The sequence below is a fragment of the Streptomyces sp. NPDC013187 genome, assembly GCF_042899705.1.
Lineage (GTDB): Bacteria > Actinomycetota > Actinomycetes > Streptomycetales > Streptomycetaceae > Streptomyces > Streptomyces hawaiiensis_A.
Genome location: NZ_JBIBAF010000024.1, coordinates 1 through 56,180 on the forward strand (window position 1 = coordinate 1; position 56,180 = coordinate 56,180).

At 71.7% G+C, this 56,180-nt stretch carries 51 protein-coding genes and 2 pseudogenes (1 of these 53 running past the window's edge); 24 read left to right on the forward strand and 29 right to left on the reverse strand.

The annotated features are described in order from the left end of the window. The 10 genes from ACFY5B_RS36250 to ACFY5B_RS36295 form a co-directional block, all read right to left on the reverse strand. Positions 1-317: aldehyde dehydrogenase family protein (locus tag ACFY5B_RS36250; RefSeq protein WP_389978404.1), on the reverse strand; the 317-nt coding region annotated here is incomplete at its 3' end. Positions 318-440: 123 nt separating this feature from the next. Then, positions 441-1,286, reverse strand: coding sequence for an ABC transporter permease (locus ACFY5B_RS36255; RefSeq protein ID WP_389978406.1), 846 nt, complete (start codon positions 1,284-1,286; stop codon positions 441-443). Next, positions 1,283-2,188, reverse strand: a complete 906-nt coding sequence (locus tag ACFY5B_RS36260) for an ABC transporter permease (RefSeq protein WP_389978409.1) — start codon at positions 2,186-2,188, stop codon at positions 1,283-1,285. The genes ACFY5B_RS36255 and ACFY5B_RS36260 overlap by 4 nt, the downstream gene beginning before the upstream one ends. 3 nt (positions 2,189-2,191) lie before the next feature. Beyond that, the gene (locus tag ACFY5B_RS36265) at positions 2,192-3,358 is read right to left on the reverse strand and encodes an ABC transporter ATP-binding protein (protein WP_389978412.1); all 1,167 of its coding nucleotides are present in this window, start codon (positions 3,356-3,358) and stop codon (positions 2,192-2,194) included. Further along, positions 3,351-4,448 carry an extracellular solute-binding protein gene (locus tag ACFY5B_RS36270; RefSeq protein WP_389978415.1) on the reverse strand — a complete coding sequence of 366 codons (1,098 nt, stop codon included), beginning with the start codon at positions 4,446-4,448 and terminating at the stop codon, positions 3,351-3,353. The genes ACFY5B_RS36265 and ACFY5B_RS36270 overlap by 8 nt, the downstream gene beginning before the upstream one ends. 299 nt (positions 4,449-4,747) lie before the next feature. After that, a complete protein-coding gene (locus tag ACFY5B_RS36275) occupies positions 4,748-5,413 on the reverse strand; it encodes a haloacid dehalogenase type II (protein WP_389978418.1) in 666 nt (221 codons plus the stop codon). A gap of 71 nt (positions 5,414-5,484) precedes the next feature. Beyond that, entirely contained in the window at positions 5,485-6,567 is a 1,083-nt protein-coding gene (locus ACFY5B_RS36280; RefSeq protein WP_389978421.1) for a phosphotransferase, read from the reverse strand. Positions 6,568-6,590: 23 nt separating this feature from the next. Then, a complete protein-coding gene (locus tag ACFY5B_RS36285) occupies positions 6,591-7,940 on the reverse strand; it encodes an aspartate aminotransferase family protein (RefSeq protein ID WP_389978423.1) in 1,350 nt (449 codons plus the stop codon). A gap of 257 nt (positions 7,941-8,197) precedes the next feature. Then, positions 8,198-11,056: an FAD-binding and (Fe-S)-binding domain-containing protein gene (locus ACFY5B_RS36290; RefSeq protein ID WP_389978426.1), complete on the reverse strand. Its 2,859-nt coding sequence runs from the start codon at positions 11,054-11,056 to the stop codon at positions 8,198-8,200. A 114-nt stretch (positions 11,057-11,170) separates the two neighbouring features. Further along, positions 11,171-12,448, reverse strand: coding sequence for an NAD(P)/FAD-dependent oxidoreductase (locus ACFY5B_RS36295; protein WP_389978429.1), 1,278 nt, complete (start codon positions 12,446-12,448; stop codon positions 11,171-11,173). A 781-nt stretch (positions 12,449-13,229) separates the two neighbouring features. Between ACFY5B_RS36295 and ACFY5B_RS36300 the strand changes: the two genes are divergently transcribed. Beyond that, a complete protein-coding gene (locus ACFY5B_RS36300) occupies positions 13,230-14,402 on the forward strand; it encodes an ROK family transcriptional regulator (protein ID WP_389978432.1) in 1,173 nt (390 codons plus the stop codon). A gap of 88 nt (positions 14,403-14,490) precedes the next feature. On the opposite strand, the gene ACFY5B_RS36305 is transcribed toward ACFY5B_RS36300, so the two are convergent. Then, on the reverse strand, positions 14,491-14,940 hold the full coding sequence (locus tag ACFY5B_RS36305) for a spore-associated protein (protein WP_389978435.1): 450 nt from the start codon (positions 14,938-14,940) through the stop codon (positions 14,491-14,493). Between the two features lie 348 nt (positions 14,941-15,288). Between ACFY5B_RS36305 and ACFY5B_RS36310 the strand changes: the two genes are divergently transcribed. From ACFY5B_RS36310 to ACFY5B_RS36325, 4 genes and pseudogenes are all read left to right on the forward strand, one after another. Continuing rightward, positions 15,289-16,257, forward strand: coding sequence for a hypothetical protein (locus tag ACFY5B_RS36310; protein ID WP_389978438.1), 969 nt, complete (start codon positions 15,289-15,291; stop codon positions 16,255-16,257). Between the two features lie 15 nt (positions 16,258-16,272). Then, positions 16,273-16,824 (forward strand): annotated as a pseudogene (locus ACFY5B_RS36315) (SAM-dependent methyltransferase); the annotation flags it as partial. Positions 16,825-16,911: 87 nt separating this feature from the next. After that, positions 16,912-17,709 (forward strand): serine/threonine protein kinase, encoded by a 798-nt coding sequence (locus tag ACFY5B_RS36320; protein WP_389978441.1) that lies wholly within the window; start codon positions 16,912-16,914, stop codon positions 17,707-17,709. Next, positions 17,706-19,259 (forward strand): protein kinase, encoded by a 1,554-nt coding sequence (locus ACFY5B_RS36325; protein WP_389978444.1) that lies wholly within the window; start codon positions 17,706-17,708, stop codon positions 19,257-19,259. The genes ACFY5B_RS36320 and ACFY5B_RS36325 overlap by 4 nt, the downstream gene beginning before the upstream one ends. 170 nt (positions 19,260-19,429) lie before the next feature. Here ACFY5B_RS36325 and ACFY5B_RS36330 read toward each other — a convergent pair whose 3' ends face one another. Further along, entirely contained in the window at positions 19,430-20,617 is a 1,188-nt protein-coding gene (locus tag ACFY5B_RS36330) for a hypothetical protein (protein ID WP_389978447.1), read from the reverse strand. Between the two features lie 255 nt (positions 20,618-20,872). Here ACFY5B_RS36330 and ACFY5B_RS36335 point away from each other — a divergent pair, with 255 nt between their 5' ends. Beyond that, on the forward strand, positions 20,873-21,322 hold the full coding sequence (locus ACFY5B_RS36335; protein WP_389978450.1) for a hypothetical protein: 450 nt from the start codon (positions 20,873-20,875) through the stop codon (positions 21,320-21,322). A 196-nt stretch (positions 21,323-21,518) separates the two neighbouring features. Here the strand turns inward: ACFY5B_RS36335 and ACFY5B_RS36340 are convergent, their stop codons facing one another. Continuing rightward, the gene (locus ACFY5B_RS36340) at positions 21,519-21,893 is read right to left on the reverse strand and encodes a peptidase M23 (RefSeq protein ID WP_389978453.1); all 375 of its coding nucleotides are present in this window, start codon (positions 21,891-21,893) and stop codon (positions 21,519-21,521) included. 317 nt (positions 21,894-22,210) lie between these two features. Between ACFY5B_RS36340 and ACFY5B_RS36345 the strand changes: the two genes are divergently transcribed. Then, positions 22,211-22,639, forward strand: coding sequence for a VOC family protein (locus tag ACFY5B_RS36345; protein WP_389978456.1), 429 nt, complete (start codon positions 22,211-22,213; stop codon positions 22,637-22,639). Between the two features lie 74 nt (positions 22,640-22,713). On the opposite strand, the gene ACFY5B_RS36350 is transcribed toward ACFY5B_RS36345, so the two are convergent. Beyond that, positions 22,714-23,973, reverse strand: a complete 1,260-nt coding sequence (locus ACFY5B_RS36350) for an MFS transporter (RefSeq protein ID WP_389978458.1) — start codon at positions 23,971-23,973, stop codon at positions 22,714-22,716. 141 nt (positions 23,974-24,114) lie between these two features. Then, complete coding sequence (locus ACFY5B_RS36355; RefSeq protein WP_389978461.1) at positions 24,115-24,567, reverse strand: YbhB/YbcL family Raf kinase inhibitor-like protein; 453 nt, start codon at positions 24,565-24,567, stop codon at positions 24,115-24,117. Between the two features lie 108 nt (positions 24,568-24,675). Here ACFY5B_RS36355 and ACFY5B_RS36360 point away from each other — a divergent pair, with 108 nt between their 5' ends. Continuing rightward, entirely contained in the window at positions 24,676-25,695 is a 1,020-nt protein-coding gene (locus ACFY5B_RS36360; protein ID WP_389978463.1) for a sigma-70 family RNA polymerase sigma factor, read from the forward strand. Between the two features lie 12 nt (positions 25,696-25,707). Here the strand turns inward: ACFY5B_RS36360 and ACFY5B_RS36365 are convergent, their stop codons facing one another. From ACFY5B_RS36365 to ACFY5B_RS36380, 4 genes are read right to left on the reverse strand one after another with little or no spacing between them, the layout of a single operon-like run. Then, positions 25,708-26,811, reverse strand: a complete 1,104-nt coding sequence (locus ACFY5B_RS36365; protein ID WP_389978466.1) for a CapA family protein — start codon at positions 26,809-26,811, stop codon at positions 25,708-25,710. A gap of 33 nt (positions 26,812-26,844) precedes the next feature. After that, a complete protein-coding gene (locus ACFY5B_RS36370) occupies positions 26,845-27,300 on the reverse strand; it encodes an archease (RefSeq protein ID WP_389978468.1) in 456 nt (151 codons plus the stop codon). Between the two features lie 56 nt (positions 27,301-27,356). Further along, positions 27,357-27,959 carry a DJ-1/PfpI family protein gene (locus ACFY5B_RS36375; protein WP_389978470.1) on the reverse strand — a complete coding sequence of 201 codons (603 nt, stop codon included), beginning with the start codon at positions 27,957-27,959 and terminating at the stop codon, positions 27,357-27,359. After that, entirely contained in the window at positions 27,956-28,963 is a 1,008-nt protein-coding gene (locus ACFY5B_RS36380; RefSeq protein ID WP_389978472.1) for a GlxA family transcriptional regulator, read from the reverse strand. Before ACFY5B_RS36380 ends, ACFY5B_RS36375 begins: the two co-directional genes overlap by 4 nt. Positions 28,964-29,082: 119 nt before the next feature. Here ACFY5B_RS36380 and ACFY5B_RS36385 point away from each other — a divergent pair, with 119 nt between their 5' ends. The 3 genes from ACFY5B_RS36385 (at position 29,083) to ACFY5B_RS36395 (ending at position 31,630) form a co-directional block, all read left to right on the forward strand. Beyond that, on the forward strand, positions 29,083-29,742 hold the full coding sequence (locus ACFY5B_RS36385; RefSeq protein ID WP_389978474.1) for a dienelactone hydrolase family protein: 660 nt from the start codon (positions 29,083-29,085) through the stop codon (positions 29,740-29,742). Between the two features lie 180 nt (positions 29,743-29,922). Beyond that, a complete protein-coding gene (locus ACFY5B_RS36390; RefSeq protein WP_389978476.1) occupies positions 29,923-30,567 on the forward strand; it encodes a phosphoribosyltransferase in 645 nt (214 codons plus the stop codon). An 85-nt stretch (positions 30,568-30,652) separates the two neighbouring features. After that, positions 30,653-31,630 carry a TerC family protein gene (locus ACFY5B_RS36395; RefSeq protein ID WP_389978478.1) on the forward strand — a complete coding sequence of 326 codons (978 nt, stop codon included), beginning with the start codon at positions 30,653-30,655 and terminating at the stop codon, positions 31,628-31,630. Between the two features lie 22 nt (positions 31,631-31,652). Here ACFY5B_RS36395 and ACFY5B_RS36400 read toward each other — a convergent pair whose 3' ends face one another. Then, positions 31,653-32,843 carry a CaiB/BaiF CoA transferase family protein gene (locus ACFY5B_RS36400; RefSeq protein WP_389978481.1) on the reverse strand — a complete coding sequence of 397 codons (1,191 nt, stop codon included), beginning with the start codon at positions 32,841-32,843 and terminating at the stop codon, positions 31,653-31,655. A 530-nt stretch (positions 32,844-33,373) separates the two neighbouring features. On the opposite strand from ACFY5B_RS36400, the gene ACFY5B_RS36405 reads away from it, so the two are divergent. Both ACFY5B_RS36405 and ACFY5B_RS36410 read left to right on the forward strand, forming a co-directional pair. Beyond that, positions 33,374-35,032 carry a serine/threonine-protein kinase gene (locus ACFY5B_RS36405; RefSeq protein ID WP_389978484.1) on the forward strand — a complete coding sequence of 553 codons (1,659 nt, stop codon included), beginning with the start codon at positions 33,374-33,376 and terminating at the stop codon, positions 35,030-35,032. Then, entirely contained in the window at positions 35,029-35,805 is a 777-nt protein-coding gene (locus ACFY5B_RS36410) for a hypothetical protein (protein ID WP_389978487.1), read from the forward strand. Before ACFY5B_RS36405 ends, ACFY5B_RS36410 begins: the two co-directional genes overlap by 4 nt. Positions 35,806-35,910: 105 nt before the next feature. Here the strand turns inward: ACFY5B_RS36410 and ACFY5B_RS36415 are convergent, their stop codons facing one another. After that, positions 35,911-36,489: a TetR/AcrR family transcriptional regulator gene (locus tag ACFY5B_RS36415; protein ID WP_389978490.1), complete on the reverse strand. Its 579-nt coding sequence runs from the start codon at positions 36,487-36,489 to the stop codon at positions 35,911-35,913. A 242-nt stretch (positions 36,490-36,731) separates the two neighbouring features. Here ACFY5B_RS36415 and ACFY5B_RS36420 point away from each other — a divergent pair, with 242 nt between their 5' ends. From ACFY5B_RS36420 to ACFY5B_RS36435, 4 genes are read left to right on the forward strand one after another with little or no spacing between them, the layout of a single operon-like run. After that, positions 36,732-37,277, forward strand: coding sequence for a (2Fe-2S)-binding protein (locus ACFY5B_RS36420; RefSeq protein ID WP_389978493.1), 546 nt, complete (start codon positions 36,732-36,734; stop codon positions 37,275-37,277). After that, positions 37,274-38,266, forward strand: a complete 993-nt coding sequence (locus ACFY5B_RS36425) for an FAD binding domain-containing protein (protein ID WP_389978496.1) — start codon at positions 37,274-37,276, stop codon at positions 38,264-38,266. The genes ACFY5B_RS36420 and ACFY5B_RS36425 overlap by 4 nt, the downstream gene beginning before the upstream one ends. Next, positions 38,263-40,377 carry a xanthine dehydrogenase family protein molybdopterin-binding subunit gene (locus ACFY5B_RS36430; RefSeq protein WP_389978499.1) on the forward strand — a complete coding sequence of 705 codons (2,115 nt, stop codon included), beginning with the start codon at positions 38,263-38,265 and terminating at the stop codon, positions 40,375-40,377. Before ACFY5B_RS36425 ends, ACFY5B_RS36430 begins: the two co-directional genes overlap by 4 nt. Next, positions 40,370-41,494, forward strand: coding sequence for an XdhC family protein (locus ACFY5B_RS36435; RefSeq protein ID WP_389978502.1), 1,125 nt, complete (start codon positions 40,370-40,372; stop codon positions 41,492-41,494). Before ACFY5B_RS36430 ends, ACFY5B_RS36435 begins: the two co-directional genes overlap by 8 nt. Positions 41,495-41,569: 75 nt before the next feature. Here ACFY5B_RS36435 and ACFY5B_RS36440 read toward each other — a convergent pair whose 3' ends face one another. Further along, positions 41,570-42,133 (reverse strand): NAD(P)H-dependent oxidoreductase, encoded by a 564-nt coding sequence (locus tag ACFY5B_RS36440; RefSeq protein WP_031110747.1) that lies wholly within the window; start codon positions 42,131-42,133, stop codon positions 41,570-41,572. A gap of 127 nt (positions 42,134-42,260) precedes the next feature. Here ACFY5B_RS36440 and ACFY5B_RS36445 point away from each other — a divergent pair, with 127 nt between their 5' ends. From ACFY5B_RS36445 to ACFY5B_RS36455, 3 genes are all read left to right on the forward strand, one after another. Next, positions 42,261-42,932, forward strand: coding sequence for a TetR/AcrR family transcriptional regulator (locus tag ACFY5B_RS36445; protein WP_389978505.1), 672 nt, complete (start codon positions 42,261-42,263; stop codon positions 42,930-42,932). Between the two features lie 79 nt (positions 42,933-43,011). After that, positions 43,012-44,061: a LacI family DNA-binding transcriptional regulator gene (locus tag ACFY5B_RS36450; protein WP_389978508.1), complete on the forward strand. Its 1,050-nt coding sequence runs from the start codon at positions 43,012-43,014 to the stop codon at positions 44,059-44,061. A 319-nt stretch (positions 44,062-44,380) separates the two neighbouring features. Next, the gene (locus ACFY5B_RS36455) at positions 44,381-45,817 is read left to right on the forward strand and encodes a benzaldehyde dehydrogenase (protein WP_389978511.1); all 1,437 of its coding nucleotides are present in this window, start codon (positions 44,381-44,383) and stop codon (positions 45,815-45,817) included. Positions 45,818-45,870: 53 nt separating this feature from the next. Here the strand turns inward: ACFY5B_RS36455 and trxA are convergent, their stop codons facing one another. Beyond that, positions 45,871-46,251 carry a thioredoxin gene (gene trxA, locus ACFY5B_RS36460; protein ID WP_053673779.1) on the reverse strand — a complete coding sequence of 127 codons (381 nt, stop codon included), beginning with the start codon at positions 46,249-46,251 and terminating at the stop codon, positions 45,871-45,873. 119 nt (positions 46,252-46,370) lie between these two features. Here trxA and ACFY5B_RS36465 point away from each other — a divergent pair, with 119 nt between their 5' ends. After that, positions 46,371-47,801 carry a dihydrolipoyl dehydrogenase family protein gene (locus tag ACFY5B_RS36465; RefSeq protein ID WP_389978514.1) on the forward strand — a complete coding sequence of 477 codons (1,431 nt, stop codon included), beginning with the start codon at positions 46,371-46,373 and terminating at the stop codon, positions 47,799-47,801. 39 nt (positions 47,802-47,840) lie between these two features. On the opposite strand, the pseudogene ACFY5B_RS36470 reads toward ACFY5B_RS36465, so the two are convergent. Beyond that, positions 47,841-48,626, reverse strand: a pseudogene (locus tag ACFY5B_RS36470) (hypothetical protein); the annotation flags it as partial. A 185-nt stretch (positions 48,627-48,811) separates the two neighbouring features. Next, positions 48,812-49,456 (reverse strand): peptide deformylase, encoded by a 645-nt coding sequence (locus ACFY5B_RS36475; protein ID WP_389978517.1) that lies wholly within the window; start codon positions 49,454-49,456, stop codon positions 48,812-48,814. A gap of 153 nt (positions 49,457-49,609) precedes the next feature. Here ACFY5B_RS36475 and ACFY5B_RS36480 point away from each other — a divergent pair, with 153 nt between their 5' ends. Next, complete coding sequence (locus ACFY5B_RS36480; protein WP_389978520.1) at positions 49,610-51,013, forward strand: PepSY-associated TM helix domain-containing protein; 1,404 nt, start codon at positions 49,610-49,612, stop codon at positions 51,011-51,013. A gap of 66 nt (positions 51,014-51,079) precedes the next feature. On the opposite strand, the gene ACFY5B_RS36485 is transcribed toward ACFY5B_RS36480, so the two are convergent. Next, positions 51,080-51,439, reverse strand: a complete 360-nt coding sequence (locus ACFY5B_RS36485; protein WP_389978523.1) for a tetratricopeptide repeat protein — start codon at positions 51,437-51,439, stop codon at positions 51,080-51,082. Next, positions 51,436-51,573 (reverse strand): hypothetical protein, encoded by a 138-nt coding sequence (locus ACFY5B_RS36490; RefSeq protein WP_389978526.1) that lies wholly within the window; start codon positions 51,571-51,573, stop codon positions 51,436-51,438. Before ACFY5B_RS36490 ends, ACFY5B_RS36485 begins: the two co-directional genes overlap by 4 nt. A gap of 243 nt (positions 51,574-51,816) precedes the next feature. On the opposite strand from ACFY5B_RS36490, the gene ACFY5B_RS36495 reads away from it, so the two are divergent. Further along, positions 51,817-52,782, forward strand: coding sequence for a pirin family protein (locus ACFY5B_RS36495; protein WP_389978529.1), 966 nt, complete (start codon positions 51,817-51,819; stop codon positions 52,780-52,782). Positions 52,783-53,645: 863 nt separating this feature from the next. Then, positions 53,646-54,260, forward strand: coding sequence for a GPP34 family phosphoprotein (locus ACFY5B_RS36500; protein WP_389978532.1), 615 nt, complete (start codon positions 53,646-53,648; stop codon positions 54,258-54,260). A 19-nt stretch (positions 54,261-54,279) separates the two neighbouring features. On the opposite strand, the gene ACFY5B_RS36505 is transcribed toward ACFY5B_RS36500, so the two are convergent. Both ACFY5B_RS36505 and ACFY5B_RS36510 read right to left on the reverse strand, forming a co-directional pair. Further along, complete coding sequence (locus tag ACFY5B_RS36505) at positions 54,280-55,422, reverse strand: acetamidase/formamidase family protein (protein ID WP_389978534.1); 1,143 nt, start codon at positions 55,420-55,422, stop codon at positions 54,280-54,282. A 285-nt stretch (positions 55,423-55,707) separates the two neighbouring features. Then, on the reverse strand, positions 55,708-56,180 hold the final stretch of the coding sequence (locus ACFY5B_RS36510; protein WP_389978537.1) for a cytochrome P450. The gene runs 1,750 nt beyond the window's last position; the window shows 473 of its 2,223 coding nt (coding positions 1,751-2,223); its start codon lies beyond the right edge, outside the window; the stop codon is at positions 55,708-55,710.

Below are 56,180 nucleotides of genomic sequence, written 5' to 3' on the forward strand. Positions count from 1 at the left end.
CGGGCCTCGGCCAGCGGCTTGCCCATCTCCAGGGTCATCAGCAGCGCGAGGTCCTCGGTGCGCGCGATGATCAGGTCGTAGGCGCGGCGCAGGATCTCGCTGCGCTGGCGGGGTGGTGTGGCGGCCCAGGCGGCCTGCGCGGCCACCGCCGCGTCGACGGCGCGCTGCCCGTCGGCGGGGGAGGCGTCGGCGACCCGGCACAGTTCCTCGCCGGTGGCGGGGTTGTCGACGGGCAGGGTCCGGCCGGACTCCGCGTCCTGCCAGGCACCGCCGATGAACAACTGCTTGGGAACATCACGGACGACAGTCGTGGTCATGGCTGTGGCTCCTGAACTCTGAATCAAGTGGTGTTGCGGACGGGCGACCGCTGAGCGTGACGCCTGTGGAGAACGGACGCCCCCGCCGGCGCCGCCCAGGCGCCCGCCCGCAGGAAAGGTGGGTCAGGTGAGGGGCTCGACGGGGAGGGCACTGGCGTTCTGTCCGTTGCGGTGGCCGCCGAGTTTGCGGACGAGGGCGACCAGGGCGAGCGCGAGGATGGCCAGGGCGATGAGGACGGCGCTGACAGCGGTGACGGTCGGGTCCACGTCGAACTGGAGGGCGTTGAAGACGAGTACGGGCAGGGTGCGGGTGTCGGGTGTCGACATGAACTGGGCGATGAAGAACTCGTCGAAGCTGGTGATGAAGGAGAACACCGCGGCGGCGATCAGGCCGGGGGTCGCCAGCGGGAACGTGATGCGGCGGAAGACGGTCATGCGGCCGGCGCCCATGCTGGCCGCCGCGTCCTCCAGCCGCTCGTCGATTCCGCGCAGGGTGGAGATCAGGATGAGGACGGCGATGGGTGCGGCGAGCACGGTGTGCCCGAGGGCGATCGCCAGAGGGCTGCCGAGCATGCCGACCGGTTCGAAGAACAGGAACAGCCCGAGCGCGATGACCACTTGGGGGATGAGCATGGGGGCCAGGACCAGGCCGTAGACGGCCGCGTGCAGCGGGAGACGGCCGCGGGCCAGGGCCATGGCGGCGGTGGTTCCCAGGATGAGGGAGAACACCGTGGTCAGGGAGGCGATGAGGCTGGACAGTGCGATGGAGGTGGCCCAGTTCCCGCCGGGCGCGGCCATCTGCTCGTACCAGCGGGTGCTGTAGTGCTCGGGCGGGAAGGTGCCGATGCCGTCGGCGCCGAAGGAGGTGACCAGGATGATCACGATCGGCATGGCCAGGAAGAGCAGGATCGCGGTGGCGCTCAGGGCGCGGCCGACGTGTCCGGCCCGGGTGGGAGGCAGTTCCATCATGAGCTGCTCCTTCGCTCGTGTGTCTTCTTGCGGCGGAGCTTGGCCAGGCCCAGCACACCGAGGCCGGCGAAGGTGAGCAGGAGGAGGATGACGCCGAAGGCGGCGGCGGAGTTCCACTGGTCCTGCTTCATCACCTGCTGGTCGATCAGCGCTGCGACGACGGTCTGCTTGTCGCCGCCCATCAGGGCCGGGGTGATGTAGTAACCCAGGCACAGGATGAAGCTGAGCAGGCCCGCGGTGCCGATCCCCGGGGCCACCAGCGGCAGGTAGATGCGGCGGAAGACCGTCAGCCGGGAGGCGCCGAAGCCTGCCGCGGCAGCCAGCAGCCGACCGTCGACGCCGCGCATCACGCCCTGCAGAACCAGGACGGTGTACGGGAGCATCACCGAGGTGGTGCCGATGACCACACCGATCTCGTTGTAGAGCAGCGAGAACGGTGCGCCCGGTACGTGCGCGGAGGTCAACAGGGTGTTGATCAGGCCGTGTTCACCGAGCATGATGATCCACCCGTAGGTGCGCACCAGGGCGCTGATGAAGTGCGGTACGACCACGATCAGCATCGCCAGCGCGGCGAACACGGGCCGCATCCGGGCGATGGCGTGCGCCAGGACGAATCCCACCAGCAGACTCAGCACCGCGGTTTCGGCGGAGATCCGCAGGGTCGACATCAGCACCGACAGGTTCACGCCGCTGAGGGCGTCGGCGTACCAGTGGAGGGTGAAGCCGCCGGTGTCACCTTTGAGGCTGAGGGAGAGGACCCCGATGATCGGGTAGACGAACAGCACCAGCAGGAACACCGTGACGGGAACGGCGTTGACCAGCGCGATCCGCGAGCGGTGGCCGCGCATGGCGGATGCTTTCTTGACACGCACCTTGCCGGGTGCGATAGCGGTGCCGGCCACGGCTCACCCCCCGTCCGTTCCGTCGAAGACACTGACGTCCTCGGGGTCGGCGGTGACGCAGACGCGTTCGCCGGGGCGGGGCGGAGTGTGGGCGGTCTCGATACGCAGCGGCGGCGTCTCCGGAGCAGCGCCGTCCAGGCGCACGGTGATCCGGGTCAGCGAACCGCAGTACACAGCCGTCTCGACCATGCCGGTACAGCAGCTCTCCTCGGCGCTGACCAGGCGGAGCTTGCTCGGCCGGACCGCGGCCCGCACCCTCTGTCCCGGCGCGCACGGGTGAGCGCGGGCTTTGAGAATGCCACCGGTGTCCAGTCGCACCGGCGTGCAGCCGTCCGCGGTCGTCTCCTCCACCTTGCCGGTGAGGAAGTTGGCGGCGCCGAGGAAGTCCGCGACGAACGGGGTGCGGGGGTGTTCGAACAGGCCGCGCGGAGTGTCGAACTGCTCGATACGGCCGTCCTTCATGATGGCGATGCGGTCCGACAGGACCAGCGCCTCTTCCTGATCGTGCGTCACGTAGATGACCGTCAGGCCCAGTTCGCGCTGGATGGATTTGATCTCGGTCTGCATCTGGTCGCGCAGCTTCTTGTCCAGCGCCCCGAGCGGTTCGTCCATCAGGACGATCGGCGGGCGGTAGACCAGCACCCGGCACAGGGCGACGCGCTGCTGCTGCCCGCCGGACAGTTCGCGGGGCTTGCGGCCGGCGAACTTCGACAGGCCCGCCGCCTCCAGCGTCTCCCCCACGCGGCGGCGGATCTCCTCCTTCGCCACCCCACGCAGTTGCAGGGGGAAGGCGACGTTCTCGGCGACCGTCATGTGCGGGAAGAGCAGGTACTGCTGGAAGACGAAACCGAAGTCACGCTTGCCGGGGTTGAGTTCGGTGATGTCCCGGCGGTCGACGGCGATGGTGCCGGAGTCGGGTTCGGTGAACCCGGCGAGCATCATCAGCGTGGTGGTCTTGCCGGAGCCGGAGGAGCCGAGGAAGGTGACGAACTCACCCGCCGCGATCTCCATGTCCACCCCGTCGACCACCGTCGTCCCGCTGTAGGACTTCCGCAGGCCCGTCACCGACAACGACTTGCCCGTCGGCGCGTTGGACCGTGGTGCCAGCACCGCGGCGAGGTCGTCAGCCGACAGTTTCCCGGCGTTGATCGTGTTGGTCCTCTCAGGCATCCGCCCACTCCTGCCAGCGCTTGGTGACGGCGTCACGGTTCTTGTCCCACCAGGCCACATCCGCGTCGAACCCGACCTTCAGGTTCTGCGGCGACGTCGGCAGGGTGGCCAGGACGTCGTCCGAGAGCAGCTTGATGGCGCCGGGAACGACCGGGCCGCCGGGGTAGAGCTTGGCGAAGGCCGCCTGCACCTCGGGGCGCAGGGAGAAGTCGATCAGCTTGTAGGCGGCGTCCGTGTTGTCCGCGCCCTTCGGGATGCCCCAGCCGTTGGTGAGCCGCCGGGCACCGTTCCACTGGTAGGCGACCGGCTGGCCCTGCTTGATCAACTCGTCGGCGCGGCCGCCGTAGAGGCTGGTGGCGACGACTTCCTTGCGGCCGATCAGGACGGCCGGCAGGGCGCCGGTGTTCCAGAACTTCTTCACTCCGCCGCGGATCCTGGACATGGCCTTGAAGGCCCGGTCCACGTCCAGCGGGTACAGCCTGTCCAGCGGCACACCGTCGGCGAGCAGGGCGAACTCCAGCTCCGGGATGTCGACCTCCGCGCTCTGCAGGGAGCGCGGACCGGCGAAGGTGTGGGTGTTCCAGAAGTCCGCCCAGTTCTTGGGGGCGCGCTTCAGGCTGTCCGTGCGGTAAGCCATCAGGCTGCACCACACGTTCTTGCCGACCGCGTGCTCCGGCAGCTGGTGCTCCGGGATGCCGGCGCCCTTGACGCTCTTCAGACGGTCGTGGTCGATGGGCTCCAGACACTCCAGGCGCGCCATCTTCTGGAAGACCAGCAGCGAGTTGTCCATCAGGTCGACCTGCGGGCGGCCCTGCTTGACCTGGGCGATGACCTGCGCCGACTGGTAGGTGACCGTGGTGACCGTGATGCCGGTCTCCTTGGTGAACGGCTCGTAGATCGCCTTGCTCAGGGCGTCGTTGTAGGCGCCACCGCTGTTGCTGACGACCAACCGCTTCTTGCCGCCGCCACTCGTCGAGCCGCGGCTTTCGCCGGAGCCCATGAGGGTGCCGCAGCCGGTCATGGCGCCGGCAGCGGCCAGAGCGCCTGCGGTGCGGAGGAGGGTTCTGCGTCCTATCAGGTTGCCTTCCATGGCGGTGCCTCCTGGGAAATCGCTGGGGATGCGGGAAATCCGTGATGCGGGACGTACAGGTCCCGGTGCGGGGGGCTTTTGGGCGCCGACGATCGGCGGAGGGAACGCTCGAGGCTCAAAGGGCCCGCCGAGCGTGACCGGGGGGAGGGAAAGAGAAGAAATGAGATGAGCGGTGTTGCCGCGTAGCCGTGACGAGGCAATCAGCGCGAGGCATTCGGGACGGTCGACTCCGCACGGCAACGCCGTTGGCAGGCGACGCCCATGCAGCGGTGCCGTGCGGGACCGGTGCCGGCTGCGTGTCAGATGCCGAGCATGGTGTTGAGCTCGTCGAGGGACTTCACGGTCACGTAGTCGTAGCCGTGGGTCACCGGGTCGTAGCCGCGGTCCAGGAGGATCAGGTTGCGGAAGCCCATGTCGTGCATCGGCATCAGGTCGTAGCGCGTGTGGGAGGAGACGTGCACGAAGTCCTCGGGGGACGCGCCGAGCTGGTCGAGCATGTACTCGAAGGCGGCGTAGCGGGGCTTGTAGTAGCCGGCCTGCTCCGCCGTGTAGACCGCGTGGAAGTCGGCGCCGAGCTTGGGCACGCTGCCCTCGAGGAAGGAGTCGTCCGCGTTGGAGAGGATGACGAGCTTGTACTTCTCGCCCATCTTCTTCAGCGGCTCGGGAACATCGGCGTGGGGCCCCCAGCTGCGGACGCCGTCGGCGAACCGCTTGCCGGCGTCCGGGGCCACCTTCAGGCCCCACCGGTTGCAGATCCGCTCGAAGGAATCGTGCAGCACCTGCTCGTAGGAGTAGTACGTGCCGCGCACCTGGTCGTAGCGGTAACCGCGGAATTCCTTGACGAACTGGTCCCACTGGTCGGCGGGGATCTGGTCGCCGACCAGCTCACGGGTGATGGGAGTGATCTGGTAGTTGATCAGCGTGCCGTAGCAGTCGAACGAAACGTACTTCGGACGGAACTGCAAAGAGGGGATTTTGTTACTCATGAAGAATTTCCGATCTTTCTCTGCGGGGATTGGATGGGAGCGTGGCCTTTTCAGGCATGCCCGTGTCGGGTTTCTCTGAGTTGCGCGTTGACGTCCCTCAGGCTCACGGCCAGGGCGCGCTCGATGTTGGTCCAGTCGTCCTTGGCGTGAGCGAGGAGGTACTCACGCCGTTCGGGTGCGCGCTCAGCCCGCCAGTTCATGAGAAGCGCGCGCAGCGTGAGGCGGGCCAGTGCGGCAACCGGGAGCAGGGGGAGTTCCGAGTCCTCGACCGGCCGCTCGCGCTGGTATCCGGCGGCGAAGGCGCAGGCGTCCCGCCAGGGCTGCTCCGGTGTCCTGCCGAGCAGGTTCGCCATGGGCACGGCGGGGTCGAAAATCACGGCGCTGCGTACTGTGTCGCCGAAGTCGATCACACCGGTGACGAAGTGATCGTCGCTGTTCGGATCCACCACGACGTTGTAGGGACTGAAGTCACCGTGGATCACTTGCGTCTCGAGATCGCTCAGCCTCGGGACGACAGCTTCGTCGAAGTTCCAGAAGACCTCTCGGGCCAGTCGGCGGTGCTCCGGGTTCGGTGTGTACTGCACCAGGCTGGTCAGCCGGTGGAAGTGGCGGATGTCCCACACCAGGCCGCGTCTGTCCGCGGGGTGTGTGAAGCCCTTCAACGCCACGTCGACTCGTCCCAGCATCGCGCCGGCCTTCGCGAGCTGCTCCGCGTCCGGGCTCGTCTGCGCCAGCACCGGACCCGCGACGAAGTCGAAGACCCGCAGAAGCCGGGTCCTGCCGTCGTTCAGCCGGATGGTCACGCTGTCGTCTCCGTCGGCGGTCGGCTTCACTCGCTGGACCGGCAGCTGCGGAGCGGCGCTTTCCAGGAAGCGCATGGCGGCGGTCTGGAACTCGACGGTCGCCTCGGCCTCGTCAGGTGGTGAGACCTTCACGAGGTAGTCGCCGGCGTCGGTCTTCAGCCTGAAGGTGTCGTCCTTCTCGGTTGCCAGTCGCCCGAGACGCCCGTTGAGGCGGTAGTGCTTCTCGAGGAAGATGCTCACCAGCACCGCGTCGATGGGGTCGTGGGACGATGTCAGGCCACTCTCCTCGAGGAGCCGTTCAGCGAAGTCGGTAGCCGGTGAGGTGTTCACGGTCAGTCCCTTCGGCCAAGCTGCTACAGACGGTTCTTCGCGACCTCGGCGAAGGTCTCCAGGAAGCGGGTCACATCGGCGGAGTCGAAGGCCAGTGGCGGGCGGATCTTCAGCGTGTTCGCCGACTTGCCCGTGCCGTTGATGAGGATGCGGCGGTCGCGCATGTCATTGATGACGTCCTCGGTCAGCAGACGGTCCGGCTCCAGGGTCTCCCGGTCCTTGACGATCTCCACGCCGACGTACAGACCGGCGCCGCGCACCTCGGCGACGTAGGGAGAGTTCCTGGTGATCTCCCTCAGCCCCGCGCGCAGAGCGTTGCCGTTGTCCAGGACGCGCTGCTGCACGTTCTCCTTCTCCAGGACGTCCAGCACCGCGGCACCGGCGGCGACGGGGATCGAGCTGCCGCCGAAGGTGTTGAAGTAGCGGACGTTGCGTCCGAACTCCTCGCTGACCTCGGGGCGGAAGACCACGCCCGAGATCGGCATTCCGTTGCCCATCGGCTTGCCCATGGTGACGATGTCCGGCAGCACGCCGTGGCGGCTGAAGCCCCACATCGACTCCCCGAGCCGGGCGAACCCGGACTGGACCTCGTCCGCGATGTAGACACCGCCGGCCGCGTGCACCTCCTCCACCACACCCTGCATGTAGTCGACCGGATCCGTGAAGATGCCGTCGCTGGTGTAGGCACAGTCGGTGATCAGCGCCGCCAGGCGATAGCCGTGGCGCTCCAGGTCCTCGATCGCCCCGCGCACCTGCTGCCGCATGTGCTCGGCCGGCGTGGTCCCGGGTGCGGCCAGGCGCGGGTCGGGCGGATCGATGAGGCGGACGTTCGGACCCAGCGGTGAGCCCGAGCCCAGGTGCGGGGAGAAGCTCGCGACCTCCCGGGTGATGCCGTGGTAGGCCCAGCGCGTGACGATGATGCCCTCGCCGCCCGTGTGGAATCGCGCCACCCGCACAGCCAGGTCGTTCGCTTCCGACCCGCTGCACGCGATGCTCAGCTTCGACAGTTCCTCGGGGAAGGTCGCGAGGAGCCGCTCCGCGTAGTCGACCAGTGCTTCCTGGACGTAGCGGGTGTTGGTGTTGACCGCGGTCATCTGACGGGCGACGGCTTCGGCCACGTGGGGGTGGGCGTGCCCGACGCAGGGGACGTTGTTGTACGCGTCGAGGTAGTCGTTGCCGTCGCGGTCGATCAGGTGGGCCCCGTGACCGGAGACGAACTCGACCGGCTCCTTGTAGATGAGTGTGTAGCCAGGACCGAGCACCCTGTCGCGGCGCTCGATGGTCTCCTGGAGGTGTTGGGGGAGTTCGCCCAGTACCCCCGGGTCGAACCGGTTGGGGTAGTTGGCGATTGCCCGACTAAGCGTCGAAGTCATCTGCAGGCACACCTTCAGTCTTGTTTCTTCGAGGTTGCTCGCTGCTGTGGCTGAGACCATACCATTCCTCGTTCCAGTTCCAACCTGAAACTAGAAACTTTTTTTGGCGGTATCCGGCCGGGTGTCGCAGCGGCTGTACGCCGGCCAACGGGGGGCGGGCTGTACGCGGTCACGGTGAGGCGGCTGACGCCGACCAAGGGGGTTCGAAGGCGCGTGTCAGGGGATGGTGCGACGCGCCACTGGTCCGGGTACCTCTGTCAAGACGTCTCTTCCGGACGGTCGGCGGCGGGGTCGAGCAGTTCGGCGAGATGCAGGGCGCGGATGCCCTGGTCCCCGGCGAGGTGGTCGATCTGGGTGGCGCAGCTGAAGCCGTCGGCGACGACGGTTCGTCCGTCGAGGTGGTCGAGGCGTGGCTTGAGGGCCAGGTCGGCGACGGCCATGGAGGTGTCGTAGTGCTCGGCCTCGAAGCCGAAGTTGCCGGCGAGTCCGCAGCAGCCCTCGGCCTCGTCGACCTCGCGTACGCCCAGGCGGCGCAGGAGGTCGGCGGGGCGGCGGCCCTTGAAGGTGGCGTACTCGTGGCAATGGGTCTGCAGCACGACGTTCCGGGGCAGCCCAGGCGGGCTCCAACCCTGGTCGGCGAGGTCGGTCAGGGCCCCGGTGAGGGTGTGGACGCGGTCGGCCACGCGCCGGGCGGCACGGGTACCGAGGAGTTCGGGGAGGTCGCGTTTGAGGGCGGCGGCGCAGCTGGGTTCGGCCACGATGATGGGCCGGGTGTCGCCGTCGTCCAGGGCGGTGACGGTACGGGCCATGATCTGGCGGGCGATGGAGAGTTGTCCGGTGCTGACCCAGGTCAGTCCGCAGCACAGGTCGTCCTGCGTGGTGCAGGGGATGCCGGCGTCGGCGAGGACCCGGCTGGCCGCTCCCGCGATCTCGGGGCGGAAGGCGCGGGTGAAACTGTCGACGAAGAGCACGGCCTTCGCGGGCTCCGCGGGCCTTGCAGCGCGCAGCGTTTTGCGTAGCGTGCGGCGGGAGGCGAAGGACGGTATCCGCCGCTTGGTGGTGACGCCGCCCAGGCGGGCCAGGAGCTTGCCGAGCGGTCCGCGCAGCAGTGCGTTGACCGGGCGGGCGGCGTATCCGGCCAGGGCCGAGGTGAGGGGCAGCCAGCCCAGGGAGTAGTGGGAGCGGGGGCGCAGGCGGCCCTTGTAGTGCTGGTGGAGGAACTCGGCCTTGTAGGTGGCCATGTCGACGCCGACCGGGCAGTCGCTGGAGCAGGCCTTGCAGGACAGGCACAGGTCGAGGGCGTCGCGTACCTCGGTGGAGCGCCAGCCCTCTGTCACCGTCTCGCCGCGGACCATTTCCTGGAGCATGCGGGCCCGGCCGCGGGTGGAGTCGTTCTCCTCACCGGTGGCCCGGTAGCTGGGGCACATCACCCCGCCCGCATCGCTGCGGCAGCGGCCCACCCCGACACAGCGGCGCACCGCGCCGGCGAAGCCGTCCGCGTCGTGGGGGAAGTCGAACGTCGTGTCCACCAGCGGCAGTTCACGCAACGCGAGATCGGCGTCCAGCGGGGCCGGGTCGACGATCACACCGGGGTTGAGCAGTCCGTCGGGGTCGAAGACCTGCTTGAAGGCGGCGAACGCGGCGATCATGCGATGGCTGTACATGACCTTCAGCAGCTCACTGCGCGCCCGCCCGTCACCGTGCTCACCCGACAGCGTGCCGCCATGCTCCACGACCAGGGCGGCGGCCTCGGTGAGGAAGCGGCGCATCACCCCCCGGCCGTCATCGGTGGTCATGTCGAAGTCGATCCGCACATGCACACAGCCCGCGCCGAAGTGCCCGTACAACACACCGGTCAGGTCGTGCGTGGCCAGCAGCTTGCGGAACCCGCGCAGGTAGGCGGCCAGGTCCTCCGGGGCGACGGCCGCGTCCTCCCAGCCCGGCCAGGACTCTCCGCCGTCCACCAGCCGGGCGGCCAGCCCCGCCCCGTCCTCACGCACCCGCCACAACGACCGCCGCTCCGCAGGGCTGTCCACCACCCGGCCCCCGGTCAACCGCCCCAGGGCCTTCAGCACGCCGAGCAGCTCGGCGGCCCGGGCATGCACCTCGGCCGGGTCGTCACCCTCGAGCTCCACGTACAGCCAAGCCCGCCCCTCGGGCAGACCGGTGACGGAATCAGGGCCTCGGCGGGCGCGCATGGTCGCCACGATCGCCTCGTCCATGCCCTCCACCGCGCTCGGCGAGAAGCGCAGGATCTCCGGCACGTCCTCGGCCGCCGCGACCACATCCTCGTAGCCGAGCGTGAGGAGGGTGGAGGCCTGTGCGGTCGCCACCAGGCGGACCGTCGCAGCGGTGACGACCGCACAGGAGCCCTCAGAACCCACCAGAGCACGGGCCAGGTCGAAGCCGTTCTCCGGCAGGAGGTGGTGGAGCTGATAACCCGAGACCTGACGCGGGATCCGGCCCAGCTCGGTCCGGATCGGCGCCAGGTTCTCCTCGACCAGCCGCTTGAGATCGGCTTCGAGCCGGGCGACCGGCCCGGCGTCACCCGGATCCACCGGGTGCAGCCCGGCGTGATCGGCCACGGCCCGCACGCCGTCGGCCGTCACGATCTCCAGCGACACCACATGCCCACTGGTCCGCCCGTCGCGCACCGAACGGTTCCCGCACGCGTCGTTGCCGATCATCCCGCCCAGCGTGCACCGGCTGTGCGAGGACGGATCCGGACCGAAATCCAGACCGTGCAGGGCAGCCGCAGAGCGCAGCCCGTCCAGCACCACCCCCGCCTCGACCCGCGCGGTACGCGCCACGGGATCGATGTCCAGGATCCGGTTCATGTACCGGGAGAAGTCCAGGACCACTCCCGGACCGACGGCATTGCCGGCCATGCTCGTGCCGCCGCCCCGGGCCGTGACCGGCACACCCACCTCACGGCAGACCCGCACCACCGCCACCACGTCATCAGCGGTCCGCGGGAAGACCACCGCCCGCGGCGGCACACGGTAGTTGGAGGCGTCATAGGCATACGGGCCCGTCGCCCCTGCCCCGGTTTCGACCCGCACCCCGGGTGCGAGCTCGGCCAGCCGCACGACCAGCGTGTCGACGGCGGCCGTCATCGGCCCGCCGCCTTCGATGGGCCCGCTGCCTTCGATGGGCCCGCTGCCTGCGACGGGGTCGCGACGAGGACCCCACGGCGCTCCACACGTGTGCTCAGCATCTCTGTCCTGCGCCTACTTGATGACGTCGAGGAACTTGTAGAAACCGCCCGCGAAGGGCAGGAACCAGGGCGGTCCGAAGTGGCCGGGGATCCGCTTGAAGGGCAGGTCGCTCCAGGGGTTGGCGTCGGAGTCACCGTTCATGACCTCGGCCATCTGCTTGCCCATGTGGGTTGCCATCTGGACGCCGTGGCCCGAGTAGCCGAGCGAGTAGAACAGTCCGTCCTGCTCGCCGGCGTGCACCATCCGGTCCATGCTCATGTCGACCAGGCCGCCCCAGCAGTAGTCGACACGCGTCTGGGTGAGCTGCGGGAAGACCTCGGTCATCGCCTTGTGCAGGATGCGTCCGCTCTTCGCGTCCGACTGCTCGTTGGACATGGCGAACCGGGCGCGGCCACCGAAGAGCAGCCGGTGGTCCGGGGTGATCCGGAAGTAGTTCAGCAGGTTCAGGGACGTCGATGCCATCCGCCGGTTCGGCAGCAGCATGTCGCAGACGTCCTTGCCCAGCGGCTCGGTCACGATGATGAAGCTGCCGACCGGAGCGATCCTGACCTGGTGCCAGCGGAACGGCCGGGCGGTGTGGCCGCTGGTCGCGACCAGGACCTGGTCGGCCTGGACGGTGCCGCGCGGAGTGACCAGCTCGTGCTTGGTGCCGCCCAGTCTGTTGATCTGCTCGACCGGTGCCTTCTCGTGAAGGGTGACACCGATCCGCGCCGCCGCCTCGGCGAGTCCCTTGGTGAACTTGCCGACGTGCAGTCCGGCGCTCCGGGCGTCGACCATGCCGCCGTGGTAGCGGTCGGAGCCGATCTCGGTGTGCAGCTCGCTCTTGGAGATCAGACGGGTCTCGATCCCGAGCCGACCGGACATGATCTCGTGGGTCTTGCGCAGACCGTCGAAGTGGGCAGGCTTGGACGCCAGGTTCAGCTTGCCCGTGCGAGCGAAGTCGCAGTCGATGTTCTCTTCCTTGACGAGGTTCTCGATGGTGTCGACCGCGTCGTGGTAGGCCAGCAGATACCGCTTCGCTGTGTCGAAGCCGTACCGGGAGACCGCGGAGCGGAAACCGATCGACATGCCGAGGGTGGCCATACCGCCGTTGCGCCCGGACGCGCCGAATCCGACCGTCTCCTTCTCGAAGACGTGCACGTTGGCGCCCTTGCGCGCCAGGTGCAGCGCTGCCGAGAGGCCGGTCAGGCCGGCTCCGATGATCGCCACGTCGACGCGCCCGCCGATCTCGGTCCGGGATCTGTCCGGCCCCTGCGGAGCGGTGTCGAGCCAGTAGGGGGTGAACTTCATGTCGCTGCTCTCTCTCCTGCCAGTGCCGTCAGCCGCTCTTAACGCACGTGAGTCAGGCCTTGTGAGGTGCGTCGTAACCAGGGATCCCGGCCGCCGTTCGGCGACTCGCTGATCTGTCGGGTGTCGGAAGGGTGCTCGCTGCTGCGCTCAGACCATACCACTCTTCGTTCCAGTTCCAACCTGAAACAATAATTTGCGATCGGTTGACCGGTCGGGCGGCAGGAGGCGGCCGGGGGAGGCGGGAGGGTGTCCGTGGCGATGCGGAGTGCCTGATTCCTGCGATAACGCCTCAATGTAGGTCCCGGACAGGCAGGTGACCAGCGCCCTGCGCGAGGGACGTGCACCACCGCTGACCGTTCGAGTCGGCGGAAAGACGCTGATCGCGAGTGATACGCTCGCCCGCATGCGGTCAACTCGCTCTGACCGCAGGGCGATCAGCTCAGCGACGTCAACGACGTACCGGCGGCTGATCGCGCAGGGGTCCACCGTCTGATCGATGCTCGCTGCCGACAGTCAGTTGGTCGTCGACCCCCAGCCTCCTGGTCCGCAGCACCCGGCGATGCTGCCTCGGAGTGCCTCGGGGACCCTCCGGAGTGCATGACAGATGAGCCGAGAACCGTCCGGCAAGGCGAAAGACATGGACAACGGCCCCCTCCCGCCCGCCCAGGCGAAAGCGGCGGGCGTGCGGGAAGGGCCGACGGTCCCCGCGTCGCAGCCCGCGATCATCACCCCCAAGCCGGTCACTGCCCGATCGGCTTACCGGGCTCGCTATGGTCATCACGTGACCACCAACCCCACCTCTCGCGACTACAACAAGGCGTCGGTCCTCGACGTGGTCCTCACCCACGCGCCGCTGACACGGAACGACCTCATCGAACTGACGGGACTGAGCAAGGCCACGGTCTCCCGAGCGGTGGAGGAGTTGCGGGCCGACGGTTTCGTCGTGGACGGCGGGGTCGACGAGGTCACCGGACGCGGCCGCCGGTCCACCTATCTCGACCTGCCCGGCACGACCGGGCACGTGGTCGGGATCAGCTTCGGCGTACAGACCACCGGTGTGCTGGTGACCGACCTGAGGGGCCGAGAGATCCAGCACATGACGGTGCCGACCGCCGACCATCAGGAGGTCGCGGACGCCGCGCGATGGCTGGTCGGCCTGATCGCACAGGCCGCCGAGTCGGCCCAGGGGCCGCTGCGCCAGATCGTCGCCGCCGTGCCCGGCCGGGTCCGTAACGGTACGGAGATCTTCGGCCCCGCCGAGTCGATGAAGATCTTCGCGGGCCCCGGCCTCCACCGGGCCATAGAGGACCTGGTCGAAGCGCCCGTACTGCTCGACAGCGATGCCAACGCATCGCTGCTCGGGGTCCTCACCAACGACGCCACCATCACCAACGCCGCGCTCTTCAGCGTCAGCACGATCCTGAACTTCGCCAGCTGCACGGACCATGAACTCGCCCGGGGGAGCACGCCCGCCTTCGGTGACATCGGTGTGCTCTCCTCCGGAGTCGGGGACGAGATCCTCGACGAGCTGCTGAGCACGCGCGGCCTCCTGCGGTTCGCCCGCAAGCGGGGGCTCGACCTGGAGCGCGTCGAGGACCTCTGGGAGGAGTCGCACGACGAGGCGCCCCGCGCCGAGGTGCTGGAGGCGTTCACCACGGCCATAGTGACCGCCGTCAGCGTCGTCGCCGTCACCCTGGACCCGGAGTCGGTGTACTTCGTGGGCCGTCTGCGTCCGCTCGTCGACGAGGTGCTTCCCGAAGTGCGCGGACGACTCGACCGGAGCCTTCCGGTCGTCCCGGAGATCAGGACCGTTCCGCATCTGATCGGTATCTCGACGGCGCAGGGGGCGGTCTACGCGTGCCTGACGATGGCTCACGAACGGCTCCGGGAAGCCGTACTCGGCGCTCGGCGCCAGAGCCAGTCCGCCGCCGAGCAGTCGGCGCCGGCCTTCTGAGCCGACCCGTCGGCGGGCGGCGGGCGGGCGTAGGCCGGCACGGAGAAGCCGGGCCCCACGGTCGCCCGTGGAGCCCGGCCGGAGGGGGTCAGCGGGTGAACGTGACCCGGTGCTCCTTCAGGGAGCCGCAGTTGGAGCCGTACACCTGCACGTACGTGTTGGCGATGCCGCCGCCCCAGTCCACGCAGTGGCCCTTGCCGTAGACGTAGGTCGGTCCGGCGTACGACGAGAACAGGCCCTCGTCGTAGTGGCTTTCCTCGGTGTCCGGGACGGAGACCCAGGCCGACATGTTCACGGAATTGCCCGGGTTGTTGCGGATGGTCGTGACGCAGTTCTGGCCGTTGGAGGCGTTGTAGGTCAGGTAGACGGTCCCCAACGAGCCGACCTTCGCCGAGTTGACCGTCTTGTACCCACTGCCGCAGACCTTCTGCGGCGTGGTGTTGGGCGCGGCCGAGGCCGGCGACGCCAGGGCGGTCATGGTTCCCACGGACAATGCCGCCACGGCGGACGCTGCCAGGATGGAACGGGTGAATCGCATATTTCCCCCATGCAACTCTTCGAGGTGGTTGCTCCTGCATGGTGTGACCCGCCCGATGTCCAAAGGGTTGTGCGTCAGTCGGCAGGAAAATCGGGGGAGTTGAGGGGCGACACGAGTGGAGGGGCGGGCTCCGTGACGGCGGGTGCCCGAGCGTTCCCACGTTGCGACTCTTTTACTCACGCGTCACTTATGGCACACGCGAGATCCCGAGGATCTGTGCAGGGGTGTCACACGGACTGCACACCGCCCTTTCAAAGTCTCGTTAGCGTTACGGCTCGATCCCACGTGCGAACGTGACCAGGGCGCGGCCGGCGAGCCGCCGGAACAGCCAGATCGGGAACACCACACATGGACTACTGCTCGTCGTGCCGTCGGCACCTCAACGGCGCCTTGGTCTGCCCCGGGTGCGGCGCCTACGCCCCGGACATCGACCCCTCCGTCCTCGGCGGCCGCCCCGGCCCGGACCGCGGGCCCGCCATGGACCCGGGCGGACCGGCCTCCTGGGAGTACCCGGCAGCCCTCGGCACCTGGCACGACGGCACCGTGTGGGACGAGGCCCCCGCGCGTAGGCAGGACGGCCCCGGCTCGTCCGGCGCCCACGACGACTCCTCGGGCGCGCACGACTCCTCGGGTGCCCACGACCCCTCGGACGCCGACGTGGCCGATGGTTACGAAGCCCGGCTGGCGGGGCGGGCGGCCCGGCGGCGTCAGCTGGCCCGCTGGAAGAAGAACCAGCGCCGGGCCGTGGTGGCGACGGCGGTCGCGCTCGTCGGAGGTGGTCTGACGGTCGCCGCGATGAACGGCAACGCGAAGCCCGGCGTGCAGGCCTCCGCGACGCCGGAGGACACCACCATGGGCGGCGCCCTCGGAGAGGCGCCGACGATCACCGAACCGACGTCGAGCCGGCAGGACGCCCCGCGCTCCGCCTCCACGACCCCGTCGCACGACGACCGCGCCTCGCGCCACCAGCAGTCCCGGGCCGCCGACCCCCGCACCACGCCGACGGACACGCGGACGGACGCGGCCGCCGCGCCCCGCGAACTCCCGCTGACGACCGCGCCCCGCAAGACCGTCAGGGACACCGTCGGCGCGGCCACCGGCAGCGTCGGATCATCAGGTTCATCCGGGTCGTCCGGTTCATCCGGTTCGACGGCCACCGAGCCGACGGCACCCCCGGCCGCCGCGTCCGGCTCGGACGCACAGCAGCCGACGTCCCCCTCGACACCCCCGCCCGCGGCGACCACTCCGCCCGAGACGTCCCCCTCCGACCCGAAGTCGAAGGAGCTCTGCCTGCTCGTCATCTGCCTCGGCGGCTGAGCCGACGGTCGGTGGCCGTGCGCAGCCGCCGGGAGGTGGGCACGCGGCAAGCCGGGCGGCGAGCGGGTGCGATGGATCCACGGCGACGCGACGGCCCTGCCGCCGCTCGCCGCCGGCCTCGCGACGAAGACGGGCAGGCAACGTCGCCCGGGAGATCACCGGCCCGGAGGACTGGCAGCTGACCCTGCGAGGCTTCCGGGCCGCGCTGCGGCCCGGAAGGGCGCCTGGTGTTCGAGAGGCGGATACCGGCCCGACGCGCCTGGGAGCAGTGGAACCGAGAGGCCACGTACGGCGTGACGTGACAGAAGTAGCGGGCCTCGGCGCCGTCGAGTCCTGGGCGACCTGCTCGCCGTGAGCGGGCCGCTGGTGGCGTTCCGGTGGACCTATGTGTTCGGCGTGGACCGGCAGGCGCTGACGTCGGACTCGACGCTGCGCTTTCGCCAGCGGCAGGAGACGGAGGCGGAACACGCCGCGCAGAGTCATGTCGTGGAGGACGTACGTGACGCACCGGACCGGCCGGGCCGGGAGTTCGTGATCCTCGCGCGACGCCCGGAAAGCGTCCGCTGACACGGCCCCGCCGCCTCCGCGGCACGCGAAAACCGCCCGTACAATCCTCGCGACCAAATCGGGGGCGACATCAGCGGGGGAGTCCGCGTGGAAACGATCATCGTGCAGTTGCCCGGTACCGCCCAGTGGGGCGGGGACGAGACGGGCAGTCCCGAACTGATCCACCTGGGGCCGGGGGACATCGCCGACTTCGGACGCGGCGGGGCGGGGGTCCGCATCGTCCTGGCCGACCCCGGGATCTCCCGCCGGGCCGGTCAGCTGGAAGCCGCGGGGGACTACTGGCGGCTGTCCAACTTCAGTCGCAGCGTGTCGTACGTGGTGGAGAACCTGGAGGGGGCCGGCGAATACCTCACCGTCGCGCCCGGGCGGCTCGGGGCGCCCGTGCCCTTCGAGTCCTCCCGCGTGGTGCTGCCCGCCCTGTCCGGCACCGCCACGTTCAAGGTGTTCGCACCCCAGCACGCCTACCTCGGCGAGCAGTCCGTGCCGGGCGGCGGCGAACAGACCGTCCACCCCTTCGCCCTGGACCCGACGTCGAAGTACTTCCTCGTCCTGGTGGCCCTGTGCGAGCCCCGGCTGCGCGACCCCTCCGACTCGGCGCTGCCCGGCGTGGGTCAGATCGTGGAGCGGCTGCGGCCACTGGAGTCCTGCCGGGACCTGACGCGCTCAGCCGTCAACTACCACATCGACTACCTAGCCTTCGCCAAACTGCGCCTGGACCTCGGCGAAGAGGCCACGGCCGCGGCCGACGGCGGCCGCACCGGCGCCAAGCGCACCCGGCTCGCCTCCGTCGCGCTGCGTTTCGGCCTGGTCCGCGAGGAGCACCTCCGCCTGCTGCCGCCCCGCGGCGCAGCCCGCCTCACCGACCCACAGGAGGCAGACGCATGACCACGCCGGAGGAACGGGACGACGAGCTGGAGACGCCCCGCCCGACCGGCCTACCGGAGGGCTTCCGCATCGACGGCTGGGAGTTGGGCGCGGTCATCGGCTCCGGCGGCTGGGGAACCGTGTACGAGGCCCGTACGGTCGCCGACGGCACGCTCGTCGCGGTGAAGGTGCTCCCGACCGGTGCCCTGGGCCCCGGGCAGCGCGCTGCGCTCGGCGAACTCGTCGCGCGCGAGGTCCGTTTCAGCGCCGAGGCCGACCACCCCCACCTCGTCCGCACCCACGCCGTGTGCACCGTCGACGCACCCGAACTGCCCGCCCTGGACGGCGCGATCGCGCTGGTCATGGACCGGGCCGAGGCCAGCCTGCAGGACGTACTGGACGCCGCGGAGACCGGCGGGCCGATCGCGGACGCCGATCGCGTTCTGCGCGGAGTGGCCGCGGGACTCGCCCACATGCACGACGCGGGCTGGGTGCACGGCGACCTCAAACCCGCCAACGTCCTGCTGGGCCCGGACGGTCAGGTGTGGCTGGCGGACTTCGGCCTGGCCGTCGAACTCGACGGCACCCACGCCCACTTGCCGCCGCTCGGCACCCTCGACCACCTGCCGCCCGAGTGGTGGTCGCAGCGCACCGGCACCCAGGGCGCCGTCGTCCGGCCCACCGCCGACATCTGGGCCTTCGGCGTCCTCGCCCACCAGGTCCGCACCGGCGGACTCCACCCCTTCCCGGGCGCCACGGCCCGCGCCCGTTCACTCGCGGCCCAGTCCTACGCACGCGGCACCGCACCCCTGCGGCTCGACGCCGGTCTCGACGAGGAGACGCGCCGGCTCATCGCCGACTGCCTCGCCCCGGACCACGCCTCCCGCCTCCCGCACACGGCCGCCGCTGTCGCCGCCCGGATCGAGGCCGTCACCGGCGGCCCGCACCGCCGCCGAAGAAGCATCGCACCGGCGGTTGCGGCCGGGCTCGTCGTCCTGACCGCCGCCGCGGTCGCCGGGGCGGCCCTGCTCGGGGGAGGGCGCGGCACCCAGGACGACGACCGCGACCGCGCCACCCCCGCCGTCTCCGGCACGCCCAGCCCGCCGGCCGGTGAGATACCCGAGGATTCCGACGTGCCCGAGGCGCTGCGCCCCGTCATCGCCAGCGCGGCCCACCGCTGCACCGACGAGGAGATCACGCCCGCCCTGCTCGCCGCCCTGATCAAGGCGGAGAGCAACTTCGACCCGAAGGCCTCCCGCCCGCAGAGCGAGGAGTACGGCATCGCCATGTGGACGCCGTCGGTGTTCCGCGCCTGGGCGGTGGACGGGGACGGCGACGGCGACAAGGACCACATGTCACCGCCGGACGCGATCTCCACCATGAGCCTGTACGTGTGCTGGCTCGACCAGCGCTTCAAGCAGGCCGGCCTGCCGAAGAAGGACCTTCCCGCGCTCGTCGCGGCCGGCTACCGCACCAGTGACCGCACGGTCATCGAGGAGCGCGGCGTACCGGAGCGGGTACGGCCGCACGTGGACAAGGTGATGCGCTACCTCGCCGAGTACGAGCGCTGAGCCGAGCGAAGGCGAGCGAAGGCGAGCGAAGGCGAGCGAGGTGGGGCAGACGATGGCGAGCGGGGAGGGCCGTACGCGCGCGAGCGGTGGGCGGGGGTGTACGCACGCGAGCGGTGGGCAGGGCCGCAGCCCCGCCCACCGCTCGTCCCCCGATCCCGTCACGGCCGCGGTCAGCCGCACTCCGGGACGTTCGGCAGCCGGTTGTCCGGCGAGCTGATGTAGATGTTGGAGATGTAGCCGCCGTACTGCGGCAGATAGGCCCACCACTCGTTGGTGTAGGGCGGCACATCGACCACCTCGCCCCGGATCTGACAGCCCACCAGCACCTCCACCCCGGCGGGGAGTTGCGTCATCCGGTCACCGCCCGTGGCCGGCCCCCTACGGACGTTCACGAACTCGCCCCATGTGCCGAACCAGGTCCCGGCGGGCCGTGCCCCGCCCGGCACGTTCAGCGACCGGGTCAGCCGGCCGATGTCGGTGTACGCCTTGCCGTACGACGTGCCGACCTGGTGCAGTGTCAGCACGGCCACGATCGTGCGGTCGTCCGCGCCCACCGTGCCGGTGGTGTGCAGTGCGGGTCGGGTGAGGTCGACGGCCGCGGCGGCGCGAGGAGAGGGGACGGCCGACGACGCCCGCGTTCCCGAGGACGTCGTCTGGGCGCCGCAGGTGCCCTTCGCGTACTTCCCGGACCAGCCCTGCTTCACCGCCCACGGTTTGTCGAACGCCCCTGCGATGCCGAAGTGCTGGTCGAAGTGGTCCGTGGCGGAGCAGCGAGTGGAGCGGCGCAGGTTGTCCATGATGAAGTCCCGGACGGGCGCGGGGGCCTTCTCCAGGATGTACCGGTAGATCGCCACCGTGTCCCGGGCGGAGATGGCGGTGTAGCCCCAGAAGCCCTCGTACCCGGGAGGCGGTGGCGCGGTGTCGCGCAGACCGAGTGCGGGCTCGGCGGTCATCCGGTCGATGATCGCCGATCCGCCGTACGTCGACCAGTAGTGATCCGCGGCGTCGTCGTCACTGCCACGCAGCATCGGCTCCAGCCGGGCGCGGTCGGCCGGCGGGATGGTGTAGTCGGGCCCGCGGTCCCACAGGAAGTCCAGCACCAGCAGGAGCTTGACGACCGAGGCGGACCGGAACTGCTTGCTGACGTCGACCTGTTCGGTGAACGTGCCGGTTCGGCGGTCGAAAACGGCCACACCGGCGGTGACGCCGGGCGGGATCTGGGCGGCTGCCGCGGTCCGGGCGGTCCCGGCGCCCTCCACCGCCCTGCCCGTCCGGGGCTGTGCCGACGCACCGCTCGTGAGTGACGCGACCGTGACGACGGCCGCGAGTGCGGCGGCGCCGCGCAGGAGCATGCGCATGGTTGCCCTTCCTGGATCGCCCGGTGGTCCGACGGGGCCTTGGCCCGCGGAGCCACGATAGGAGCGGGGGCGGGGCGGGCGGTCCTGACGAATGTCAGGGCTCCGGCGGAGCGCGGAGACCTGAGGCGCCGACCCTGATAAATGTCAGGTGCCGGTGGTGCGGTGATGCCCCGTACGGTCACGACCAGCGAGCGACGGCCGGGGGCCGGTCGCCGCGTACGACCGATTCACCCGCCGACACACGAAAGAGGGCTCATGAGCCGCCGATCACTCACGACACTGCTGGCCGCGGGGGGCGCCGCCGCGGTGATGGCGCTCCTTCCGACCACTGCCCAGGCCCAGCCGTACTCGGGCGGCAACTACGGCATCTACGGGCAGGAGGGGCAGTACCCCACCACCACGTTCTGCTCGGGTACCTTCCGGCAGATCGGAGCCACCAAGTACGCCGAGGGCATGGCCCTGAAGTACTTCTACTCCGACAAGTGCGGCTCCTTCGCCCGGATCGAGAACTCCCGGCCCGGCTGCGCGGCCGTGCTGCAGCGCTCCGACAACGGCACGGGCCGCAACGACGGCTGGGTCTCCGAGACCGTCGACGCCGGCATCAACTACGCCTACACGCAGATGGGCAACAACCTCAACGGCCGCGTCTCGCGCGCCCTGCTCAGCTGCGACGGCCACGACCTGGTGAACACCGGCTGGTACTGAGCCGCACCGCACGCCGCACGGGGGCGGGCCGGTAATCCGGCCTGCCCCCTTTCCGCGCACCACCCGCACGCGCCACACCCCGCAGCACGACGAGGAGTCGGTCATGGGCCCGATGGGCTGCTGCTGACCCCGTAGACGCCTGCGGCGGACCACCGGTCACACGGTGGTCCGCCGCAGGCGTGTGGAGGGGAGATGCTCAGCAGTCCGGGACCCCGGCGATCTTCTCGCCGCCCCGGATGTACAGGTTGTTCACCCAGGCGATGTCGCTGCCCGAGAACTCCATGACGGCGGTCCACCAGTTGTTGGTGCCGACCGCCGGGTCGTGCACGGTCTGGCCCTGCTTCTGGCACAGGGCGTCCGCCCACCACTGCGAACGGACCGCCAGCCGCGGGGAGTCGGTGGTCGGCTGCTGGCGCAGGTTGACGTCGGTGGCCCAGATGTAGACGTCGGTGAGCGTCGGGTCGCCGCCGTCGGCGGTGGCCGGGGCCGCCTGGGCGGTGGTGGAAAGACCGCCGACGGCGAGCGCGGTCACGGCGAGGCCCATGGCGGTACGGCTGATCAGTCGCTTCATGTGTCTGTCCCCCGAAGGACGAAGGCGAGAAAGAGGTGCCGGACGTGGTCCTGGTCCGGCTCGGACGGCCGCCGGGACGGGCGGCCTGCCGACGTTCAGAACTGTAGGGAGCTGCGTGCCGACGCGGTCCTGACAATTGTCAGGACCGCCTGGGGCGGCAGGGACGGAGCACTCTGCCGGCGGACCCGAACACGGCCGAAAACAGCTCGACGTGCCCGGCCGCCGCTGTCTACGATCCACCGCGCGGCATCGCGTGCCGGTCACCGTCCGGGTGAGGCATGGAGGCGCCGCGGAGATGCCCGTGGAGGCATTCAACCGTGTCAGTCGAGTTCAATCACACCATCGTCCTGTCCCGGGACCGGGAGAGGTCCGCTCGTTTCCTCGCCGAGATCCTGGGACTCGAGGTCGGGGCACCGACCGGGGTCTTCCTGCCGGTGACCACCGCCAACGGAGTCACGCTGGACTTCCTCACCATCGACGCCGACATTCCCATGCAGCACTACGCGTTCCTCGTCTCCGAGGACGAGTTCGACCAGGCCCTGGCCCGCCTGGTACAGGCCCGCATCCCCATCCAGGCCGACCCGCACGGCAACCACCCCCGCCGCATCAACCGCAACGACGGCGGCCGGGGTGTCTACTTCCTCGACCCGGCGGGCCACGGCCTGGAGATCCTCACCCGCCCCTACGGCACGGACCCGTCCTCCGAGCTGAACGGTGTCACGGAGGACGTGCCCGGGGCGGTCTGAGCCGGACCCGGTCGGTCCGGGGCGGGGGCGCTGCGGCGTCCGTCCCGGACCCACCCGGTGAGCGGGCGGGACGGTCAGCCGCCGCCCGACTCCACTGCGACGGCCGCCCGTTCGGGTTCGGCCCCCGGCGGGTGATCCCGGCGGGGCAGCAGCAGCGGCGTGAGCAGGAGCAGGGCACCGGCCAGTGCGATGGCCGCCCGGGGACCGGTCCAGGCTGCCAGTACACCCCACAGGGCGGTGGTCGCAGCGGTGACAGCCTTGCCGGTGGCCGACCAGGCGGCCAGGGTGCGGGTGACCCGGCCGGTGGGGGTGCGGTCGAGACGGTGGGTGGCGAGGACCGGGTTGAACACGCCACAGCAGGTGATCAGGCCGAACTCGACCAGCATGACCAGCATCAGACCGGGCAGGCCGGGGCCGGTGAAGGCCAGGCCGATCGACCAGCAGGCCCGCAGCGCCCCGGCGGTGAGCAGGACCCGGTACCGGCCGTGTCGCGCGACGAGGCGCGGGGCCAGGCGGGAGCCGAGCAGGCCGCCGGTGCAGGGCACCGCGAAGGCGAGGGCGTACTGCCAGGGCGCGAAGTGCAGGTCGTCCACCATCAGGATCAGCAGCGGCGGAGATGCCGCCATGATCAGGGCGTTCACCAGGAGCGAGTTGAACAAGAGCGGGCGCAGTGCCGGATCGGCCAGGATGTGGCGCCAGCCCTCCAGCAGGTCACCCGGCCGGGTCACCGCGGGGTGCGGTCGCACGGGGCGCTGCTCGGCGTCGCCGATCGCCCGGAGGCCGAGCGCCGAGAGCAGATAGCTCACCGCGTCGGCCACCACCGTCGTGACCGGACCGAACAGGCTGATCGCGGCCCCGCCCAGCGGCGGGCCGACCATGCTCGCGGTCCAGGTCGTCGCCTCGAACCGCCCGTTCGCCACGAGCAGGTCCTGCCGCGGCAGCAGGTCCTTCAGGAACGCCCCGGCCGCCGCGTTGAAGGTGATGTCGGCCGCCGCGACGGCCACCGACACCAGCAGCAACTGGCCGAAGGTGAGCTTCCCGAGCGTGAACGCCACGGGGATGCTCAGCAGTACCGCGCACCGGACCAGGTCCGCGGTCATCATCACCGGCCGTTTGCGGCGGATCTCCATCCACGGCCCGAGGGGCACCGACACCGCCGCGCCGACCGCCGGTCCCACCGCGGCAAGCAACGACACCTGCGCCGGACCGGCGTCCAGCGCCAGCACCGCGATCAGGGCGAACGCGTCGAACGCGAGCCACGTGCCGGCCGTACTGACCGCGTACGCGCCCCACAACCACCCGAAGCGCCGCCCCAGCGACCCTCTGCCCGCCATACCCGGCGCACTCCCCGCTCCCCTGGATAACCCGGCGCTGTCCGGCAGTCATCCAAGCGAGAACGGGGGTGCCGGGCAAACAACCGCCCGGCACCCCCGCCACAACCGACCGTTGTGACGCGGCGCGATGGGGTGGAAGGCTCAGCGCTGGTACAGCCCCACCAGCGTCCCGTCCGCGAGGCGGCGCTTCTCGACCTCCTCGTGCACCTGGTCCGCGCGCGGCGCATCGGGCAGGACACACGGCTCGGACAGCGCGTAGAGCCGGAAGAAGTAGTGATGGGCGTCGTCACCCGGCGGGGGATGCGGGCCGCCCCAGCCGTGCTGGCCGTAGCCGTTGACGAGTTCCGTACCGCCCGGTGGGATCTGCCCGGCCTCGACGCCGTCGCTGTGCGGGTCGATGCCGACCACGACCCAGTGCGCGAAGGTGCCCGACGGGGCGTCGGGGTCCTCGCACAGCAGGACCAGTTCCGCCGCGTCGTCCGGTACGCCGCTCCAGGTCAGCGGCGGAGAGACGTTAGGTCCCTCGTACGCGTACCGGCGCGCGATGAACGAATGGTCGTTGAACGCGTTGCTGCTGAGTTCGATGCCGGTCATGGGCCCCGGGGTACCCCCGAGGGCTCCGGGGCACACGGTTCGGTCCCGATTCCCCCGGGTACCCGCCAGAGCGAGCCGGAACGAGACGGGAGAGGGAGGAACCCGACGATGTCTCCCCTGGCAGAAGACCCCGCGGCGGACACCCGGGAGGACCGGCGCGCCCCCGCCCGCACCGCCCGGCTGCGCAGCCGCATCCCAGAGCCGGACGAGGAGCCGGACCTCCTCGGCCAGTACCTCGCGCAGATCTCGGCGACGGCGCTGCTCACGGCGGAGGACGAGGTACGCCTGGCCCGGCGGCTGGAGACCGGCGTACAGGCGCTGGAGGAACTCGACCGGGCCGACGCCGGCGAGCACGACCTCACGGCGAAGCGGCGCCGGGAACTGGAGGAGGCCGTCCGCGCCGGGCAGGCTGCCAAGGACCACATGGTCCGGGCCAACCTCCGGCTCGTGGTGTCGATGGCCAAACGGCACGCCCATCGCGGCCTGCCCCTGCTGGACGTCATCCAGGAGGGCAACCTGGGGTTGATCCGGGCCGTGGAGAAGTTCGACCACACCAAGGGCTTCAAGTTCTCGACCTATGCCACCTGGTGGATCCGCCAGGCGATCGAACGGGGCCTGGCCGCGCACGCGCGCTCCGTCCGGCTGCCGATGCACGTCGTGGAGCAGCTGCAGAAGATCGCCAAGGTCGAGCGGCGGCTGCGGCTCGATCTGGAGCGTGAACCGAGCATCGAGGAGGTGGCCCGGGAGAGCGGCCTCGCCGAGGACCGGATCGCCTGGCTGCGGCATGTCGGACGGGACGCGGTCAGTCTGGACACCCCGGTCGACGAGAAGGGCGAGACCGTCGTCGGCGACCTCATCGCCGACACCGAGGTGCTCCAGGCCCCGGAGGTGGCCGAGTTCCGGGCGCTCGCCGAGGAGCTGCGTGAGGCCGTCGGCACGCTCGCGCCCCGCGAGGCCATGATCCTCAGCCTGCGCTACGGGCTGCACGACGGGCACACCCGCACGCTGAACGAGGTGGCCGGACGGGTCGGTCTGACCCGGGAGCGGGTGCGCCAGCTCGAGAAGGAGTCGCTCGCCCGGCTGCGGGAGCCGGAGAGCCGCGAACGGCTGGTGGCGTGGGCGGGCTGACCGCGCGCCACCTCACGCGGCCGGTGCAGCGAGGACCAGCGAACCGTCGGCCGCCTGCCGCACCGCCACCCCCATGCTGATCCGGTCCAGCGTCGCGCGCAGCCAGGCACCGTCCTCCCCGGAGGCGGGCTCCAGCCGCATCCGCCGCACCCGGAGCGGCACCATGCGCAGCCCCGTCAGCCGCCCGGTGTCCGCCTCGACCGACACGAGGAAGGCCAGGCGCAGGTCGTCGCGGTACTGCTCGTGGCCGGAGATGCCCTCGTAGTCGTCGACGAAGTCGCCGCAGCCGTAGAGGATCAGCCGGTCCCGGTACACCTCCAGCGGGCGGGGATGGTGCGAGGAGTGCCCGTGGACGACGTCGGCTCCACCGTCGATCAGCGCGTGCGCGAAGCGCACCTGCTCCCGGGGCACGCGATACCCCCAGTTGGAACCCCAGTGCACGGACACCACGGTGAGGTCACCGGACCGGCCCAGCCGCCGCACCACGGCCTGGGCCGCGGACGGCGAGAGATCGGGCAGATACGCGACGCCCGGCCGGTCCGACGTCGCCGCCCAGCCGGACGGGATGCCGCTGGAGTGCGCCCCGAGGGCGAACACCCTCAGACGGCGGCCGCCGGCCAGCGGTACGACGGCGGGGGCGTACGCCTCGTCGGCGTCGCGTCCCGCGCCCGCCGCCCGCAGGCCCGCCCGGGCCAGGGCTTCCAGGGTCTCCAGCAGTCCCCTTCGGCCGAAGTCCAGGACGTGGTTGTTGGCGAGGACGGTCACGTCCGGCCGGACCACCGCCAGGGCCGGCAGGTTCGCCGGGTGCATCCGGTAGTGGATCTCCTTGCCGGGCGCGAACGTACCGGCGCGCGTCACCGAGGTCTCCAGATTCACGATCCGGACGTCCGGAGCCGCCTCGTCCAGCACCCGCAGCGCCGCACCCCACGGCCATGACGCGCCCACCGGCACGGGCACCGGGCCGTGCGCCGACTCCGCCAGCCGGACGTAGGACCGGGCGTCCTCGACGTACGCCTCCCGCAGTGCCGGGTCGCCGGGGTGCGCCAGGATCTGGTCGACGCCGCGCCCGAGCATCACGTCACCGCAGAGGAACAGCGTCACATGTGCGCCGCCCACCCCTCCACGGTAGGCGCACCCCGGCTGCGGGGGTCAGGCGTCGACCCTCACCGCACATGACCACCCGTACGGGTCCGGCCCCATCCGCAGCGTGTCCCAGGCCACCGCCGTGGGGACCGCGCCCGTGATCTCCACGGCGGAGAGGGTGGTGACCGCCAGCCGTACGTCCAGGCCGCCGTCGGCCTCGTCGGCCTCCACGTCCACGGGTACCTGGCCGTACGCCTCCAGGCGGAAGATGACCTCGTCCAGCAGCGCGGCGAGCAGGTCGTCGTCGCTGGCCTCGGGCAGACGGACCCGGTCCACGGCGGTGGGCCGCACCCGGGAGACGTCGGCGAAGCACTCCACCATCGCCAGGACGGCCTCCGCCAGACAGTGCTCTCTGCACGCCGCCCACGCCTCGATCCGGATGTCGCCGGGATGCGGCACCGCCCGGTGCCCGCACTCGCCCGGCTGCCGCCCTTGCCCGCCGTCGCCCGTGTCACCGCCCATGAACATCGACTGCCCGAGGCTCGCCGACCCATGCGGGCCCGCGCCGCACGGGTGGATCAGACGGGCTCGTCCGCGAGGTACGGCGGCGCCGGGTCGTACTGGATGTAGCGCCGCACGGCCCGCGCGTGCTCCCGGCCGTGCAACCGCCCGACCAGCCACAACGCACTGTCGATACCGGCCGAGACACCCTGGCTGGTGACCAGGTCGCCGTCGACCACGTAGCGGGCGTCCCGGACCACGGTCACATCCCCCCGCGCCTCCAAGGTGTCCTCCCGGCTCCAGTGCGTGGCCACCCGGCGCCCCCGGGCGGGTCCGGCCGCGTGCAGCAGGAACGTGCCGGTGCACACGCCGTGCACCCACGCGGCCCGCTCCGCCGTCTTCGCGATCCAGTCGGTGACCACCGGGTTGTGCAGCTGCGTCTCTCGTGCGCCCAGCCCGCCCGGCACGTGCAGCACGTCCAGCGGCGGATGGTCGTCAAAGGTGTGGTCGGGCAGGACACGCAGGCCCTTGTTGCAGCGCACGGGCCCGGGATGCTCGGAGACGAGCACGGCCGTGTCGGCGCCGTCCCGGAGCCGGGCCGAGACGGTGAAGACCTCCCAGGGCCCCACGAAGTCGAGCTCCTCGGCATCCTCGAAGACCAGCAGGCCGTAGGTGGTCATGCGGTACGTCCTTCCTCTGTGGGATCGGACCCGGGCCCCGAAGACCCCGAGGGCCCTGTGGTGGAGCGGAACCGGGCGCGGTAGTCCGACGGCGCGACACCGAGCCGGCGGTGGAACGTGCGGCGCAGCGTCTCGGCGGTGACGAAGCCGCAGCGGCGGGCGATGGCGTCGACCGGTTCGTCCCCGTCCGTGAGCGCCCGCTGGGCCGCCTCGACGCGCACCCGCTCGACGTACGCCGCCGGGGGCACGCCCAGTTCGGCGGTGAAGCGGCGCTGCAGGTGGCGCGGGCTCAGCCCGGCGTGCGCGGCGAGGCCGGCGATGTCGTGCCGGGCACCGGGGTCGGAGTGGATCGCGGTGACGGCGGCCCGCACCGGGTCCGTCGCCGGCTGCCGCGACCACAGCGCCACGCTGAACTGCGACTGGCCGCCCGGGCGGCGCAGGAACAGCACCAGCCGACGGGCCACCTCGTGCGCTGCGTCCCGGCCGAGGTCGTCCTCCACCAGGGCGAGCGCCAGATCCATCCCCGCCGTCACCCCGGCCGAGGTCCACACCCGCCCGTCCCGGACGAAGATGGGGTCGCAGTCCACCCGCGCCTCGGGATGCTCCCGGGTCAGCTGCTCCGCTCGGGCCCAGTGCGTGGTGACCCGCCGCCCGTCCAGCAGCCCCGCCGCCGCCAGCAGAAAGACACCGCTGCACACCGAGGCCACCCGCCGGGCACCGGCCGCCGCCGCGGCGACCCAGGCGACCAGGTCTGCGTCCTGCCGGGCCCGGTCGACGCCCTGGCCGCCGACGACCACCAGGGTGTCCGTGCCGGCCGGGTCGAGGCCGTCCACGCCGTGCGCGGCCTCCATGACCAGCCCGCTGACCGACCGGACCGGCCCCGCCCTGGCCCCCACGACCTCGCAGGCGTACCCGCCCGCACTGTGGAACACCTCGTGCGGCCCGGTGAGGTCGAGCGGCTGGAAGCCGTCGAAGACGACGAAGACGATGCGGCGATCGGTCACGCCCCTCACGCTCCACGGCACGCGGGTACGGCGTCAACGACACGCATCCCACAGATCGCGCCATGGGACGTCCGGCCGGTCCTGGGTACCACGGGGAGCAGAGGGAGAGGAGGCTGACGATGATCTCCCGGACGGTCACCCTGCCCGTCGGCGGCGCGGGCCTCACCGGTGATCTGACCGTGCCACCGGACGCCCGCGCGGTCGTGCTCTTCGCCCACGGGAGCGGCAGCTCCCGGCACAGCCCCCGCAACCGCCAGGTCGCCGCCGGCCTGCGCTCCGCCGGGCTCGGCACCCTGCTCATCGACCTGCTCACCGAGGACGAGGAACGCCAGGACGCCGTCACGGCCGAACTCCGTTTCGACATTCCTCTGCTGGGCCGCCGGCTGGTGGCCGCCCTCGACTGGCTGGCGCAGGATCCCGGCACCGCGGGCCTGTCCGTCGTCCTGTTCGGCGCCAGCACCGGCGCGGGCGCGGCCCTGGTCGCCGCCGCCCAACGCCCTGACCGGGTACGGGCGGTCGTCTCGCGCGGCGGACGGCCCGACCTGGCGGGCGATGCCCTGGACGCCGTTCGCGCCCCGGTGCTGCTCATCGTGGGCGGCCGGGACCCCCACGTGCTGCGGCTCAACGAGGAGGCGGCCCGGCGGCTGCCCGCCCCGCACACCCTCCACGTCGTGCCCGGCGCCACCCACCTGTTCGAGGAACCCGGCGCACTCGCCCAGGTCACCGACGCCGCCCGGCGGTGGTGCGACGAGCAACTGAGAACGGCCACAGGCCGATGACCGCCGGGTCAGCACGGCGCGCATCGTCCGGCGGGCGCAGGGGTACGCGGGAGCCGGACGGGGTGCCGGGGGCGCGAGCCGGACCGTCCGAAGGCGAACGCCGGGCCGGCTGGGCGCGAGCGGGACCATCGGCCTGACCGGCCGGGGGCCTCTTCGGTGCGGGAAACGGAGGTGACCGTCATGCGGTTCCGTGATCGCCGGCAGGCCGGCCGGGAACTGGCCGAAACACTGCGCACCCGGCAGCGCGCGGGAGACCTGCCCGACCCCCTCGTCCTCGCCCTGCCCAGGGGCGGGGTCGCCGTGGCGCGCGAGGTCGCCGCCGCGCTGGACGCCCCGCTCGACGTGCTCGTCGTCCGGAAGATCGGGGCGCCCCATCAGGAGGAGCTGGGCGTCGGGGCGATGGCCGGGGACGAGGTGCCGCTCCTCGACACGGAAGCCCTGCGCCACCTCGGGATCGGCGAGGCAGCCCTCGCGCCCGTCATCGAGCGGGAGCGCGCCGAACTGCGGCGCCGCGAACGGCTGTACCGGCAGGGCCGACCGGCCCCGGACCTGCGCGGACGGACCGTGATCGTCGTCGACGACGGCCTGGCGACCGGTTCCACCGCCCGTGCCGCGCTGCGCTTCGTACGCCGGCAGGCGCCCGCACGGGTGGTGCTGGCCGCGCCCGTCTGCTCCCCGGAGGGCGCCGAGTCGATGCGCGCCGAGGCCGACGAGGTGATCTGCCTGCACCGCCCGGCCGCGTTCATGGCCGTGGGCCTGTGGTACGAGAACTTCGACCAGCTGACGGACGAGGACGTGATGGAAGCGCTGCACGTGCAGCTTTGACCCGTTGTTCACCTGGCAGGGGTGGCGGAAACCAGCCACACCGGACAAGGATGTCCCCTCCCCACACCTGCATCAGGAGTAACAAGTGAACGTCTCGCCGTCCGTGTGGCTGCTGACCGTGGCCGCCCTGTGCGTGCTCGTCGCCGTCGATTTCTTCGTCGGCCGCAAACCGCACGACGTGTCCCTCAAGGAAGCCGGGACGTGGACGGTGGTGTGGGTCGTCCTGGCCGTGCTGTTCGGCGCGGGGCTGTGGTTCGCCGGTGGGAGCGGGCCCACGGGCGAGTTCTTCGCCGGGTACATCACCGAGAAGTCACTCAGCGTCGACAACCTCTTCGTGTTCGTCCTGATCATGGGGAAGTTCGCGGTGCCCTCGCAGTACCAGCAGCGGGTGCTGATGATCGGCGTCCTGGTGGCCCTCGTCCTGCGGGCGGTGTTCATCGCCGCAGGTGCCGCGATCATCTCCGCCTTCTCCTGGGTCTTCTACCTCTTCGGCGCGTTCCTGATCTGGACCGCCTGGAAGCTGGTCCAGGACGCCCGCACGCAGGACCACGACGAGGAGTACCAGGAGAACAAGCTGCTGAAGATGGCGGAGCAGCGCTTCGGCGTGGCCGACCGCTATCACGGCACGAAGCTGTTCATCACCGAGAACGGCAGGCGGATCATGACCCCGATGCTGGTCGTGATGCTCGCGATCGGCTCCACGGACGTACTGTTCGCCCTGGACTCCATCCCGGCCATCTACGGCCTGACGCAGGACCCGTACATCGTGTTCACCGCGAACGCCTTCGCCCTGATGGGCCTGCGCCAGCTGTACTTCCTCATCGGCGGCCTGCTGAAGAGGCTGGTCCACCTCTCCTACGGCCTGTCGATCATCCTCGGCTTCATCGGCGTGAAGCTGGTGCTGCACGCCCTGCACGAGTCCGGCGTCCACGTCCCCGAGATCGGCATCCCGTTCTCACTGGGCTTCATCGTGCTGGTCCTGGCGGTCACGACGTTCACGAGCCTGCGCGCGTCGAAGCAGCAGGCCGAGGCGGCGGGAGAGCCTGCCGCGGAGTCCCGATAGGCGGCCGGGGGAGGGGCTGCCGTCAGACGACCCCGTCCGCACGCAGGGCCGCCACCTCCTCGCCGGTGCGGCCCAGTTCGGCGAGGATCGCCTCGGTGTGTTCGCCCACCGCCGGCACCGGGTCCATGCGCGCGGGCAGACCGGCGAGTTCGGCGGGCGGGAGCAGCGCCTCGACGGTGGCGCCCGGCACGTCGACCTCGCTCCAGCGGCCCCGGGCGGCCAGCACGGGGTGGTCCAGGAAGGCGGCCACGTCGTTGACTCCGGCGCAGGCGATGCCGCTGCGCTCCAGATCCTTGAGGACCTCGTCGGACCCGGAGCGGGCGCAACGCTCGGCGACGATGGTGTTGAGCTCCTCGCGGTGGGCGACACGGTCGGAGCCGGTGGCGAACCGCGGATCGTCGGCCAGCTCCGGACGGCCGAGGAACTCGGCGCACAGCGCCACCCATTCCCGCTCGTTCTGAATGGAGAACAGCACGTCCTTGCCGTCGGCGGCGGTGTACGTCCCGTACGGCGCGATGGTCGCGTGCTGGGTGCCCAGGCGCGGGGGCTGGGTGCCGCCGTACCGGGTGTAGTAGGCGGGCTGGCCCATCCACTCCGCGAGCGCCTCGAACAGCGACACCTCCACGGGGTGGGCCTCGCCGGTGGTGGCGCGGGTGTACAGGGCCGTGAGGACGCCGCTGTAGGCGTACATCCCGGCGGCGATGTCGGCGACGGAGATCCCGGCCCGGGCGGTGCCCTCGGGGGTCCCGGTCAGTGACACCAGCCCGGTCTGGCACTGCACGAGCAGGTCATAGGCCTTGCGGTCGGACCAGGGGCCGGTCGTGCCGTAGCCGGAGATCGTGCACGGGATCAGGCCGGGCCGGCGGTCGGTGACGGTGGCGGCGTCCAGACCGAGCCGGGCGGCGGCGCCCGGGGCGAGGTTCTGTACGAAGACGTCGGCGCCGTCGAGGAGGTCGTGCAGGATCTCGTGACCGCGCGGGTCCTTCAGATCGAGGGTGAGGGACTCCTTGGAGCGGTTGAGCCAGACGAAATAGCTGGAGTGCCCGTGCACGGTCGTGTCGTACCGGCGGGCGAAGTCGCCGCCGCCCGGCCGCTCCACCTTGATCACCCGGGCCCCGAGGTCGGCGAGCTGCCGGGTGGCGTAGGGCGCGGCCACGGCCTGCTCCAGACTGACCACCGTGACCCCGGCCAGGGGGTACCGCTGCACGCTCATGCCTCAAGCTCCCGATCGTGTACGGAGGGCGCTCGGACAGTCTGCCGCAGGCGAAGAGCGTGAGGGCGGGCCGCCGACGCGATCCGGATCACGCCGACGGACGGTTTCGGAGGATGACAGTGCCGCTGACGTGCGGCTTTTCCTCCGCGCGCGACCGAGGGCCCCGGGTCCTGCGGGGTGTCCTCGGCGGTGAACCGCAGGGGGCACGGGTCCCGGCCCAGGACCTGGGCAGCTCCAGCACGGGCACGGCGGGCCCGACACCGAGACGCCCGGCGAGGGAGGACGAGCCGTACCGCACCGGTGGCCCGTTCCGGTGACGCTGCTCCTGCTCGGTGTGCCCGGCCCGGCAGCGAACGTGCCCCGCGCCTGCACGGGCGTCACCGGTCCGCTGTCGTCGGCGGCTCGACCGCGTCTCTGTCACGGTCCGAGCACGCCTCACGCATCCTTCTGGCCACGCAACCGAAGTGGCCGAAAAATGTGTCTCCGAGCGTGGCCGGCCGCTGGGGAGCGGCCGCCTTGGGGGGCTGGAAATGAACGCATGGGCGGTTCCCGGATACACCGAGTCGCTCGAACTCGGGGCAGGGGCAAGCGGCCGGGTCGTCCTCGCCGTGCACGAGGAGACCGGTGTGCCGGTCGCCGTGAAGTACCTCAGCGAGTCGCTGCGCACCCGGCCCGGGTTCGTGCGCGACTTCCGGGCGGAGGCACGGTTGCTCGGGGGGCTGGAGAGCCCTCATGTGGCCGGGCTCTACGAGTATGTGGAGAGCCCGGACGGTGCCGCCATCGTCATGGAACTGGTGGACGGCGTCCCGTTGCGCACTCTGCTCAGGCGGGAGGGCCCGCTCGCTCCGGAGGCCGCGCTCGTCGTCCTCAAGGGGTCGCTGCTCGGTCTGGCCGACGCGCATCACCTCGGTGTCGTCCACCGCGACTACAAGCCGGAGAACGTCCTGGTCGTGCCGGACGGGTCCTCCAAGCTCGTCGACTTCGGCATCGCCGTGGACGCGGGCACCAGCGCCGGAGTGGCCGGAACCCCCTCCTACATGGCCCCCGAGCAGTGGACGGGCGCACCCGCCTCGCCCGCCTCCGACGTCTACGCGGCCACGGCCACCTTCTTCGAGTGCCTGACCGGGCACAAGCCGTACGACGGCGACAACCTCGCCGAGCTCGCGCTGCGGCACCTCGACGCGCCGGTCCCCGCCGAGGAGGTCCCCGACGCGGTGCGGGAACTGGTACGGCGCGGTCTGGCCAAGGACCCGGCGGAACGCCCCGCACAGGCCGAGGCGTTCGTCACCGCACTGGAGTCGGTCGCCGGCGCCGCCTACGGCGCCGACTGGGAGGAACGCGGCCGGGGAAGGCTCGCCGCGCTGGTGGCCCTGCTGCCGCTGCTCCTTCCCTCGGCCCGCACGGCCCCGCGGAGCACCACGGACACCGCTCGCACGGTGCTGGGCCGGGAGCCGCGCCCCGGCCGGGCCCACCCGTGGCTGCCCGGCCGCCCCGGAGTGCTCGTCTCCGCCGCCGCCGTACTGCTCGGTGCCCTCCTGACGTACGGGCTGCCTCACGACCCGGGGACCGCGGCGCAGCGGGCGGCGCAGGTCCTGGCCACCACCAGCGCGGAGTCCGGTGCGGGCCCGGCGGCGTCCGCCGCCCCGACCGCCTCCGCCCCGTCCGCCACACCGACGGCCTCGGCCACCCAGTCGCCGTCCCCCGCCTTGTCGGCCTCGGACCCGGCGACCACCGGCACCGGGGCGCCCACGACCTCGGCAGTCCCGCCCGGCGGCGGGGGGACAACCGCTCCCGCCGCGACGACCACCGCACCCCCCACCGCGACGACGCCGACGACCACGGCCCCGGCCCCGCCCGCCGGTCCCGCCGTCGAGGACGTCATCGTGACGGCCTTCCGGCAGACCGGCCCCACGACCGCCACGGCGACCCTCGGCATCACCACGGACGGCCCCGGCCCCGTCTCCATCACGGTCTCCTGGTTCACGGGCGACACCGCGGGACAGCCGGGCACGGCGGACGGCGCGGCCCAGACCTTCGAGCGCAGCGGCGCCACCCAGTACACGCTCAGCGTCGACCACACCTTCCAGACCCTCGGCTGCTACTGGACGGTGCAGGCCACCACCACCCCGGCCGCCGCCGACGGCGGCGCCTCGCAGCAACTCCTGACCAGGCGGTGCGACCTGCGATGACCGCACACGACGACGACCACAGCCCCGCGCAGCCCGACGGCGAACGGACAGAGGTGCTGAGTTCCGCCGGCGAGCCGACCGCGGTGCTCGGCCGCGCCGGCGAACGGCCCGAGGCGCCGGGGCGTCCCGCCGACCGGACCCGGACGCTCGGAGTCGACGCGGAGTACAGCGCCACCGCCCTCGCCAGCCACTGGATCCAGCGGCCCGGAGATGACGAGACCCTCGCGGAGCAGGCGGCGACGGAGAAGGCGCCTGCCCGGCCGACGCCCCCCGACCGGGTCGAAGGAACCGTGCTGCGCTTCGGCCCGGGTGTGAGCGCCGCCGTTCACCACCGCAGCCACCGGACACTCCCCGCCGTCCCGCCGCCTCCGGCGCCCCGGGAGCGACGGCTGCGCAGGCACGCCCTGCCCGCGCTGGTCGTGCTCTGCGTCCTCGCGTTCCTCGCCTGGCAGCGCCTCGGGCCGCCCCTGGCGGTGAGCGGGGTGACGGTCACGGCCCGGCCGACGTCCCTGGGCTGCGGCGGCACCGCGGACCTCGTCGCCCTGGTCGCCACCAACGGCCGCCCCGGCACACTGTCGTACCGCTGGATCCGCAGCGACGGCACCGCCTCGGGCGTGCTGAAGGAAGTGCTGGGCCCGGGACAGCGGCAGGCACGCCTTCACCTGCGCTGGACCTTCCAGGGCACGGGACACCGCACGGCCCGGGCCGAATTGCGCATCCTCTCCGGGACCCCGCGCACGGTCACCACCGGCTTCACGTACGACTGCCCCTGACCGGGGACGCATTCCGGGACGGGCGATCCGAGCTCCTCATGTCCTGGGTCCGCCCCGGGGCCGGGGGTGCGTCTCTCGAAGGCCGCCCGCCCGAGGCCTCGCGCCTCACCTCCCGGGTGCCCCCACGCGCAGCCCGTCCATGACGAAATCCAGCAGGCGGGTGGCGCGGGGCTGCCAGTCGGTGCCGGGGGGCAGCGTCCAGAGCCCGCCGATGAGGAGGAAGAGGTCGTCCGCGGTGATCCCCGGGCGGATGGTGCCGGCTTCCTCCGCGGCCCTGAGCAGCAGTTCGGCCGCCTCGGTGACCGGGGCGTGCCCGGGCTTCGCCGGCTGCCCCGGTGCGCTGGTGGCCTGGCGGATCGCGTCGGCCAGGCCCGCCTTGGCCAGGGCGAACCGCGCCAGCCGGTCCATCCACTCGCGCAGCGCCCGGTCGGGCTCCCGGCTCTCCAGCAGTGGTGCCGCGGTGTCGGCGACCTGGTGCATCTCGTGCCGGTAGATCTCCAGCACGAGCGCCTCGCGGGTGGGGAAGTGGCGGTAGAAGGTGCCCTGTCCGACACCCGCCTTCTTGGCGATCGCGCTCAGCGGGACGTCCGCCGAACGTGTCAGTTCCTCCAGCGCCACCTCCAGGATGCGCTCGCGGTTGCGCTGCGCGTCCGAGCGCAGAGGGGCGTCCTTCTTCTGCCGCACTCGTACTCCTCGCGGGCCGCGGCCGAAACCGGACCTTGCTAAGCGGACAGCTGTCCGTTACGTTTCCCGAGTAGCGGACAACTGTCCGCTTGTTCCATCGTATCGGCGGGCCCCCTGTGCGGACAGCCCGTGCCGGACGCGCCGCGCGCGGGCACGCCCCGCATCCCGCCCGGTCGCGGACCTGCACCATCACCCGCAGCGACCCCGCCGCCTGACCTGGCGATGTGAGAGAGAAGGCACCCATGCCCCCATCGACGTCCAGCGACCTCACCCTGTCCGTCAACGGCGAGAAGTACACGCTGACCGTCGACCACCGCACCACCCTGCTCGACGCCCTGCGTGAACGACTCGACATGACGGGCACCAAGAAGGGCTGCGACCAGGGCCAGTGCGGTGCCTGCACGGTCCTGCTCGACGGCCGCCGCAGCCTGGCCTGCCTCCAGCTCGCCGTGGCCGCCGAGGGACGCGAGGTCACGACCATCGAAGGCGTGGCCGAGGGCAAGCGACTGCACCCCGTACAGCAGGCGTTCCTCGACCTGGACGGCTTCCAGTGCGGCTACTGCACACCAGGTCAGATCTGTTCGGCCATCGCCGTGATCGAGGAGCACGCGGCCGGCTGGCCGAGCGCGGTCACGGGCGACGTCCGGCCCGAGGCGGGACCACCGCCGCTGACCCCGGAGGAGATCCGTGAACGCATGAGCGGCAACCTGTGCCGCTGCGGCGCGTACGTGTCGATCGTCCAGGCCGTGGCCCGGGCCGCCGAGGAGACCAAGGGAGCTGCGGCATGAGGGAGTTCGGCTACCAGCGGGCGTACGATGTCGCCGGCGCCGTCGCACTGCTCGACGGCGACGGGGAAGCCCGCTTCCTGGGCGGCGGCACGAATCTCGTCGACCTGATGAAGACCGGCGTCGAACGGCCCGCCCGGCTCGTCGACGTACGCGAACTGCCCCTGAACCGCGTCGAGCCGGCCGAGGACGGCGGGCTGCGCATCGGGGCCACCGTCACCAACAGCGACCTGGCCGCCCACCCCGAGGTCCGGCGCCGCTATCCGGCACTCGCACAGGCCGTGCTGTCCGGAGCCTCCGGACAGCTGCGCAACATGGCCACCGTCGGCGGCAACCTCCTCCAGCGCACCCGCTGCGGCTACTTCACCGACATCACCTCCCCCTGCAACAAGCGCGATCCCGGCAGCGGCTGCCCCGCCATCACCGGAGAGCACCACAACCACGCCGTCCTGGGCGCCTCGGACCACTGCGTGGCCACCCACCCCTCCGACATGGGCGTGGCACTTGCCGCCTTCGACGCGAGGGTGTCGTACGAGACGGCCGACGGGGCGGGAGAGCTGCCGCTCACCGACTTATACCTGCCGGTGGGGGAGACCCCGCATCTGGAGACCGCCCTGCCGCCGGGCGCGCTCATCACCGGCGTCACCCTCCCGGCCGACGACACAGCCGCCAACTCCCGCTACCGCAAGGTGCGCGAGCGGGCCTCGTACGCCTTCGCCATCGGCTCCGTCGCCGCCGCGCTCGACGTCCGGGACGGCCTCGTCCACGACGTGCGCCTGGCCTTCGGCGCGGTCGCCTCCCGCCCCTGGCGCGCCCGAGCCGCCGAACGCGTCCTGGCCGGCGGCCCGGCCGACGCGGAGCACTTCGCCGCAGCCGCGGATGCCGAACTGGCGGCGGCCAGGCCCCTGACCCACAACGGATACAAGGTGACCCTGATGCGCAACCTCGTCGTGGCCGTGCTGAGCGAACTCGCCGAGGAGGCCGCCCGATGACCACCGCCACCAGGGGGGCCGTCGGCACCGCGCACCCGCGCGTGGAAGGCCGCGACAAGGTCACCGGAGCGGCCCGCTACGCCGGCGAGATCCCCTTCGCAGAGCTCGCCCACGGCTGGCTGGTGCTCTCCACCGTCGCCCGCGGCCGCGTCCGAGCCCTGGACGCCGAGGCCGTGCTCGCCATGCCCGGGGTGCTCACCGTGCTCCACCACCACAACGCCCCGCGTGTCGACACCGACTACACCGGCATGATGGGCACCCCGCCGGACCCCACCGTCGGCCTCTTCCAGCACGACCGCGTGCCCCACATGGGCTGGCCGGTCGCCCTGGTCGTCGCCGAGACCTCCGAGCAGGCCAGGGAGGCTGCCGAGGCCCTCGTGGTGCACTACGACCAAGAGCCGCACGACGTCGCGTTCTCCGCCGGACGCGAGGCCGAGTCGTACGCGCTCGACGGGCACATGCCGGCCGTGGTGGAGAAGGGCGACCTGGACGCCGGACTCGCGGCGTCCGCCGTGGTGGTGGACGCCGAGTACACCACCCCGGAGGAGCACCACAATCCGATGGAGCCGCACGCGGCGGCGGCCCGGTGGGAGGGCGGCCGACTGGAGGTCGTCGACTCCAACCAGGGAACCGCCTGGGTCGCCGGCGAGCTCGCGAGCCTGTTCTCCCTCGACCCGGCTTCGGTGCGGGTCCGGTCCGAGCACGTGGGCGGCGGGTTCGGCAGCAAGGGTGTTCGCGTGCACCAGGTGGCCGCGGTGATGGCGGCGACCGTGCTGCAGCGCCCGGTCCGGGTCGTCATGACCCGCCGGCAGATGTTCTCCCTCGCCGGTCACCGCAGCCCCACCGCCCAGCGGGTCAGGCTCGGCGCCGACGCGGACGGACGGCTGCTCGCGCTGGAGCACCGGTCGCTGAACCAGACCTCGACCTTCCACGACTTCGTCGAGCCGAGCGCGGCGTCGAGCCGGTCGATGTACGCCGCCGACGCCCACCACACGGCCAGCCGGCTCGTGAAACTCGACGTCCCCACCCCGACCTGGATGCGGGCCCCGGGCGAGGCGCCGGGCTCGTTCGCGCTGGAGTCGGCGCTCGACGAGCTCGCCGAGCGGTGCGGCGTCGACCCGATCGAGCTGCGGGTCCGCAACGAGCCCGAGGCGGGCCCGGTGTCCGGGCTGCCGTTCGGCAGCCGCAACCTCATCCCCTGCTTCCGGGAAGGCGCCCGCAGGTTCGGCTGGGACGGCCGGGATCCGCGGCCCGGCGTGCGCAGGGAGGGCCGCTGGCTGCTCGGCACGGGAACCGCCGCCGCCTCCTTCCCCACGCTGGCCATGCCGTCCACGGCGGCCCTGACCGCGGAGGCGGACGGCACCTTCACCGTGCGGATCAACGCCGCGGACATCGGCACCGGCGCCCGCACCGCGCTCGCCCTGGTCGCCGCCGACGTACTGGAGGTGCCCGCGGACCGCGTCCGGGTGCGGATCGGGGACAGCGACCTCGGCGCCGCGGCGATCGCCGGAGGCTCGGCCGGCACCCGCTCCTGGGGCTGGGCCGTCACGGCCGCCGCCCGGGAACTGCGCCGGAGCCTCGCGCCGGGCGCGGACATCCCGCCGGAGGGCGTCACCGTACGGTCGGACACGGCCGAAGCCCTCGGCGCCCTCGCCCAGAAGGAGCGGCACGCCTTCGGCGCGCAGTTCGCCGAGGTCGCCGTCGACCCCGCCACCGGAGAGGTCCGCGTGCGCCGCATGCTGGGCATCTTCGCGGCCGGCCGGATCGTCAACCCGCTCACCGCCCGCAACCAGTTCGTCGGCGGCATGATCTGGGGCATCTCCATGGCCCTGCACGAGGAAGCCGTCCGGGACCGGGCGAGCGGTGGCCTCTACGGCGCCGATCTCGCCGGCTACCACGTCGCCGCCCACGCCGACATCCCGCACATCGAGGCCGACTGGGTCGACGACCCCGACCCGGACGATCCGGTCGGCATCAAGGGCATCGGTGAGGTCGGCATCGTGGGCGCTGCCGCGGCGGTCGCCAACGCGGTCTGGCACGCGACCGGCGTACGCCACCGGAACCTGCCGATCCGCCCCGACCGCGTGCTGCTGGCGGGCGGCGATGCTTGATCTCGCAGGACCTCTCCACGAGTGGATCGAGGAGGGCCGGGACTTCGCCGTCGCCACGGTGGTCGCCGTCGGCGGCAGCGCCCCGCGCCCTCCCGGCGCCGCGCTCGCCGTGTGCGCCGACGGCACGGCCGTCGGCTCGGTCTCCGGGGGCTGCGTGGAAGGAGCGGTGTACGACCTGTGCCTCCAGGCCCTCCGGGACGGCGAGACCGTGGTGGAGCGGTTCGGCTACAGCGACGAGGACGCGTTCGCGGTGGGCCTTACCTGCGGCGGGACGATCGACGTCATGATCACCCCGTTCCGGGGCGGCCGTCCGGCCGAGACGGCCGCCCTGACAGCCGCCGCCCGGGAGGAACCCGTCGCCCTGGCCCGGGTGGCCCGCGGCCCGTCCGGCCTCCTCGGCCGGGCGCTCCTGGTCCGCCCTGACGGCTCGTACGACGGCGGTCTCGGCGGGGCCTCGGACTTGGACCGCGCCGCGCTCGACCGGGCCCGCGCCCTGCTCGCCACCGGGCGCACCGGCACGGTGGAACTCTCCGAGGAGGGGGCACACTGCCCCGGCGGTCTCACGCTGCTCGTCGAGTCGGCCGCTCCAGCACCCCGCATGATCGTCTTCGGCGCGATCGACTTCGCGGCGGCCCTCGTACGGGCGGGGAAGTTCCTCGGCTACCACGTCACCGTGTGCGACGCCCGCCCCGTCTTCGCGACCCGGGCCCGCTTCCCCGAGGCCGACGAGCTCGTCGTCGACTGGCCCGATCGCTACCTCCGGCGCGCGGAGACCGACGGACGCACGGTGCTGTGCGTGCTGACCCACGACGCGAAGTTCGACATCCCCCTCCTGACGGAGGCGCTGCGGCTGCCCGTCGCCTACGTCGGCGCGATGGGCTCCCGCCGCACCCACGAGGACCGCGAACGGCGTTTGCGGGACGCGGGCGTGAGCGAGCGCGAGCTGGCCCGGCTCAGGTCTCCGATCGGCCTGGACCTGGGGGCCCGTACGCCCGAGGAGACCGCCGTGTCGATCGCGGCGGAGATCATCGCGGCACGGCACGGCGGCACGGGGGCGCCGCTCACCGGCTCGGGCAGGCCGATCCACCGTCCTGACCGCGAGCCGCAGCCGGCCTGAGCGACTGCCGCCGGCGTGCGGGAGGGGCCGGGGCCGATTCCGGACCCGGCCCCTCCATGGGCGCGAGGTGAGGCGTCAGGCCGCGGCGGGCTCCGAGGCGTGACCGTGCAGACGGGCGATGACCTCGGTCAGCTGCTCGGCGACCTCGGCGTCGTCGGCCGGGTGCGTCTCGGCGAAGCGGGTCATCGAGCCGGGGATGGACAGCTTGACGTCCTCCAGGACCTTGCCGCCGGCCACGCCCACGGACTTGCGGGTCTCGTCGTGCGCCCAGACACCGCCGTACTGGCCGAACGCGGTGCCGACCACGGCGACCGGCTTGCCGCTGAGGGCACCGGCACCGTACGGGCGGGACAGCCAGTCGATGGCGTTCTTCAGCACGGCCGGGATGGTGCCGTTGTACTCGGGGGTGAACAGGATCAGGCCGTCGGCGGCGTTCGCGGCCTCACGCAGCCGCGCGGCGGCGGCCGGGACGCTACCCTCCACGTCGATGTCCTCGTTGTAGAAGGGGATCTCGGCCAGACCCTCGAACAGGTCCACCTCGGCACCTTCGGGGGCGAGCTTGACGGCCGCCTCGGCGAGCTGGCGGTTGTGCGAACCGGCACGGAGGCTGCCGACGAGGGCGAGGATACGAACGGACATGCTGACTCCCACATCTGAGGCGCTGCTCTGAGGCACTGATGACGATCCGGACCGGGGTCCGTTTAACGTTCTAGCATCCTAACCGGACCGCGGTCCAGTTTTGTTCCCGATGCTTTACGCTGGCTTCATGTCCACCGTCCCGCCCCCCTTCCCGACGCCCCAGGAGCCCGTCGACCATCCCGAGCTGCTTCAGCTGGGCACCGCCCTGGAGGGCGACGAGCCCTGCCTGCGGGCCGACGCCGCGCGCAACCGTGCCCGGCTGCTGGAGGCCGCCGGGCGGCTGGTGGCGGAGCGCGGCGCGGAGGCCGTCACGATGGAGGCGGTGGCCGCCGAGGCCTGTGTCGGCAAGGGCACGGTCTTCCGCAGGTTCGGCGACCGCACCGGCCTGCTGACGGCGCTGCTCGACCACTCCGAGAAGAAGTTCCAGGCCGCGTTCCTCGGCGGCCCGCCGCCGCTCGGGCCCGGAGCGCCGCCCGTGGAGCGGCTGCGGGCGTTCGGCTGTGCGATGCTGCGCCGCTCCGCCGACGATCTGGATCTGCAGCTGGCGGCCGAGCCCGGCGCGAACCGCCGCTTCGTCGCCCCCGCCCGCCGCGTGCTGCGGCACCACCTCGAGATGCTGCTGCGCCAGGCCGTCCCCGACGCGGACTGCGATCTCCTCTCCCATGCGCTGATGGGCCAGCTGGATCCGGCCCTGATCCATCACCTGACCAGGCAGTGCGGAGTTCCCTTGGCCCGGCTGGAGGCCGGGTGGGTCGACCTGGTCGACCGGGTGACAGGTGCGGGTACCGCCTCCCGATAGGCGCCCGCCGTACCCCGTGAGCGCTCACGGGTTCCTCACAACTCCCCCGCCGGACGGGCGCATTGGGGCTTCTGCCAAGATGCCGTACGTCATGGTGCAGATACCGAAAACGCCCGCGCCCCCGTCCCCCGCACCGTCGCGCTCCGTGCCCACGAGCGCCGATGTGGCCCGCCTGGCCGGCGTCTCGCGCGCGACCGTCTCCTACGTCCTCAACAACACCAGCGCCGTACGGATCAGCGAACCCACCCGCCGCCGCGTGCACGAGGCCGCGAAGGAACTCGGGTACGTGCCCCACGCCGCGGCCCGCAGTCTGCGCGCCGGGCACAGCCGCATGGTCCTGATCCCCACGCCGACCTTCCCCGTCGGCCCGCTCTACAGCCGGTTCCTCACCGACCTCCAGGGATCGCTCGCCGCCTTGGACTACACGGTCGTGCAGCACGGCACCGGCGGCCCGCACGGCGACGAAGCCGCCCGCGCCTGGGCCGAGTTGCGGCCCGTGGCCGTGCTCGTACCCGGCTCCGGGCTGGGCCCGCGCGGGGTGGCGGTGCTCAAGCGCTCGGGGGCGCGGGCCGTGGTCACCCTCGGACCCGAGACCATCGAGGGCGCGCACGCGCTGCTCATGGACCACGACGTCGTCGGCCACAGCGCGGGCGCCCACCTCTACGACCGGGGCAGGCGCCGGATCGGCGTCGTCGTCCCGCAGGAACCCGGTCTCGAGGCGTTCTCCGCACCCCGTCTCGACGGCGTGCGCCAGTCGGTGCGCGGCACGGCCGCCACGGTCACCGAACTGCCCCTCGCCTACGACGAGCAGGCCGCGGCGCGCCTCGCCGCCCGCTGGCGCACGCTCGGCCTGGACGCCGTGTTCACCTACAACGACGAGTACGCGATGCTGCTGATGCGGGCCCTGCTGGACGAGGGCATCCGCATCCCCGAGGAGACGGCCGTGATCGGGGCCGACGACCTGGTGCTCGGGCGGCTTCTGCGGCCCCGCCTCAGTACGGTCCGCCTGCGGCTGCCGTCCGGGCGTGAACTCGCCGAACTGGTCGACCGGGCGGTGCGCGATCCCGCCATCGAGCCCGAGACGCACAAGGTGCTGGGGGCCACGGTCCTGCATCGCGAATCGAGCTGACCCGGGCGGGTGTGACGTGGCTGCCAGGTGTCAGGTGGCAGGTGCCGGATGGCACACGCCGGCCACCATCCGGCGGAGGGCGAGCGCCGGACGCCAATCCGCAATCGGCTGACGGCAATCGCGAGGCGGTCCGGTCCGCGGGCGCGGCAGGGCTAGGATGTTGCATGCTCAACAAAACGGGGACGCGTTACCGCGCGGGCCGCGGCACGCACCGCCGTGCCCGTTCGGCGCGTTCCGCCATGTGACCGCCGAACCGGCCGCGCACGCACGGGAGTTCCGCTCGCCCGTCAGCCGGTGACCGATCGATCGGAGAGCCGTCATGCCGTTGCTCGACACGAAGACCTGGCAGCCCCGCAGCCTCGCGGGGCCCGGGTACACCGTCACCGAGCCCGCCACCGGCCAAGCCCTCGGCACTCTCGCCCTCGCCGGCCCCGAGGACGTCCAAGCCGCCGCCGGGAGGGCCGCCACCGCCCAGATCGCCTGGGCGCGCACCCCGCACTTCGCCCGTGCCGCCGTGCTCCGCAAGGCCGGAGACCTGTTCACCGCGCACGCCGCCGAACTGCGCGAATGGCTCGTCCGCGAATCGGGTTCCGTCCCCGGCAAGGCCGACTTCGAGCTGCACGTCGCAGCCCAGGAGTGCTACGAGGCCGCCGCGCTCGCCTCCCGCCCGGCCGGACAGGTGCTGCCCAGCGAGGCGCCGCGCCTGTCGTACACGCGCCGCGTTCCGGCCGGCGTGGTCGGCGTGATCTCGCCGTTCAACGCGCCCCTGATCCTGTCCATTCGCTCTGTCGCACCGGCCCTGGCGCTGGGCAACGCGGTCCTGCTGAAGCCGGACCCGCGCACGGCCGTCTGCGGAGGGCTGTCCCTCGCCGCGGTCTTCGCCGCCGCGGGTCTGCCGGAGGACCTGCTGCACGTACTGCCCGGAGGACCGGACGCCGGACAGGCCCTGGTCGGCGACCCGCGCGTGCCGATCATCTCCTTCACCGGCTCCACCGCCGCCGGACGGGCCGTGGGCGAGGCCGCCGGCCGTCACCTCAAGCGGGCCCACCTGGAGCTGGGCGGCAACTCGGCCATGATCGTGCTGGAGGACGCCGACCTCGACGCGGTGATCTCCACGGCCGCCTGGGGCTCGTTCTTCCACCAGGGCCAGATCTGCATGACCACCGGACGCCATCTGGTGCACGCGTCCCTCTACGACGAGTACGTCGAGCGGCTGGCGGCCAAGGCGGACTCACTCGCCGTCGGCGACCCGCATCGGGGGCAGGTCCACCTCGGTCCCATCATCGACTCGGGCCAGCTCGCCAAGATCAGGGGCCTGGTCGAGGCCAGCACGGCCGCGGGCGCGAAGCTCGCCGCCGGCGGCACCCACGACAGGCTCTTCTACCGGCCGACGGTGCTGGCCCACGTCGACGACCGCACCCCCGCCTACACGGAGGAGGTCTTCGGCCCGGTGGCGCCCGTCCGCTCCTTCAGCACCCCGGACGAGGCGGCGGCCCTGGCCGCGCAGAGCCCGTACGGCCTCTCCCTGGGCATCGTCACCAGGGACCCGGCCCGCGGCCTCGACCTCGCCGAGCGCATCCCGACCGGCATCGTCCACATCAACGACCAGACGGTGAACGACGAGGCCGTGGCACCCTTCGGCGGGGTCGCCGCCTCCGGCACCGGCGCCCGCTTCGGCGGCGAGGCCAACCTGGAGGCCTTCACCGAACTGCGCTGGACGACGGTACGCGGAGACGTCGCTCCCTACCCCTTCTAGGAGCTCCGCACCCCTCTTTGCCCGAGGGCCCGGCCGTCCGGACCCGGGCCGGGTCACTCCGCCGGCTGCTGGGCCTGCTGCTCGGCGACCGCCTTGCGGACCTCGTCCATGTCGAGGTTGCGGGCCTGCCCGATGACGTCCGTCAGGGCGGCCTCCGGCAGGGCGCCCGGCTGCGCGAACACGGCGACCTGGTCACGGACGATCATCAGCGTGGGGATGGACTGGATACCGAAGGCCGCGGCCAGCTCGGGCTGCGCCTCGGTGTCCACCTTGCCGAACACCAGGTCCGGGTTCTCCCCGGCCGCCTTCTCGTACACCGGGGCGAACTGCTTGCACGGCCCGCACCAGTCGGCCCAGAAGTCGATCAGGACGAACTCGTTGTCCGTGACCGTCTGGTCGAAGTTCTCCTTGGTGAGCTCCACGGTGCTGCTCATGGCGTAAATCCCTCTTCCTGGTGTGGGGTCAAGCCGTCGGCACAACACGGCCGACCGGACACGTATTCCGCGCCCCTACCCATGTGGCCAGGGCGCACACCACCCACCAGACTGACCCCATGACGGAATCGGAAACCAACGCGTACGACGTCGTGGTGCTCGGGGCCGGGCCCGTGGGGGAGAACGTGGCCGACCGCACCCGCGCCGCAGGTCTGACCACCGCGGTCGTGGAGAGCGAGCTGGTCGGCGGCGAGTGCTCCTACTGGGCGTGCATGCCCAGCAAGGCCCTGCTGCGGCCGGTCATCGCCCGCGCGGACGCCCGCCGCGTGCCGGGCCTGCGCCGATCGGTGCAGGGCCCCCTCGACGCCTCCGCGGTCCTCGCCCACCGGGACTACTACACCTCGAACTGGAAGGACGACGGTCAGGTCGGGTGGCTCGACTCCATCGGCGCCGACCTGTACCGCGGCCACGGGCGACTCACCGGCCCCCGCAGCGTGACGGTCACCGGCCCCGACGGCGGCGAGCGCGTCCTGACCGCCCGGCACGCCGTCGCCGTCTGCACCGGCAGCCGCGCCGCCCTGCCCGGCCTGCCCGGGCTCGACGCGGTCAAGCCGTGGACCAGCCGGGAGGCCACCAGCTCCAGGACGGTGCCCGGCCGGCTGATCGTGATCGGCGGCGGCGTGGTCGCCACCGAGATGGCAACGGTGTGGCAGGCCCTCGGCTCGAAGGTCACCCTGCTGGTCCGCGGCAAGGGCCTGCTGCCCCGGATGGAACCCTTCGCCGGGGAACTGATCGCCGAGGCGCTCACGGAGGCCGGCGCGGACGTCCGTACGGGCACGTCCGTGGAGTCGGTGACCCGGGACAACGGGACGGTCGTGGCCGTCACGGGCACGGGCGACCGCATCGAGGCCGACGAGATCCTCTTCGCCACCGGCCGCGCCCCGCGCACCGACGACATCGGGCTGGAGTCGATCGGCCTCGACCCCGGCTCCTGGCTGTCGGTCGACGACAGCCTCCGCGTGTCCGGCCATGACTGGCTGTACGCGGTCGGCGATGTGAACCACCGTGCCCTCCTCACCCACCAGGGCAAGTACCAGGCCCGCATCGCCGGCGCCGCCATCGCCGCACGCGCCACGGGGGAGTCGCTCGTCGTCGACCCCTGGGGCGCCCACGCCGCGACGGCCGACCACGCGGCCGTCCCCCAGGTCGTCTTCACCGACCCGGAGGCGGCGGCCGTGGGCCTGTCCCTGGCGGAGGCGGAACAGGCAGGTCACCGGGTGAAAGCCGTCGACGTCGACCTGTCCACCGTCGCCGGGGCCGGCCTGTACGCCGACGGCTACCAGGGCCGCGCCCGCATGGTCGTCGACCTCGAGGAAGAGACCCTGCGCGGCGTCACCCTCGTCGGCCCCGGCGTCGGCGAACTCATCCACTCCGCGACCATCGCGGTCGCAGGCCGGGTCCCGATCAGCCGCCTGTGGCACGCCGTCCCGTCGTACCCGACGATCAGTGAGGTGTGGCTGAGGTTGCTGGAGGCCTACCGGGACTCCTGACCCGCGGATCGGTCGGCGCCCGAGCGGCGCCTACCGGGCTCACGCGTGCGCGGGCACCACCAGGTCCCGGTAGTCGTCGTCCCACAGGTCCTCCTCGGTCTCCGGAAGCAGCAGCACCCGGTCCGGCCGCAGCGTTTCGACGGCGCCCTCGTCGTGCGTGACCATGACGCCGTTGGGCCCCGGCACCACCAGGCGGCTGCCCCGGTCGACCGCCGGGTCGACACCCGGCAGCACGGGCCGGTCGCCGTACGACCTGGTCAGGCTCACCGCGCCGAGCGGGATCCGGCCGCACGGCGCCGGCTCGGGGAGCCGGAGGCCTGGCCGTCTTCGCGGCGCGCCGGGCCGGTTCGAGGTCGGCGAGCAGCCGGTCCGCACGACGCGCCGTGTTCCGTGCGGCCACCGCGGTCGACACCCGGGCCCGCATCTTGTCGGCCTGGGCGTTCAGGGCGGCCGCCTTGCGCTCGGCGTTCGCCTGTTCGCGCGCCCGGCGCCGCTCGTCGGCGTCCCGCTGCTCCAGGTAGGTGTCCCAGCCGGTGATGTGGATGTCGAGGGCGGCCCGTCCCGGGTCCAGGTGGAAGACCCTGTTCACGGTGGCGGCCAGCAGGGACGTGTCCTGACTGATCATCACCAGCCCGCCCTGATGGCTCATCAGGAAGCCGCGCGGCCACGTGATCGAGGCGCGTCCAGATGGTTCGTCGGCTCGTCCAGCGGCAGGGTGCCGTGTCCGGCGAACAGGATGCGCGCCAGCTCCACACGCCGGCGCTGACCGCCCGACGGCGCGCCGAGCCGCCGGTCCATCAGGTCACGCCGGACAGCAGCAGACGCGCGCCCACGCGCACGTCGACAGCACGAACGGTGATCATGACAAACGCTCCGAACAAGCAAGAGGACACACGGGTGGCGTGGGAGTGGGTCCTCGGCTAGGAAATGCGGGGCGTAGACATGCGATCACGGAAACGGAGACCCCGCCACGGGCGCCTCCGAATTTCGGCGGGGCGGCTCCGCTCGCGCTACGGCAGCTCGAAACCCAGCGCCCGCGCCGCCTCCTGCGGTGTCGGCTGGGCCCAGCGCTCCGCCATCGCCAGATTGGACGACAGCGAACGCGGCTCGGCGCGGTCCAGGTACAGGACGCCGTCAAGATGGTCCGTCTCGTGCTGCACGATCCGCGCCGGCCACCCCGTGAACACCTCGTCCAGCGGCCGTCCGTGCTCATCCTGCCCGGTCAGCCGCACCGAGGCGGCCCGCGCCACCACCGCCTGCCAGCCCGGGACGCTCAGACAGCCCTCGAAGAACGCGGCCCGCGCGTCCCCGACCGGCTCGTAGGAGGGATTGACCAGCACACGGAACGGCTGCGGAACCCGCCCGCGCGCGAGCCGTACCTCCTCCGGTACCGGCGCCGGATCCTCGATCACCGCGATCCTCAGCTCCACACCGACCTGCGGCGCCGCCAGGCCGACCCCGGGTGCCGCGCGCATGGTGACCCGCAGGGCCTCGACGAACCGGGCCAGCAGCGCGGGCCCCAACTGGCCGTCGTAGGGTTCGGTGCCCTGCCGCAGCACCGGGTCGCCGGCCGCGACGATGGTCAACGGGAGCTCCCCGTCGAGGAGTTGCCCCACCCGCTCGGCCAGGGGCGCGCGATCACTCGGTGTTCCCATCGCGTCAGGATGGCACGGCTCCCCCCACGGCTACGTGACGCACATCACACGTGTTTCCCGGGAACTGAACACCCCGCCGCCCCGACTACTGCACCGCAACGGCCACCGCTCACACCGCAACGGCCCAGAAGAAGTCCCCGGAGAAACCCGCCGATGACCACCGCTCCCTCGACCACCACGGACGAGGCCCCGCAACCAGCCACCCCGGCACCGTCGAAGAGCAGCTGGGCCTCCCTGCGCCCGCTGATCCTCCGCCTGCACTTCTACGCCGGGGTGCTGGTGGCGCCGTTCCTCCTCGTCGCCGCCGTCACCGGCCTGCTGTACGCCGGCTCGTTCCAGGCCGAGAAGCTCGTGTACGACCACGAACTGACCGTCCCCGTGGGCGAGAAGAAGCTGCCGATCAGCGAGCAGGTGGCCGCCGCCCGCAAGGCCCATCCCGAGGGCACCGTCTCGGCCGTACGCCCCTCACCCGAGGCCGATGCGACGACCAGGGTGATGCTGTCCGGCGTCCCGGGCGTCGACGAGGGCCACGCGCTCGCCGTGTTCGTCGACCCGTACACCGCGAAGGTGCGCGGCTCCCTCGAACAGTACGGCTCGACCGGCGCGCTGCCGCTGCGCACCTGGATCGACGAGTTCCACCGGGACCTGCACCTCGGGGAGCCGGGGCGGCTGTACAGCGAGCTGGCGGCGAGCTGGCTGTGGGTGATCTCGGCGGGCGGGCTGGTGCTGTGGTTCTCCCGGCGCCGCGCCCTGCGCAAGGTGCGGGGGGCGAAGGGCCGGCGCCGCACCCTCGGACTGCACGGCACCGTCGGCGTATGGGCGGCGATCGGGTTCTTCTTCCTTTCGGCGACCGGCCTGACCTGGTCCGCCTACGCCGGGGCCACCATCGACGAACTGCGGACCTCGCTCGGCCAGGCCACCCCGTCGGTGTCGGCGGCCGCAGGCGGTGAACACACCGGCCACGGCTCCGCCGCAGGGCAGGCGGGCGACGCCGCGCACGGCGTGGGCCTGGACAAGGTCCTGTCGGCGGCGCGGGCCGAGGGGCTGGGCGACCCGGTGGAGATCGTGCCGCCCGCAGACGCGAACTCGACGTACGTGGTCAAGCAGGTGCAGCGCAGCTGGCCCACCAAGCAGGACGCCGTCGCGATCGACCCGGCCGACGGCGAGGTCACCGACGTGGTGCGTTTCGCGGACCATCCGGTCCTCGCCAAGCTCACCCGGTGGGGTATCGACCTGCACACCGGCGTCCTGTTCGGCCTGGCCAACCAGATCGCCCTGATGCTGCTCGCGGCCTCCCTGATCCTGTTGATCGTCTGGGGCTACCGGATGTGGTGGCAGCGCGGCCGGGGTTCCTCCTTCGGCCGTCCGATCCCGCGCGGCGCCTGGCAGCAGGTCCCGCCCCAGATCCTGGTGCCGCTGCTGGCGGGCGTCGCCGTACTCGGATACTTCCTGCCCCTGTTCGGCATCCCGCTGGCGGTCTTCCTCGCCGTCGACATCCTGCTGGGGGAGATCGCCCACCGGCGGGGGCGACGGTCGTACGGGACGCCGGTCTCGTAGCGGGACCGCCGACGCCGACGATGCCCGGCTCCGTGCGGAGCCGGGCATCGTCGGGTGCGGTGTGGGTCAGCGCTGCTCGAAGTCACCCGCGAGCGCCGAGGCGATCCGCAGGTGTGACTCCGCTTCCTCGTGCCGGTTCTGCCGCTGGAGGGTGCGGCCGAGCATCAGCCGGGCGTAATGTTCCACGGGGTCCCGCTCGATGATCGTGCGCAACTCGCCCTCGGCCCGACGCAGTTGAGCCGAGTGGTAGTAGGAACGCGCCAGGAGCAGCCGGGGCCCGGTCTGCTCGGGCACCTCCTCGACCAGCCCGACCAGGACGCGCGCGGCGGCGGCGTAGTCCTTGGCGTCGAAGAACAGCTGCGCGCGCTCCCAGCGCTCGGCCGGGGTTCCGTGGGCGTAGTAGGTGGTGTCCTGGGTCGTGTTCACTCGGTGCCTCCTTCGAGGCCGACAACCGAGCGTGCCGGCCGGATATTCCGCTGGTCGGACGGGGCGGGAGGCCAGCGGGGCAGGGCGGCCAGCTCGGCACCGGCCCGCTCGACGAGGGGTGTGGTGGTGGTCATGACTGCTCCGTCTCGTTCTCGCTGACGGGGGGCAAGGAGTGCGTCGAGCCGGGCGTCGCTCGCGTGTGGACTTCCGGGTGCGTGGGCTGTCGGGGCCGCCGAGCTGCCTGAGGAGTCCGTGGACGATCTCGATCGCCCGCCGGGTGACGGCTGCCGCTCTGTCGGGCGTCCGCGACGCGCCCTCGCGCCACGGCCCGGACATGACGCTGACGCAGGCCCGTGCGCCGGACTAGGTTGTGCGCCATGAGCAATCTTGAGCGCGAAGCGGCCCCCTCCCTGTGCGGCGGCCGTGGCTTCGTGGTGGCGGAGCCGGTGCGTGAACTCCTCAGCCCTCGCCGGGTGAAGCTGGGCGAATCCAGTGAGGTCCGCCGACTTCTGCCCAACCTGGGCCGCCGCATGGTCGGAGCCTGGTGCTTCGTCGACCATTACGGTCCCGACGACATCGCCGACGAGCCCGGCATGCAGGTTCCGCCGCACCCCCACATGGGGCTGCAGACGGTGAGCTGGCTGCACGAGGGGGAGGTGCTGCACCGCGACTCCACCGGCAGCCTCCAGACGATCCGCCCGCGCGAGCTGGGACTGATGACCTCCGGCCGGGCCATCAGTCACTCCGAGGAGAGCCCGCGCTCGCACGCCCGCTTCCTGCACGGCGCGCAGTTGTGGGTCGCGCTTCCCGACGCCCACCGCCACACCGACCCGCGCTTCGAACACCACGCCGACCTGCCGGTCGTCACGGCACCCGGCGTCACGGCCACGCTCATCCTCGGCGACCTCGATGGGGCGACCTCACCCGGCACCGCGTACACCCCGATCGTCGGCGCCGACCTGACCCTGACACGAGGCGCGGACGTACGCCTCCCCCTCGAACCGGACTTCGAGTACGCCGTGCTGTCCATGTCCGGCGAGGCCCACGTCGACGGCGTCCCCGTCCTGCCCGGCTCCATGCTCTACCTCGGCTGCGGCCGCGGCGAACTGCCCCTGCGGGCGGAGTCGGACGCGAGCCTGATGCTCCTGGGCGGCGAACCGTTCGAGGAGGAACTGATCATGTTCTGGAACTGGATCGGACGGTCGCAAGGGGAGATCGAGCAGGCGCGGCGGGACTGGATGGAGGGCACGCGGTTCGGGGAGGTGAAGGGGTACGACGGTGCCCCCCTGCCCGCACCGGAACTGCCGCCGGTGCCGTTGAAACCGCGGGGAAGGGTGCGCTGACCTGCGGAAACGCGTGAGCTTTGGTGGCCGCGGGTCGGAAGACGGTCGGGCCGTTCTCGCCGGCTTCCACCTGCTTGCCGGAAGGCGTCCAAACAGCCGGCTGGCTCAGGCCGGTGCGGTTGGCGATTCCACGGTGTGGCTGTCTGTGGGTGGCTGTGGCAGGACTCTTGCTGACCTAATGCTGACTTTGCTGACGCCTTGTCAGGCTGGGATGAGAGGTCCTTTTCCCAGCTTCAGCGCATGTGTTGGCGTTTGCAGGTTCGATGGTGTCCGGACCGATGCTGACCCGGCTGGCTGCCGAGTCGGGCGTTGCGGAGAGACGGCGCCGCTCGCACTGCGGCCTTGTTGAGATTCCACAAGATTCCGATGTCACCGCTGTCTGTCGGCAGCGCCGCTCGTGTCCGATCCGAAAATCGCTGCGCCGGAGAGGGGCTAGCAGGTTCTTCGTCTGCTGGAGGTGTGGTGGCAGTGCTGCGCTGACCAGTGCAAACGTCATCCGTCTCGACGTCGATCGGCTCGCTGGTCCGGGAATGGCCCGGATCTTGACCATTGACGTCCTCGGCCTGGGTGGCCTCGCGATACGCAGAGGTCGGAAGTGCTGCAGTCGTCTTCCCGCAGGCGCCAACTCCTGTGCGACCGCCCCGCGGCCGGGGTGTCACCGATGGGTTCGTGGTCCACGTATGGGTTGACGCTTCAGGAAGGCTGTGTCCAGGCCCGTTTTGCATACCAGGACGGTGTCTTGCATTGACGAAGGGCTGTGCGACCTCCATAGTGCTGTGTCAGGCCTTTCGGTATCTGGTTCGGGTGCCCGGTCCGGCAGTACCCGGAAGTCCAAGCCGACGCGCCGCGGACGGGAGAACTGAATGAGGGCCGGTGTCACGACAAGCCTTGCGGGCGACTTCATGCTGGCCGTGTACTTGGACGGACAAGGTCGCGTTCCCACCTATCGCACTGGTCTCGATTTCGGCCTGAGCGGAGCGATGCTGATGCAACTGGCTCTGGACGGCCTTGTCCGCACTGTTGACGGACACCTTGTCGCCGTGGGCGCCGCACAGCCGCGCGACCGCGTACTCGCCGATGTTTTCGTGCGGATCCAGTCGTCGCGCAAGCTGCGCACGGTATCGCAGTGGGTCAGGATCCTGAGTGGCAGCGCACACAAGCGTCTCGCGGCCGCCTTGATCGCTGAGCGCGTCCTCGTTCGTACCCCGTGGCGGTTGCCTCTGCCGACCGAAGCGGCTCGTCGCTACGACATTCTGTGCGGCGAGCAATACGGTGCCGCAGTCCGGTCCCTGCGCAGTGGGGCCGATGACCGCTCCGTCGCGCTGGCCGCACTGGCGACTGCGTGCGGGGTGGCATCCAGGGATCGGGAGGGGAGCGAGTGCGAGACGATGGTGCGGTCCCTGAGCCCGACCTGCACCCAGATCCTGACCGCGGTCGCCGCGTGCGTGTGGCCCGTAGCGCTCTGCTCGTGGGACTGAACCCGCCGCCACCCACCGGTCAACGCGGTCGGCCGACCTCGCGGAAGTCGGACTTGCGGATCTTCCCGTGAACGCCCTTCACGCCGTCGACGACCTGGGAGACCGCGAAGTCGCCTGCCGCGCTGAGGTACGCCATCGCCAGATGGCGGTCGATGCCGTAGTCGGTGGTGAGCAGGTCCAGTGCGCAGCGGACGCAGTCGCGCATCGCCTCGTTCAGGTCTTCGTGCAGGCCGATCGGCACGAGGTGGTCGTCCGTCTCGGCGAACGGGCCGACGCGGCCGTGGCCGGGGCGCAACGCCGCACCGCCCGGCACCACATCGACCTTCACGGTGGCGCGCAGCGACGCCTCGAACGCTGTCAGGGCGACCTCGCCGTCGCCCTGCGCGAAGTGGGGATCGCCGAAGTAGACCAGCGCGTCGTCGACCAGTACCGGCAGGAACAGTGTGGCGCCCTCGCCGAGCAGGGAGACGTCGATGTTGCCCCCGTGACGCCCGGGCGGGACCGAGTGCGGTCGCTCGTCGCCGGGCACCGCCACGCCCATGACGCCGAGGAACGGCCGCAGCGGGAAGCGCAGTGAGCCGCGGGAGGGATCCGTCGGATCGACGGCCATCCGGCCCCACGCACCGTGGCGGTCCGCGTGTGCCGTCGCGAAGGTGACCACGGGGCCGGGCAGCGACGGCATCTCGCCAGGGAGCGCGCCGAAGCCGTGGCGTGCGGAGATCATGCCGTACGGAACCCGTGGGGTGAGGTCGAGGACGGTCACGGCGAGCAGATCACCCGGCCGGGCACCGGTCACGGCGATCGGCCCGGTGACGAGGTGCGGCCCGTCATCGTCGAAGTCGTGCGGCAGGCCGGAGTCCGCCACCTGCCGGGCGTCGTCGAGCACTTGACCGCCGCTGACCCCGTAACGGCCGAAGAACTCACGCGGGTTGCGGCCCTGATCCTCCAGAACTCCCTCGTGACTGATGGTGTCGACCGTGATGACGGAGCCCGGACGCACGACCGCGCACGGTGAGTCCGCCTCGCACGGAAGACGACCCCACAAGGTGTTCCCAGGCGTGGCCGGGATGTAGGTCGTCGACGCGATCACTCCGTGATGGGGCTGGAGGATCGGGAAGCCGGTCGCGGCAACGTCGAGCAGGGGCGAGTCGGTCGCGGTCATGGCCCACCTTTTCTGTAAGCGATGACGCGACGTTAGGAACGCCCTGTTGCCGTGGTGTTTCGCCTGGACGGCCCCGCCGTAAAAGCGTCTCGTAATACAACATGCCATCTCGGAGAAGGGGATGAGCAGGCGCATCGACAAAGGGCCCCGTCCGGTCTTCGGACGGAGCCCGTCGTCGCGCCCGGAGGCGCTGCGCGCGGCGGTGGTGGCCTACGGCGAATTCGTCGGCCCGGCCAGGTGGGCGATGGAGGCGTCCACGTGGCGGGCCCTTCGAGGTCGAGGACCTCAGAGGTCGAGGACGAGCCGGTCACCCTGACAACGGCCGACGCAGATCATCATCGTGCGCCCGGCAAGACGTTCGTCGTCGCTGAGTACGGAGTCCCGGTGCTCGGGTGTTCCGGCGAGGACACGGGTCTCGCAGGCGCCGCAGTATCCCTTCTCGCAGTCGTAGGACAGACCGCTGACGGCATCGCGCAGGACTTCGATGAGGCGGCGGTCGGCCGGTACGGTGAGCGTGGCTCCCGTGCGTGCGAGCCGGACCTCGAAGGTCCGGTTCTCGGTGGCGTCGAACGCCGTCTCGAGGTCGTCGCCGGCGGTGAAGCGCTCCAGGTGCAGGCGGTCGGTGATGCCCAGGCGTGCGCACTCGCGCTCGACGGCCGCCAGCATCGGTGCCGGCCCGCACGCGTAGACGGCGGCGTCCGGATCCAGCTCACCCAGCAGCCGGGGGAGGTCCGGCAGTCCGGCCTCGTCCTGCGGGA

Coding starts and splice junctions, on each gene's coding strand:
- ACFY5B_RS36400 (WP_389978481.1), bottom strand. CDS start 32,843: ATGAGCGTGCAGCGGTACCCCCTGGCCGGGGTCACGGTGGTCAGTCTG.
- ACFY5B_RS36305 (WP_389978435.1), bottom strand. CDS start 14,940: ATGCGATTCACCCGTTCCATCCTGGCAGCGTCCGCCGTGGCGGCATTG.
- ACFY5B_RS36335 (WP_389978450.1), top strand. CDS start 20,873: ATGAGCCGCCGATCACTCACGACACTGCTGGCCGCGGGGGGCGCCGCC.
- ACFY5B_RS36410 (WP_389978487.1), top strand. CDS start 35,029: ATGACCGCACACGACGACGACCACAGCCCCGCGCAGCCCGACGGCGAA.
- ACFY5B_RS36495 (WP_389978529.1), top strand. CDS start 51,817: ATGAGCAATCTTGAGCGCGAAGCGGCCCCCTCCCTGTGCGGCGGCCGT.
- ACFY5B_RS36270 (WP_389978415.1), bottom strand. CDS start 4,448: ATGGAAGGCAACCTGATAGGACGCAGAACCCTCCTCCGCACCGCAGGC.
- ACFY5B_RS36255 (WP_389978406.1), bottom strand. CDS start 1,286: ATGATGGAACTGCCTCCCACCCGGGCCGGACACGTCGGCCGCGCCCTG.
- ACFY5B_RS36430 (WP_389978499.1), top strand. CDS start 38,263: ATGACCACCGCCACCAGGGGGGCCGTCGGCACCGCGCACCCGCGCGTG.
- ACFY5B_RS36265 (WP_389978412.1), bottom strand. CDS start 3,358: ATGCCTGAGAGGACCAACACGATCAACGCCGGGAAACTGTCGGCTGAC.
- ACFY5B_RS36290 (WP_389978426.1), bottom strand. CDS start 11,056: ATGACGGCCGCCGTCGACACGCTGGTCGTGCGGCTGGCCGAGCTCGCA.
- ACFY5B_RS36295 (WP_389978429.1), bottom strand. CDS start 12,448: ATGAAGTTCACCCCCTACTGGCTCGACACCGCTCCGCAGGGGCCGGAC.
- ACFY5B_RS36445 (WP_389978505.1), top strand. CDS start 42,261: ATGTCCACCGTCCCGCCCCCCTTCCCGACGCCCCAGGAGCCCGTCGAC.
- ACFY5B_RS36435 (WP_389978502.1), top strand. CDS start 40,370: ATGCTTGATCTCGCAGGACCTCTCCACGAGTGGATCGAGGAGGGCCGG.
- ACFY5B_RS36420 (WP_389978493.1), top strand. CDS start 36,732: ATGCCCCCATCGACGTCCAGCGACCTCACCCTGTCCGTCAACGGCGAG.
- ACFY5B_RS36405 (WP_389978484.1), top strand. CDS start 33,374: ATGAACGCATGGGCGGTTCCCGGATACACCGAGTCGCTCGAACTCGGG.
- ACFY5B_RS36480 (WP_389978520.1), top strand. CDS start 49,610: ATGACCACCGCTCCCTCGACCACCACGGACGAGGCCCCGCAACCAGCC.
- ACFY5B_RS36330 (WP_389978447.1), bottom strand. CDS start 20,617: ATGCGCATGCTCCTGCGCGGCGCCGCCGCACTCGCGGCCGTCGTCACG.
- ACFY5B_RS36385 (WP_389978474.1), top strand. CDS start 29,083: ATGATCTCCCGGACGGTCACCCTGCCCGTCGGCGGCGCGGGCCTCACC.
- ACFY5B_RS36500 (WP_389978532.1), top strand. CDS start 53,646: ATGAGGGCCGGTGTCACGACAAGCCTTGCGGGCGACTTCATGCTGGCC.
- ACFY5B_RS36505 (WP_389978534.1), bottom strand. CDS start 55,422: ATGACCGCGACCGACTCGCCCCTGCTCGACGTTGCCGCGACCGGCTTC.
- ACFY5B_RS36325 (WP_389978444.1), top strand. CDS start 17,706: ATGACCACGCCGGAGGAACGGGACGACGAGCTGGAGACGCCCCGCCCG.
- trxA (WP_053673779.1), bottom strand. CDS start 46,251: ATGAGCAGCACCGTGGAGCTCACCAAGGAGAACTTCGACCAGACGGTC.
- ACFY5B_RS36425 (WP_389978496.1), top strand. CDS start 37,274: ATGAGGGAGTTCGGCTACCAGCGGGCGTACGATGTCGCCGGCGCCGTC.
- ACFY5B_RS36455 (WP_389978511.1), top strand. CDS start 44,381: ATGCCGTTGCTCGACACGAAGACCTGGCAGCCCCGCAGCCTCGCGGGG.
- ACFY5B_RS36355 (WP_389978461.1), bottom strand. CDS start 24,567: ATGACCGGCATCGAACTCAGCAGCAACGCGTTCAACGACCATTCGTTC.
- ACFY5B_RS36370 (WP_389978468.1), bottom strand. CDS start 27,300: ATGGGCGGTGACACGGGCGACGGCGGGCAAGGGCGGCAGCCGGGCGAG.
- ACFY5B_RS36475 (WP_389978517.1), bottom strand. CDS start 49,456: ATGGGAACACCGAGTGATCGCGCGCCCCTGGCCGAGCGGGTGGGGCAA.
- ACFY5B_RS36310 (WP_389978438.1), top strand. CDS start 15,289: ATGGACTACTGCTCGTCGTGCCGTCGGCACCTCAACGGCGCCTTGGTC.
- ACFY5B_RS36490 (WP_389978526.1), bottom strand. CDS start 51,573: ATGACCACCACCACACCCCTCGTCGAGCGGGCCGGTGCCGAGCTGGCC.
- ACFY5B_RS36340 (WP_389978453.1), bottom strand. CDS start 21,893: ATGAAGCGACTGATCAGCCGTACCGCCATGGGCCTCGCCGTGACCGCG.
- ACFY5B_RS36390 (WP_389978476.1), top strand. CDS start 29,923: ATGCGGTTCCGTGATCGCCGGCAGGCCGGCCGGGAACTGGCCGAAACA.
- ACFY5B_RS36440 (WP_031110747.1), bottom strand. CDS start 42,133: ATGTCCGTTCGTATCCTCGCCCTCGTCGGCAGCCTCCGTGCCGGTTCG.
- ACFY5B_RS36285 (WP_389978423.1), bottom strand. CDS start 7,940: ATGACTTCGACGCTTAGTCGGGCAATCGCCAACTACCCCAACCGGTTC.
- ACFY5B_RS36375 (WP_389978470.1), bottom strand. CDS start 27,959: ATGACCACCTACGGCCTGCTGGTCTTCGAGGATGCCGAGGAGCTCGAC.
- ACFY5B_RS36450 (WP_389978508.1), top strand. CDS start 43,012: ATGCCGTACGTCATGGTGCAGATACCGAAAACGCCCGCGCCCCCGTCC.
- ACFY5B_RS36465 (WP_389978514.1), top strand. CDS start 46,371: ATGACGGAATCGGAAACCAACGCGTACGACGTCGTGGTGCTCGGGGCC.
- ACFY5B_RS36350 (WP_389978458.1), bottom strand. CDS start 23,973: ATGGCGGGCAGAGGGTCGCTGGGGCGGCGCTTCGGGTGGTTGTGGGGC.
- ACFY5B_RS36360 (WP_389978463.1), top strand. CDS start 24,676: ATGTCTCCCCTGGCAGAAGACCCCGCGGCGGACACCCGGGAGGACCGG.